The following is a 57671-nucleotide window of genomic DNA, read 5'->3' on the forward strand; positions in this document are numbered from 1 at the left end:
CCTCACGGGCGGTACGCTGACCCAGAGAACTGACGCTGACCTGCTCGGCCACTTTGGCGCGCGCGGCCTGGGCGTCGGTAATCTGGTCATTCATCAGCTTGATGACAATATCCCGGGCCACCGGCTTCATTTCAATGATATCCTGGGAGGTCAGGCGCGGGATCTTGATGTAGGTCTCTTCCGGGACGACGTAGGCCTGATCCTTGATGACGGACTGCATTTCATTTAGCAGATGCTCAGAATACGTCCCGGCCTTTTGGCTGGCGGCCACAAAATTAAGAATAAAATCATTTGCACGCTCTGGAATTACTTCACGGTAGATCTCCGTCTTTTCGCTTTGTGAGATCGTATCATCCTGATTCAACCGGTCTATTCTATCGAGCAGCATGGTTACAAGATTCTCAGTCCGCATTGGGATAATTGCATAACGGTTGGTCACATTCTCTGCTGCGGTCTCCTGGGCCTTCAGCTTAGCGTTGGTGTCCGGGATTTGCTTGGGGGCTGTGATTTCCTTGGCACTGCGGGTTCCCTCTTTGATATCATACCTTTTGGGCAGCAGATCAGAGGACAGGCTGAGGTAGAAAACAACCGCGAGTAACAGGAAAAGAGCATAGCGCGAGACCGCGCTATACTTCCATCCGCTGGTGCTATATACAAATCCGCTTAATTTCGATGGTTGCTTTGAGGCCATGAAGACAATCCCCTTTTTTATTGGAGGTTTTCGGCAGAGCGGTCATAGGCAACGATAATTTTCTGGACAAGGGAATGGCGGACAACGTCCTGCTCAGCGAAGTAGACAAAGCCAAGCTCCTCGATACCGGAAAGAATCGTTTTGGCTTCGATCAGCCCTGACTTCTTGCCGCGCGGCAAATCGATCTGGGTCACATCGCCCGTGATGACCATCTTGGAGCCGAAGCCCAGACGGGTGAGGAACATTTTCATTTGTTCGGGTGTGGTATTCTGCGCTTCATCAAGGATGATAAAAGCATCCTCCAGCGTACGTCCGCGCATATAGGCAAGCGGTGCAATCTCGATCAGACCGCGCTCCAGCGCCTTCGCCACCTGATCAGGCCCCATAACGTCGTACAAGGCGTCGTAGAGCGGCCGCAGATACGGATCTACCTTCTCTTGCAAATCTCCCGGTAGGAAGCCCAGGTTCTCTCCAGCCTCAACAGCCGGGCGTGTAAGCACGATCCGCTTAACCGAGCCTTCCTTCAGCGCCGTCACCGCCAGGACCACAGCCAGATAAGTCTTGCCTGTGCCCGCCGGGCCGATGCCGAAGACGATATCACGTTTTTTGATGGTGCTCACATAATGCTTCTGGCCAATCGTTTTGACACGGATCGGCTTGCCGCGGAAAGTCGTCGTAATTTCGCCCTTGAACAGGTCAAGCAGCTGGTCGGCCCGAAAATCCTTCGCCAGCTCCACGGCGTACTGCACATCGCGTTCGCTCAATAGGTAACCCCCGCGTACGAGTGACAACAGCACGTTGAAGAGCTGGCCCAGCATGTCCACTTCCCGCTCCGTACCGCGAATCGTAATTTCGGCCTCGCGCGAGTTAATGACTGCCGGAATTTCTTTCTCGATGATTTTCAGGAAACTGTCCTGCGGGCCGAACAGGGATTGCGCTTCTCCCGCATTGTGCAAAGATATTTGAATGCTTGCAGTCTGTTCTGACAAGTAGCCTCATTCTCCTCAATTGTTTACTATCGGAAGTTCTTCCGCGATTCTCTCTTCCACCTCAAACAGCACTTTCATATAAACTTTACCATTCTCTTTCTTCTCATGCAAAATTTTTTGACTTTTGATGACGCTATCAGCACCGTAACGCGCCAAAATATCGCTCTTAGCCCGCGTCAATCCTTCCGCCCGGGCAGCCTCCGGAGTAAGCGCTTCAGCGGTTGCCTTGATCTCCAGCTCCTTCTCGGTCATCAGGCCCAGCGGCAGCTGCAAGGTGCGCCACGACAGCATATCGGGCTCTGTAAGCGTACGTGATTTCGCAAACCCGGAGTCCCCGTAGCCCCACAGCTGAATCGCCCACTTGCCGAGAACGAGATAAGTGCGGTCCTTGCGTTCTCCTGTATAAGCGCTGCCCGTCCTTTTGAGCGGCACCTCCAGATTATATTCATGCCACACCAGGCCTTTAACCTCGCCTTTGGCAACTACGAACTCTGTATTCTCCTCGTCACCCAGCGCTCCCGAGATGAGGATGTCCCCTTTTTTGACCCACGAATTCCGGCTGACCACCGGTCTGCCCTGCTCCGCATAGATTTCGGTCACGACCGCATCCGTGCGGCTGATGAGATGGCGCTGGCTGAGCAGCGGTTTATTCTCCGGGCGGTCGGCTTCGACGACCTGAATGGTAATGCTCGTCCCGGTCCGGTGGAACCCGGCCCATGTCAAGCCCGGAACCAGACTGGTCAGCCCCCGGGACAGCTCGTCCGACTCCTGCATGCGCCAAATCCACTGAAACGGGTATACCCCTTCCTGGCGTGCGGCTTCGAGGATGTCTTCGGTCGGAATGCGCGTATTCCCTTCAACCTTGACGCTCCAGATCATCGAGGAGAGCAGCAGCAGACCCACACCGAAGATGAGCATTCCTGCGGCAAAAAACTTCCGTCTCCACAAGCGTGCGATGCTGAACGGAAGTCCGTTCCTGGCTGTAACATGCATGCGGCAGCCTGTCTTTTTGAGGAGCGGGCGAAGCCGGAAAAAGTCATCCAGCAGCAGATTCAAAGAAGCGCCGTCCCCGGCAGGCCTCACATCCCAGATGATGATGCCCGCTCCAGTTACAGCATTAATGAATTTCTCCACCTGCGGTCCGCTCACATGCAGTGTAACGAACCCCCGCAGTGATGACAGAGGCGGCTCTTTCATGGATTCTCCCCACTTTCCTTATATCTGATTTCACCGATAGTTCCAATGACGGCAAGCTCCTGGCCCAGAATATTGCGGATGACCAGCCCCTCGCCGGAAATCTCCAGAACGCCTTGGGTTAATGCCAGCCTCAGCTGCTCCGAAGAGAAATGCAGCAAGCCGCGGTGGTTCTCAATATACAGCTCCTTATTGCCGATCAGGGTGATCCGGGGCATCTCCTGCAGCACATCCTGCGGAAGATCCAGTACCCCGTTTGTCCATCCCCGCAGCCTGCGGCCGATACGGGTCATAAGTAGACGCTCCCCCTTCCTGCCTTCTGTACACCTTATGCGGTGGAGCGTCTGTTTATGAGAAGAACTCACACGTATCGTCCGGCCAAAAACAGAAAAAAGCCTGAATCCCATCCTGTTAAGGAATTGATCCAGGCTTATGTGCAGCATAACATGTTGATTGATAAGCTCAGGCATAGTCTTAGCGCCGCGTGGAATGCGGCTGGCGGGCACGGGGCGGACCCAGTATCTCCGCCCACATCAGGCCGCTGCGCAGCGCGTCACGGTCGCCTGTGAGCGGATGGACAGCATATGCCGATGATGCTGCATCTCCGTCCTCCCCGCCTGCTTCGGAGCCCGCAGACGGGACCGCAGCCGCCATTCCGTCGAAGGCAGCCTGCAGCTTCTCCAGCTCCCGCTCCATACGTTCTGTGCGGGCCTCTACGCTGTCCAAGTCATCGGCCTGCTCCAGTGATACGCCTTCGCCTGTCTCGTCATCGGAAGATAGCTGCTCAGCCTCAGCCCATGCTGGCGGAGAAGGGGCCTCCTGCATATCTGGCTGCGGAGCAGGCCGGTCCGGGCCCGCCCTTGTCCCGGCAGGCGCCGGGAAGCCGCTGCCCGGCTGTTCCGCGCGTCCGGCCTTCCGGCGGCGGGGCAGCATATTGCCGGTATCCCCGCCGCCGCCAAAGGTAGGCATCCCCCCGCGCGGAACTGACTTGTCTTTGTCTCTCTTTTTGTTCAGACGGGTAATGATCGCAAAGCCCGCAAGCACCAGGAAATAGACTACGCCGCTCATGGAGGCTCACCTCCCTTTATTTATGGGGCGGACGGCTGCTGTCGTCCCCATCGTTTAGTTTGCCAAGGGAGCCTCGCATCTGCGTGTCCGCCTCGATGTTTTTAAGATTCATATAATCCATCACACCAAGCTTGCCGGAGCGCAGCGCTTCGGCCATCGCCAGCGGAACCTGGGATTCGGATTCAACGACCAGCGCCTTCATCTCAACCACGCGGGCCTTCATTTCCTGCTCATGGGCAACCGCCATCGCCCGGCGTTCTTCAGCCTTCGCCTGGGCGATGCGCTTATCCGCTTCTGCCTGCTCAGTCTGAAGGTACGCACCAATGTTCTTGCCTACATCCACATCTGCAATATCTATGGACAGAATTTCAAAGGCCGTCCCTGAGTCGAGACCCTTGGATAAAACGGTGCGGGAGATAGAATCCGGATTCTCAAGCACATCTTTATGCGAATTACTGGAGCCGACTGTGGTTACAATCCCCTCGCCGACGCGGGCAATAATCGTCTCTTCGCCCGCACCGCCGACCAACCGGTCGATATTGGCCCGCACCGTCACCCGTGCTTTGACCTTGACTTCAATCCCGTTCTTGGCCACAGCCGCAACAATCGGCGTCTCAATGACACGCGGGTTAACACTCATCTGAACTGCCAGCAGCACATCGCGTCCGGCCAGATCAATGGCGGCGGCACGTGTGAATTCCAGCGGAATATCCGCTCTCTGGGCGGCAATCAGCGCGTTCACTACCCGGTCTACATTCCCTCCGGCCAGATAATGGCTCTCCAGCTGATTGATATTCAGCCCCAGCCCGGCCTTGGTCGCCTTAATCAGCGGATTGACAATCCGGCTCGGTGTTACCCGGCGCAGACGCATCGCTACCAGCGTGATAATGCTGATTTTGACCCCGGAGGCCCAGGCAGACACCCACAGCATGACCGGGAAGAAGCTGAAGAAGACGCTTAGAACAACAATCACAGCTACCGCGATCAGCAAAAAAGTAATCATAGATGCTTCTAACATACGCTTACCTACCTCCGATATTTTGATAGACAAAATTTATTTCGCAGCTTCCTTCACTACCACACGGCCGCCCTCAACCTTCACCACGGACACGGCCGTCTGCGCCTCGATGAACCCGCCTTCAGTCACCACATCTATCCGCTCGCCGCCAATCGTGGCGGTTCCTGCGGGACGCAGCGGGGTTACGCTCATGCCGGAGGCACCGATCAGACGCAGCTTCTCCGGGACAGGCACAAAGCCCTTTTCTCTGGTAAGACTATCCTGAAGGATGAACCGGTTCCAGATTCCGCGCTCCTTGAAGACCACGGCAACAATCACGATGACCACCGCTGCTGCGGAAAAAGCAATGCCCAGGCTGAACAGCGCATGCGTAAAGCTGTAAGCAGCCCTTACAACACCCGCCACCAGACTGATGGACCCGAGTATCCCCAAAATACCGAAGCTCGGCACAAACAGCTCCAGAATGAGCATCACCAACCCCAGAATGAACAGCAGCAGCGTCTCCGCCCCGGCGAAGCCGGCCACATAGTTGCCGAAGAAGTAGAGGGCGAACGCCAGCGTACCGACAATTCCGGGCACCCCAAAGCCAGGCACCAGCAGCTCGATGAACACACCGGCGATACCCACGAAGAGCAGAATGGTCATGACCACCGGATGGGTCAGAAATTGCGACATTTTCTCCGCACCGGTATGCTCAATGCGAAAAATGTCGTCTGTCGAGTATCCCAGCCAGGTAATCGCCTCCTGCTCCGTTTCTGCAATCCGGTCAGCGTAACCGGCCTGAAGCGCTTCGTTGCTGCTCAGAGCGATAATCTCCCCCGCCTGCTTGTTCACACCCAGCTCCGGGCGGTTAACTACCAGATGAACATCCATCATGCCGGCAGCCACTTCAGGATCACGCCCGTTCAGCGAGGCGGCTCCGATCATTTTGGATTTCCAGTACGATACCATCTTGGCGTCTTCCACGGTCTTCCCGTTCATGTCCACCAGCGAAGCGGCCCCGATCATGCCGCCCGGCTTCATGATAATAGCCCCGGCGTTCAGCGCGATATAACTGCCTGCGGAAGCTGCGTTGCCTTTGATATAGGCTACCACCGGGATCTTACTGTCTCTGACCAGGGTACCGATGCTTTCGGCGGAATCCACCCGTCCTCCAGGTGTATCGATCTCCAGAACAATCAGAACCGCGCCGTAATTGGCCGCCTCCTGGAAGCCCCGTTCCAGAAAGCTCTGCAGACCCCGCTCGATCTCCTGATCCACTGGAATGATGAATACGGGTCCATGTTTGACTGCGGCTGACGAAGATGATGCCTCAGTAAAAGCTTTGGCGTCCAATAGTAATATGAATAGCAAAAAGATGGAATAAATAGCCCATGTGGTGAGTTTTCGAAATATGCGCAAAATATAATCCCTCCTTTCTCCCAAAGTTTAAATTTGCATATAACCCATTGTGCCTAGATTCTAGAATTACGCTTCAATGGGACTATGCAGTGCAACGCTACTCCTCAATATCCGCTATCTTAACAGATAAACCAAAAAGACAACACATAAGCTACGGCTTACGTCTTGTCTTTTAGTATTGCACAAATTGTCTAATTTGGCCTGTATTCCATAAGAATTAAGTGATTAGATTACAGCTTCCGTTTTTCATATAGAAAGTCCTATCACAGATGTCAGCAACTTTCTGATTATGTGTTACGATAATGATTGTTTTTCCTTGTTCGTTTAACATTCTAAACAGTTTTAGAATGTCATCTTCGGTTTCTTCATCCACAGACCCAGTTGGCTCATCAGCAATGATTACTTTGGGTTCCTGGACAATAGCTCTTGCTATGGCAACCCGTTGTGTCTCACCTCCCGACAATACTTCCACCGGACTATACCCTATATTGCTAATATGAAGAGCAGCAAGCACAAATGAAACCTTTTGCTTAATTTGAGATTTAGAGTGTTTGCTATACTTTAACGGTAAAGCTATATTATTAAAGACATTTTTACCATGGATAAGAACTGAATTTTGAATGATGTAACCGATATTATGTTTTCTAAAATTTGCAGCGTGGACAACATTCAATGCCAGTACATCGGTACTGCCAAAATAGTAATTTCCACAATCTGCTTGCTCCAGCCCGGCCAATATATTCAGAAGTGTGCTTTTGCCAGACCCGCTTCTCCCCATAATAGCGACCATCTCGCCATCATGGATTTCCAAGTTCACATCTTTAAGCACATCATTTCTATGGGAACCGCTTAGGAAGGATTTCTGCAGATGAGAAACTTTAAGCACATTCTTCACTCCATCCGTTTTATATATTTATTGAAATCAATATGTTTAAACCACCAAATAATCGGAAGGGCTGATATAAGCGTGAGAGTCAGCATTGAACCCGTGATTACTAGTATTAATAAAAGCATTGAATTGTCTATTAAGAGCTTATAGGCCAACATCACTATAAAACCCGGTAACACAACAACAATGATAAGTTCAGTTAAATAAAAAAAGATCAATTGATTTATTGTGGCTCCGCAGATCAAGTGAATCATCATATTTTTTAGTTGTTGACGCATTTTCTCCAGTATCAGTAATGTGATACTAACAGCGCATATCACATAAAGGACACTGGCTACTATTGATAACCATTTTGTGCTTATCTGATATGTGGCAAGCAAAAATTTCAACGGAAGCTTATGTGTTCCCAATACTTCCGTTTCATGAAAATCAGATAACTGCTTCACTTCTTCAAGCTTATTTACTATTGTATATTCATCATCCATAGTAAAAATATGGCCATTGACAATTTGCATATAATGTTTCTTTTGAAACGAAAAATCATCTGGAGTAGTGGGAGCTGGAAATGTTTGGGCCGGCATCACAATATATCGGTCCAAAAACATTTCCGGGAATTGAGAATTAAATACCATTGTGTTTGAGGGAAGAAATCCTTTGACAACTAATTCAAAATCCTTCATCAGATAATTTGCCTTCAATAAGCCGCCAATTTTGTATTTTGACTTATAATCGGCACCGAGTAGGACTGGAATGGTATGGTTATCGGTATTGTTGAAGTCTTCCTGCTCGAATGGCTGCCCAATGTCCACTTCTATATTGTATTTCTTAAAAGCATGTGAGTTCATTTGAACCGCTTTGGAGGCATAAAAAGGACCATTGCCAAACATTGAGAACGGTTTGCTTGACCTACCCTCTTCATATGCATACATAAACTTCGGTTCCCACTCAACTTCCTCCGGCAATATGGCTATGGACTGATTAAATAAATAAATATATTGATCCTCAAAATGTTCATTTAAGTTCCGATACAGTGTGATAGCATTCACTAGAAACTCAGGCCGGTTGGTATAGTCCTTCATAGCCTCATCTTCAAGAAGAGTATCCGAGAGCTGATAGTCATTCATCTCTGACAGGGAGCTGACCTCTGATGATTGTTCATGAAGTGTCGAAGACTGTACAAAAAGGAGTGAAACTACACAATAAAATATGAGAAGTTGTATAAGGAGAAGAGCTGTTACTGCTTTTTTTCGAAATAGACTCTCCTTAACTTCACTTAAGATTATTCTCATCGATATGTTTTTCCTTTCAGCGTTATCCGCTTGGCCACTTGGACGTAAAATATCCACACCACTAATGCAGATGATATCAAAACAGCTAACAATCCTATCTCTAACCCTTGTATGAATATGAATAATGAATACCGATTGAAGGTCAGAGAAAGTTTGAAGAACAACACACTACCTGTCCCAACAAAGATGTAACAAACAAGTGCTATAGCCATATAGGTGCTCAGAATTCGTCTTCCGATAGTTTTAAGTGAAATTCCACATTGCCAAAGAACTAAAATCTCACTTTTTTTCCTATTCATCCAAAAAAAAGCAGAAATAACACTGGTACTAAATAACAAAATAATGAAGATAAAAGTAACCATTAATTGCTGCGTTCCAATATCCATTGCCCTTACAGTGCCGCTATCTCCCCTGTCGAACACATGAATAGGCAAATCATTCTGAAGAAGGGGGAGCTTCAGATCAGAGGTGATTGGACTATGAGCTATATTCATCACATATACGGTTGAGTCCATGAAAGAATCCGATTGCAAAGAGTCAAGATTCACCAATACCGTATTATCTAGCTTTGATGAATAGGAAGCGCCCATGATCCCAATGACCTTGTAACTTCTCCCTGCAAAAGTATAATAAAGCTCATCCGCTTTTTCCAATAGATCGGTTCCATCAATATTCTTACCAATTACCGCCAGATTGTCATTATTATAAAAATCTGCATCATTAAAGAACCTACCCTCTGCAAGTGGTGGATCATAAGTACTTTTATTAAAATAAATTGCGCGAACCTCTTGCCAACTTCCATTTTTTTCAACGGATCCAAGTTCGGAAAATATTGTATAATCATCTGAGGTCTCAATCTCACTCCAGTTAATTTCAGCAGCCTTTTCTTTTATGGTGAAAAATATACTATTTTTAGTATACAAGCCTCTTGATAATTGATTCAATTCATTATGTTGGACTTGATAGTAATTGAAGACGACAACAATCAAGCTTAATAAAATAAATAAAGCAGCAATTAATAGAGTATTTATATTGCACAACCGGTATTTCTCCATATCTTATTACCTTCTTTACTAAATAGAGAGATTGCAAAAAATAAAAGAGCAATCTCTCTGTTCTCAAATTATTATACTTTATTATTGCTTGTCAGTCTTTTCCATAATAGGTTTTTGCCGCCCAAATAGCATCTGCGTAAGGAGATACAGCTGAAGTATCCACATATCCCCATTGTCTGCCGCTGTCAGTCAAATCCGTTGAAAAAGGCCCTTCCATTCTTGCCCGGGAATAATGATAAGTGTCTTTCCACCAAGTAGTGCATGCAGCCCGTTCGAATCCCCACTTGTTGGACTCCTTCCAGCCATTATGCACCCTAACCACTTCTGCAGCTGGCGACACTCTGGAGCTACTTGTTGAAAAGTTGCCCTCCTTTTCACTCCACCCTCCGGAAACAGAACTGTCATTTAAACTTGTTGTAGCCAGAGCAGATCCAGAAACCCCCATCAAAACAACAAATCCCGCAATAAATGGAATCACACTTTTTTTATTCAACCTTTTTCCTCCTTTACCATTATGATTAAATTTTTAGGTTCTATATGTATATTACATAAAAGATATAAGATCACATGAATTCATGATTTATATATATTTTTCTGACAAAATATATACGGATTGTTATCAAATTATCTCACAGCATTCTTTAATCTTGTCTTTAAGCTTGCTCTTGATTCTATAAATTCTTGTAGTCACTGCACTATTGGAAATACAATACTTCTCAGACAAATCCGCTATGGATAAACGATTTCTAAAATAATCATGATAAAGCGCGTATTCCTTCTTGTTAAGAGTACTTAATACCTGCTGACTTAACTCTTTGATGTCATATACTTCTTCCAAACAGGCAGCCAGTTCATCGTTATCACTTACAAGTTTTAATTTATCATCAAACACAATTTCATATTTTCGCTTGAGATACATCCCCCGATAACTATTAAGCACGAGATTTTTTGCTGTAACATACAGCCAACCTTTTACATTGGGATGACTTTGGAGCTTGATAAGCTGCTTGCCGGCCTCAAGAAAAGTTTTTTGGGCACACTCTTCGGCGATATCGGTGAGTTGTGAATGTCCTTTAGTTAATCGGGTGCAATATTTGTAGATACTCTTGATGTTCTGTTCGCAGAGCTGCTCATAGAACACATCTCGTTGCTTTCTTTTCCACAATACCCTCTCCCCCTTATCCACTTTCCGGACTTTTTGAAGCGATTCCAAAAACACTAATATTTATCAATATTTATAAATAATACTAATTAATTATAGCTTTTATAATTATATTTTTCAATTACATTTTAGTAATTTTTTTGTAATTTATCTTAATGCAACTGATGGAAATCGATTATCTTCGCTTATAACTTAAATCCATATTCCTTCAAGTTCATCTTATTTATATAATAGATTGTTTGTTCCTTAAATCTGAAACTCATTACAGGTTCATCGATAAGTTTTCGGATAATATATTCTTTGAGGTCGTACATGTAGAGCCTGTAACCATCTTTACGATTCACAAAAATCAATTTATTATCTTCCAGTAAAAAGTCCCTTGTTACTATGTCCGGAATTGTTGTTTTAGTTTGTGTTACGGCATCATATTTGATGACATATGAATTGTTGACATAATAGACGGTACGGCCGTCAAATGCTAAGCTGCTGATAGGCGAAATGCGCAAAACAACCTTCATGGTTCCGGTTGATCGATTGATGCTTCTAATTTCTTCAGGTCCAATAAAATAAATATTTTTATCATCCAAGAAAAACGCCTGTATAGAGAAAAAGAAAGCTGATTCATAATTCCCCATCTTCTTTGCATCTATAAAGAACCGTTCTTCCGAATTTAGGTTTTTTTCGAAAATAACTTTTTCATTAAAGTTATCCATGTCCACTTGGACAATAGAAAACCATTTCTGCTCTTCAAACCTCCTTTTTTTTTCCGAATCATATTTCATGTAATACACATAGCTGCCTGTGCAAAATAATGAATTCTGCACTCTGGTCAAAGCTGATGTAGCGTTGCGCATAAACTCATTCTTCTTGCCTGTACGTTTGTCCTCAAATACAGTGTGAATGTTATTCAAATCAGTTTCGTCCAAGTAAAATCGGTAATTATTATTCTCACATGAACTCCTGGTAGAAAAGTTATATGTAGTACTCTGCTCCGAATAGTCGGAAGAAGTACAACCGGATAATAAAGTGACTGATAACCATATTAACAATGGAATACTGAACAATCTCCCTCGAAATCGCCCTGTCTTAATGCTCCATGCATTACTGCGCAGGATTACAATCATTAACAACATAATAAAGATGAGAAGTAAGCTAATCCCTAGAACGATACCCAATGTTGTTAGAGACACTTCCCGGAACACTGCAGTGAGTTGATCATTAAACGGGTCACGTCTGTACTCATCCCCACGAAGATAACCAGTTGACACTAGAAAGCCAAGTGGAGTTGGTATGTTATATTTGCTAGATTCTAATGGAAGTCCATAATAGGGGATTAGAAGGATTCCTGTGCAGGTAAAAAGAGTAAACGCGTAACGTTTCATACACACGGAGACAAACAGGATTAACAAAGCCAAATATAAACTGCCAAACACCTTGCCTGATGTCACCCACAGAAAAGCTTCAAACAATGTGCATTTTTTTTTGGATTCAGCAAAATAGGACAAGCTCTGCAGTGGATAATTCCCGTGTTCCAGTCCATATTTCAATTGAAAAAAAACAAACTCCATATATGACATCAACAGACTCAGCAACGCAACCGACAATAACGCCATACAAATCTTGCATACACTCTGTTGGAAGGTCCCTTTTCGCACTGTCAGAAGCAGCATATCCATCTTGTTTTCGTACTCATAACAATACACAGGCGCTACCAGCAGCACCACCAACAATACCCAGAGCAAATCCAAGGTATCATTGGATAGTAAGCCATCCCAGCCATTTCTATATAGAAAATACCTGTCTGCCGGATGTTCACGTATGTATGTATATTGGTCATAAATCAGTTCGTATCCCCTTTCGTTTTGCAGCACCCGTTCAAGAGGTAAGGTTCCTGCAAGAAATTCCGCTTCTTCAATGACACCGTCGTAATAATCTTCAGTCATCTTCTGCTGCAATGTTTTCGCATTAGCTATCCTTTCGGACTCTTCCAAAATGAATTGTTCGGCAATTTCTGAATACGATCCTTGAACCTCCTTAAGATACGAAAAATAGTGCGGGTAATTCATCTCGATATCAGCGTTCACTGGTTTATCCATCAAAAACAGTAGGAGTGCTTTCAAGAAAAGTAACAGCAGAATAAAATGTAAACCTTTCTGCAAAAGAAATATTTTCTTTAATTCATATAACGAAGTTGACACGTTTCCGGCTCCCCTTCAGCATTGCATTCTTTTTTACACTTAATTTGATGCCGTATAGAAATACAAGCCCCCAAGACACTGTCAATACACCAGCAGCGATATAGCTAGGTATTGGATAGCCCAGCAAGGCAATAAATTCTGCTTTTCGAAAAAGATCTCGGTTGACCACCAGTACCAATGGGTTGAGAAGTTTCAATAGCATATGTCCTGGGCCTGCAAAAGCCTCTTGCATATAGGTGCAGACATTTATCAATGCAAGTCCTGAGAGAAAGGGAATCAGAGCATTTCGGAATAAGTTAGAAATGAATAAAAACGACAAGCCTGCTACAATCACTCCCATTGTTTTTAAAAATGAGTATAAAAGTGCATATTGGCCAAGACTTATGTTTAGCGGCGTATGGACAAAATCCTCTAAAGCATACAGCGGAGACGAAGAACCACCCTTTGATCCATATATTAAATAAAATGTCGTGTAATCAAGGAACCAAAACCACATTGAAACCAAACATATAAATAATCCTGATGCCCACAGCTTGGCGTAAAGGATTTTGAAGCCTCCTGTCTTAGTCGTCATTAGCAACGAGTCCATCTCTGTTTCCTTCTCTGATAAAAAAACACCAATAAGCCCATACATACACAGCAGTAGAACCAGAAGCGATGAAAATTCATATTGAACATAACATCTATACATTTCTTTGTCTGAAAAACTGGTAATATCTCTCCCATGAAATATTCTTGCAATCGCTTCATTTTTTCTAGACTCGTATAAATTGCCGAAAGATTTAAAAAAAGTTGAATTCTCCTTTGCTTTAATTACCACATTAGAAGCGTAAGCTTTATAATCGTAGTTGTATTTCATTGGATAAACAAAGCAGTAGCGAAAAAAATTCCAGTCCTCATACACATTGCTTAACCAAGTACCTTCAGGACGGTAAGTGAAACTCAGTGTATGTTCTGCAGTCTGATTTTCCATTGGTTGAAATATCGTCATGAGCTGTTTTATTTTCGCATTTGTGATTCTCCCGCCAAACGTATGATATTGCTCAGCATAAAGTTCCTTCCAACCCGGATTGGAAAGCAGAGCTTCCCTTTCATAGATACTGTATATTTTCCCAATATTCATAATTGAGAAAAGCAATATCGCTATGATGATGGTCCCTTTACGAAAGTGCTTTTGCCATTCATAAGAAATCAACTTTACCATTGGGCACTTTCTCCAAAATAATATAGGAATACATCTTCAAGATTGCCCTGCACATTTACTGCACTCTCATCAGGCTTCGCGTCATCAATGACACGAAGTTGAATCTTTTCTCCCATCCGCAGCATATTACTTATTCTGAGTTGATGAAGTTGCCTGTCTAAAATGTGATCCGTTGCTGATACTGTCCAGACCTTCCCTGCCAACCCATCAATCAATGCTTGAGGTGTGTCCTGCTTAAGCAACCTCCCGTTCTTTAGCAAGATGACCTGGTTAGCAATAAATTCGATATCTGAGACGATATGTGTGGCAAGCAAAACGATTCTGTTCTCAGAAAACTTGGTAATCAGGTTACGAAAGCGGATACGTTCCTGCGGATCTAGACCTGCAGTTGGTTCGTCAAGAATCAAAATAGCGGGATCATTAAGCATTGCTTGAGCAATGCCGACCCGTTGGAGCATCCCCCCAGAGAGTGTACCGATTTTCTTATCCTCGGCCGAGCTCAAATTCACGACCCTTAACAGCTCTCTGGATCGCATTGCACCTTTATTTTTAGGAATCCCCTTTAGGACACACATATAATTAAGAAAATCAATTACTGTGAAATTTTTGTAGAATCCAGGAAATTGAGGTAAATACCCAATATGATTTAAAAAATGTACACCCAAGCATCTCGCATCTATACCATCAATTAAGATTTTGCCCTTATCGCTTTTCTGAATACCGACTAAAATTTGAATAAGTGTAGATTTTCCCGCACCATTATTCCCCAACAACCCGTAAATTCCATTCTCCAATTGTGCTGAAAAATCCTTTAGTACATATCTCCCTTTATATTGTTTGGAAATCTGGTTGATATTCACTTTCATATGCCTGCTCCTTTGTAAAGCAGCAGGGATGGTGTCTTTTCCAGAATAATTACGTCATCATAAAAATCCTCAGCGTTTAAAGGAACTGATACCACATAAAAAGTACTAAAGTCCCCCAGCTGATCCAGATTGATTTCAGCACTCAGCACCTCAAGATTCCCCTTAGTTAGTGCCATTGGAAAGGAGACCCCATCTTGGCTCTCCAAAGGCTTATGATTAAGGTAAATTGTATTTCTGTAGGAAACCCCAGGATGACCAAACAGTTTAAAGGTTATTTGAAGAAGGCCACTGTTCTCCACCTTTAAGTTATCATGTCGTATTAACCCGTCCACATACAATTCGCTGAACACCTTGGAATCTAACGTTTCAATAGCTATCTTTTCAGACCTGCCATGACTCACTAACAATTCCTGAGTCACACGCTCTGTGGATTGTCTGACATTCAATAATCCAGCCTGCTTTGAGCTGAGAGGGACAGCCCACTGTTCCGTATCTTTATTGAAAAACACTTCACCTCCGGCTTCCAGAATCGTCTGGTAACCCCCATATGAAGCGGTTACCTTCATATCCGGTATAAAGGATGGATTGTAGACACTAACGAACTTAATTGGCAGGAGTTCTCCCTTTTTCCCAGTGATGGGAGTGAACGTAAAAGTAAATGGAGTAGCCTTATTTTCCTCTAGTTCAAAAATGTGCATATACTCATAAGCAGTCCCTGAAGAATCCAATTTGTAAGGCTGTGGTAGTCCGTCAATAAATAAAAGGAAGCCCACATTTCTAGCCTTTCCTGATGCATTAACGCTATAATCGATTTTCAATTCTCCTCCATTATACTGGATAGGTAATACTCTCCCAGCTTCATCAGCCTGCAAATTAACAGCATAATGATTTATACTTCCTAAAACCACATTTTTTTCATCCATCTCAAATGGATTCTGAGGCAAGTTGTCTCCCGAATTACTCACTACAATATCAGAAGGATTTATATGGATAGGGTCTGGCTTGTCCGAAGAACAAGCTGTTGCCAATAATAACATTCCGAAGATTGATGTAATGTATATATACCTCCAGATTTTTTTCATACTTTTCATTCCCTTCTTGTGATACGAAATCAAGAGGATTTCGTCATTCAGTTTGCTTGTTTTCCATTTTAGCGATGAGCAGCAGATAGAGAGTCAATCTCTACCTGCTGCCATAAACATATTTTTTTGTGTTTTATTACTCAGTTTGTGATGTTGGTGTAAGTATACACAGCAGATGCTCCATATGTGTTTCCGCCCTGTACTCCATGCGTTCCATAGACTGCATAGGCATTTGAAGGCATCGGGGCTAAATTGTCAAAGAACGTCGTCGCCCCTCTTGTGCTATTAACTTGAGCCTTCGTGCTTATAGTAATGCCGCTCTGGTTTTGAACTGTCCCTCTTATTGTCAAGTAAGCGTTATCATTATTGTGGCTTACAAGAGTGTGGAAATATGAACCATAATAAGCTGCCGATAAAACACCTGTTAGCGTCCCATAACCTGTTGCATTTTTAACGGCAGAATCATCTGCAAAGACTGGTGCTGATAGCAGGGACAAACAAGAGGCAGTAGCAGCAATGCGAACAATCATCTTTTTGGTAAATTTCATATGAACTCCTCCTAAAAATAATATTTTTTTGTTCACCTTCGTCACAATACCTCTATTGTTTCATATATCCAACCAACTCCCCACATATCGGAACACTGATGTCAGAGCACAATATTTTTTGTTGAACTCTCTAAGTCGTTTCCGAATTATTGTTAAGGGCAAACAAAAAAACCCTTATTTATAACATTACATTAATGATAAGAAATCACATTATTCTACATATTTTGTTAAGATTTTCTCAAAATACTCAGACTAAAGCAATTAGAAAGGAGTTATGTAAGTTTTTCACAAGGAGAAGATTATAAAAAAAGAAAACACCCCTAATGAAAGGGGTGCTAGCGTTATATTATTGCAGAAATTGCTGAACCGCCTGGTTCACGAGTTTACCATCGGCGCGACCTTTGACCTTAGGCATCAGTGCACTCATCACCTTACCCATTTCACTTTTCGAAGAAGCACCGGTTTCCTGGATGGTCTGTTGTACAATTACTTTAATTTCTTCTTCGGTAAGCTGCTCGGGAAGATATTTAATGATAATCTCGATTTCTGCCTTAGTACTCGCGGCAAGCTCATCGCGACCCGCTGCTTCAAATTCTTGGAGGGCATCTTTGCGCTGTTTGATCTCACGACTAAGGATATCAAGCACTTCGTTGTCGTCTAATGTTCTCTTCAAATCTATTTCAAGATACTTTATTGTAGAACGAACCATTCGAATGGTGGAGAGTCTGAACTTGTCCCTACTCTTCATCGCTTGCTTCATATCTTCGTTCAATCGTTCGCTAAGATTCATGCGTGGGTAATCCTCCTAAAACTTTCTCTTACGAGCAGCCTCAGACTTCTTCTTGCGCTTTACGCTTGGCTTCTCATAATGCTTGCGTTTCTTCACCTCAGCCAAGACACCATCCTTAGCAATGGAACGTTTAAAGCGACGAAGTGCAGCATCAATTGTCTCGTTTTTGCGAACTTTCGTTTCAGACACCAGTTTTCCCTCCCTCCGACCAGACCGTCCAAGAGCATAACAACACGGTTCATCACCTTACATTATAGGTCAAACCTAAATAAGGTGTCAACCTTCGCGTTATTCTTTTTTCAGCCAGGCTGTACATAGTTGCATTGCTTACTTAGGCATGAGAATTGGAGTTCCCGGTCAGGGCACCAAGCTTAGCTCCGCCCAGCAGATGATAATGCAGATGCGGCACTGCCATCCCGCTGTCCGGGCCGCAATTGTTAATCAGCCGGTAGCCGGAATCAGCAATTCCCAGCTCTGTTGCAAGCTGTTGCGCTACAGCGTGAATCTCGCCGATCAGCGGCAGGTCCTCAGGCGTAACCTCGTTCATGGAAGCGATGTATTTCTTCGGGATAATCAGCACATGCACAGGGGCGGCAGGCTCAATATCGTGGAACGCCAGAATCCGCTCATTCTCGAACACCTTTTTGGACGGGATTGCACCTTCGATAATTTTGCTGAATACAGTTTCCATACCACGCTTCCTCCCAGAAAATTTGTAATGCAGAAGCTTGCATCCGGCACTTTCCGCAGCACGGGCTGAGATAACAGACACGAACATAATCCCATTCGTGTACCGGCCACCCGGTACTCATAGGAGATCACCCACAAGAGGATCAAGTATCGTTCTGTTCAGCTCGAGCTCTGCGGGACGCACACGCCTGAATGACTCTGATCGGCTTCGCGACAAATTTCAATGTATGACTCTAATCATACAGGATGTTGAGCAATTACGAAAGGCAGAAGGCTATTATTCCGGCAAAAACAGTTGTTTGGGGGGCGGCTTATGCTGGGATTGTGAGGGAAACTGGGAGGGCAGGCTGTATTATAACAGGCCGGGCAGACATTGTGATTGTGTTCGGTTTTCGCGTACAATTGTGTTTGAAACCAAAAAAAGACAAAAAAAAGAAACACCCTTCACAGCTCATATAAGCTGCTTCGGCGGCGGACGTATGAGAAGGAGTAATTCCCTGTCATACGTCCGCCGAGGTGTTTCAAATAATGTCGGCTTAGCTGTATTATAACAGGGGGTTGGAGGTGTATCTGTGATTGTTATCACAACCAACCCCGTCTTTCACATTTTTTCCAAAAGAATGGTTGAACCCCCGCCGCCCTGCTCTGCTGGAACTACAATCAGCTTGCGCGGCAGGCGGGCCCGAAGTTCGGGAACATGGCTGATGATGCCCACGGACAGCTGGTCATTATGCAGTCTCTCCAGTGAAGTAATGACGGTGTCGAGCAAATCCGGGTCCAGGGTGCCGAAGCCCTCATCCAGGAAAAAGAATTGCAGCGGATATTGTCCGCGCAGCTGAATCTGGGCTGACAGGGCAAGCGCCAGCGATAGGGAGGTCAGGAAGGTCTCTCCCCCGGATAACGTGGACACCGGACGCCTTACGCCGCCGTTCCCGTCATCCCGGATGACGAAGCCCCCGCCTGAATCCACCTCCAGCGCATAACGCTGCTTGCTCAGGAACCGTAGCCGCTGCGACGCAGCCTGGCATACCTGCATCAGCTGCTCCTCTGCAATGTACTCCACAAAAGCATTTCCGCGCAGTACGGTCTGCAGCTTGGATAGACGCTCCTGCATCGCCGCATGTCCGGCCCGCTTGTCCTCCAGCTCTACCCAGCGGATATGGCGCTGCTCCAGATCCTCCAGATCCCGCTCTGCCCGAGCACGGGCCTGAAGCGAGGCTTCATCGTCCTCTTTACACCTTAGCAGCGTTTCCTGGCTCTCCTGCCATTCTTCACTGCTGAGCACCGCTCCAGCCAGCTTCACTTCAATGCTCCGCAGCTGCAGCAAGCACTCCGCCTCCTCTTCGCGGTAGGACTTCACACGTTCGGCGGCCTGTGCCCGTTCTCCGGTCTCCAGCGATGAAGCCTCCACCTCGGCGGCCGAAGTGAACGGCGAAGACTGCAGACTCTCCTCCCACTGGGCGGCGGCAGCGGTATAATGCTCCTGCGCCGATTCTGCCGCCTGGCGGGCAACCGCAGCTTCACGGGTCTGCTGCTGCGCCTTGTCCGCTGCCCGGCGGTGTTCCTGCCGGCTGCGTTCCAGCGCAGTCTGCAGCTCCAGCAATCTGCGTTCACATCCTGCCAGCAGCGCTCCGGCAGGCTCGCCGCCGGTCCCTTCGCGCAGGCGCTGCTCTTTATCGCGGGCAAGCGCCTCTTTGCCTTCAAGCTGCGCATCCCACTGCGCCAGCTCCTTGTCCAATCCGGCCAGCTGCTCGTTCAGCGTCTGCACGGCGAGGCTTTTCTCGTCCAGGAACTTGACGCTGATCTCCAGCCGGCTGCGAATCTCCTCGGCGCGTTCATCCTTGCCAAGCATCTCCTGATACGTTCTTTCCGCTTCCTCCGGGACAAGCTCCGGAAAGAGACGGCTCCATTCCTCCCTTAGCTTGCTGGCTGAAGCGGCCAGCTCCTCTGCCTTGGCAGACAGCCCCTGCAGCCAGGTCTTCTCCGCTTCGGCACCTGCCGCTTCCTTGTGATACGTCTGCTCAAGCTCCTGTAGAGAACGCTGCCAGTCCGAGGCCGCACGGCGCAGCTCTGCGGAGCGGCCTCGCAGCGCGGGCAGCTGCTCATTCAAGGCAGACAACTGGCCATTCAGCGCAGATAGGGCTTGTTCGTCCGGGAGCTGCGCGGGTGCCTGGGAGTCGGGTGCGGCGTGTGAATCCGAACTATTCAGAGAGTCAGGTGCTGCATAGGAGCCGGAACCGGTTAAGAGATTGGAAGCCTCAAGAGACTCCGAAGTGTTTAAGGAATCTGCAGCGGCGTGGGACTCGGAATTGCTGAGAGTAACAGATTCGGCATTGGAGCCCGGACTACTTGAGAGCTTGGGTGCTTCTACGGTGTGGGAAGAAATGCTTGCCGTCTTGTCCGCAGCCGGCTCTACCCCGGCTGCGCCAGCGGCGGACTGGTCCAGCGCCTCTTCGGACGCAATTCCCCCTAGCTGAGCGAGCCACGAGCTGTCCTGCTCCAGCAGGCTGCGCAGCAGATGGCGCGTCTCCAGCGCCTGCCGGGCCTGAACGCGGACATGGCGGAGCCGGTTGTCCAGCTCCTCAGGGTCCCCCTGCTGATGAAACGCAGGGGAGGGGTGGTGCTCACTGCCGCATACCGGGCAGGGAACCCCTTCCTGGAGTTCACCGGCGAGCGCCTGCGAGAGCCGGTGAACCTCCTGCTCCTTCAGCGCAGCCTCCAGCGCGCTGATGTGCTCCTCCAGGCGGCCGGCAGCGTCCCCCGCTGCCCCTTCGGCCGTCCGCAGCTCTTCCTGGTGCAGGGCGGCGGCGGCCAGCAGTTCCCCGCGCCCGGCATCCAGCGCCTGCCGCCGGGACCCGGCGGCGGCCAGCCGCGCCTCCGCCGCTGCGAGCACCGCCGCGCGGCCCTGCCGTTCACGTTCTGCCGATTCCCGCTGGGCCTCGGCAGAACGCAGCCCCTGCAGTCTCTGCATGGCTTCCTGCAGAGACTGCCGCTCCTGGGAGCGGACCGCCAGCGGCTGCAGGCTCTGCTGCAGCTCGTGCTGTTTCTTTTGGCCGCGGGCCAAAAGCTCACGCTCCCGGGCCAGGCCCTCCCGCCCGGCGGCCAAGCCCCGGGCGGCTTCCTCGCGGCGCGCCTGCAGCGCCGCCCGCTCGCTGTGCAGCGCGCCGAGCTCGGCCTCAAGCTCGAGCGCGCGCCGGTACCGGCCCTCCTCCTCGCGAAGGGCCGGCTCGCCTGCGGACAGCGAGGCCTGGGCCGCTGCTTCCGCTTCCGCCCCAGCCGCCGCCTCCTGCACGGCAGCGGCGGCCAAGGCCTCAAGGCCCCCGGCGCGTGCCGCCCGGGCCTTCCAGGCCTCCTCCGCGCTGCGCCAAGCCTTCAGCGCGGGCAATCTCCGCTCGGCCTCGTCCGCCTTGCCGAGCTTCTGCTCCAGGAGGAGGATCTGCTCCTCCTGGGCCAGAAGAGCCTGCCGCTGCGACTCGCGGCGGGCCCGTTCCTCCTGCAGCTCGCGGATGCGGACGAAGCGCTCTGCGCGCTCCGCAGCCTCCGTGAGCCGCCCCCGGCAATCCGCCGCATGACGGATCGCCTCCTGCACACGGATGGCGGCCGCTTCCACATCTGCCTTGCCCGCGCTGCCCAGCCCCTGCTGCTCGGCTTCCAGAGCGCGCAGCGCTGCCTCGTTCTCCTTGACGCGGCGGCTCAGCTTCAGTGCCAGCCCGTCGCCGTACTGTTCCAGATGGAACAGACGCTGGAGCATCTGCCTGCGGTCCACGCCCCGCAGCGACAGGAACTCGGCGAATTTGCCCTGCGGCAGCACAACAGCCCGGGTGAAGTCATCCATCTTCAGCCCGATGTGCTCTTCGACACAGCGCGTAACCTCCGCCAGCTTGTCGGCCATCACAAGATCCCCGTCAGCCTTGACCTCAATGAACCGGCTGATCGTATTGCTGACCGACTGCTCCCCGGTGCGTTTGAACTTCCGTTCCACACGATAGCGCCGTGCCCCGGAAGAGGAGGTCAGCTCGAAGGTGAAGGCCACGCTGAGCTGGTCCTCGGAATGGTTCATAATCCCCTGGGTTCCGTTCACGGCGCGCTCCACTTTGCCGTACATCGCCAGTGTAATGGCATCCAGCAGACTGGATTTGCCGCTGCCCGTCGGACCGAAGATCCCGAACAGCCCTGTCTCGGTCAAGCTGGCAAAATCAATCTCCTGCTGCGCCCGGTAACTCTGCAGCCCGGATAATTTCAATAGTATCGGCTTCAAATCAATTCTCCTCCCCTTCCGCAGCTTCGTGCCGCTCTTCTTCCGCCAGCTCCAGGAACAGCGCAATCAGGCTGTCATCCGGCTCCGCACCGCCGGTCTGGCGCTGATAGAACCTCCGGAACAGCTCCTGTACCGGCATGCGGGAGCGGGACAGCTCTTCCAGCTCCTGCTCCATCTGCGGATAGATTGGCCGGATATGGACGATGCCTTCCCGTGACTTGCGCAGCCGCTGGATATCATTCATGGACATAGCCTCGGTGAGGCGCAGCTCCAGATCAATGAACGCCCCGGCGTCCCTGCCCTCATCCAGCCAGCCGTAGACCTCCTGCAATCCGCCGGTGGACTTCCAGTTGACCAGCGGCCGCCCGCAGGAGAGATAGATCTCCTCGAACACCGGCTCCCCGCCGGGTGCGACATCAATCATGGCCACCGACTTGGCCTGACCTGCTTCAGAGAAGCTGTAAGCCAGCGGGGAGCCGCTGTAGCGGATCATCCCGTCGCCCTTGACCCGCTGGGCGCGGTGAAGATGCCCAAGTGCCGTATATTGCGCGCCGCAAGAGAGTGCCGAAGGATCAACGGTATACGCACCGCCGACCTGGATCGGCCGTTCGGAGTCACTCTCCACGCCGCCCAGCACATAAATATGGCTCATCGCCAGATTGACAGTCTGCGGGGTGAACTCGCGTCCAAGGAGATTCATCAGCCGCCCGACCCGGGCGCTGTAAGCCAGCCGCAGCTCAGCCTCTCCGCTGTCCCCGGCGAGCAGCTCGCCCAGCCGGGCTTCGGAGGGGTAAGGGAGCGCAGCGATTTTGGCAACCTCGCCGGTTCTGGCCGCATGCACTGTGACCGGCTCCGAAGTCGGCAGTCCGATGAGCGTAATCCCCTGCCTGCGGACAAGCGGGGACACGGAAGCTACGCGCTCCGGCTGGTCGTGATTGCCCGAAATAACCACCAGCGGACGGCCGCCTGCCGTCAGTCTGGCCGCCGCGTCATAGAACAGCTGCTCAGCTGCAGCTGGAGGATTCACCGAATCATAGACATCCCCCGCCATCAGAATCAGATCTGCCCCAGAGGAATCGGCAATCTCCACCAGCTCATCCACGAACTGCTCCTGCTCCTTCTGCCGGCTTCGGCCCTCCAGCGTCCGCCCCAGATGCCAGTCTCCCGTATGCAATATGCGCATTTCCGCCCTCTTTTCCCCGCCTGTCTGCGGCAATCATATATAAAAAACACTTAAGATTTGAACTCAAAGCTCGGTCGTCACTGCGTTGAAACTTTGGACTTCCGGCCGCTGTTGTTCCCTGATTGATTTCATTGATCTTGGCCAGTAATGCTGCACGAAATACAACCTTCCTGCGATAAGCACCTGTCTTATACTGGAATTGTTGCAATAAAAGCAGAATTCCACCTGCTTAAGTCCGATGTACGAAGCCATTCTTGCATTTCATGCAGCAATCCGCTCCGACACGCAGCAATGTCTACATCCAAGCTGCAATAAGTACAACATTTCGCATCATTCCAATGAACAGACCACAGCCATGTATTAGTCTAAAGGCCCGCTCAACACCTTACATCCGCCGCAGCTACCGCAACCCTTCCCCGCCGCTCACAACCTCACCGCATGTCCGCCGTCGAAAAAGTACAGCCATATCTCGCTGACCGGCTCGCCCAGAATATCCAGCAGCGCCTTGCTGTACAGCTCCAGCTGGAAACGGTATTTGTCCGACAGCTGTGTAAGCCCGTCTCCGTGCGGAGGGATATGATCTGTTTTGTAATCGAGCAGAATCAGCCGCCCCTCTTCCCGGAACAGGCAGTCGATCACCCCTTGAATTAGGACCGTCTCCGCAAAATCACCGCCGCCCTGCTCATCCGCAAGTCCGGCAGCCGCTTCATCCAGATAGTCAAGCCCCCGATAGGCTTCACCGGCTGGCATCGTGTAACTGAAGGGCTGCTCTCTGGTCTTCCATGCAGAGTGGAGGAGTCTGTGGCCCAGCTCACTCCGACAGAACTGCTCGACTTCCTCCAGCACCACCGCGTCCGCCTGTTCCCTGCTAAGGATAGCAAGCCTTACAAGACGCGCAAGCGTAGCTTCCAGCACAGACCGGTCTACCGGCTCATCCAGGGGAATATGCTGCATCACCGTATGGTAAGCCGTTCCGCGCTCGGCAGGAGTAAGTCCCCGCTTTTCCATGAATTTCGGCCGCTGGAGATGCAGGCTGTCCCTATACCCGCGCTCGTTCCGTTCGTCCGGTCCACCCGGGAGCTTCCGCTCCTCCAACTGGTCGTACGACGGCTGCTCCTGCATCGACAATAACCCCTTGAGCTCGGTGACCGAGGTCTTAGCAGGGATGCTTGATGCTGCCGCATACCGGTAAGTCCAGCCCAGTCTCTCCGCAATCTGCGCAGCAGCCGGGGTCTCAGGTGTTGACACCGCCCTGCCCCTGCGGAGCGCCTCCAAAATCACCCGCCGTTGTTCGTTCTTGTCCTGATCGTCATCCCCGGCAAGAAAAGCGCCCGGGCTAAGCTCCGCTGCACCAGTCACCGTAATGCTCCAGTTCGACTCATCGCCATGCAGCACCGTGGAGACTGGCCCCTCGCTGCCTGCCAGCTTGCGCAGAATAGCGGCGGCAGGGTGGCGGATCAGCGCCGGTCCCACCCAGTCCAGATAACTGCGGCCCCGGGCCAGCAGGTGATCCGCCAGCAGCAGCTCTTCGCGGCCCTGCATCGCTGCCCAGCCCGAAACCGTGCGCGGCAGATCCCTGACCGTGCCGACCAGAATCATTTTGTCGCGCGGACGGGTCAGTCCGACATAGAGCACGCGCATCTCCTCAGCGAGCAGCTCCAGCCGCGAACGGCGGTTAATCGCCAGATAGGGCAGCGTGGGGTAGCTGACTCGGGTCTCCCGCTCCACGAAACGCGGCCCGAAGCCAAGCTCCTTATGCATCAGGAACGGAGAATGCAGATCCTGACGGTTGAACATTTTGGCCATACCTGCCAGGAAGACAACAGGGAACTCCAGACCCTTGGACTTGTGGATCGTCATAATTCTGACGCCCCCGGCCTCCTCGCTGGCTCCACCTGCAACACCCAGATCGCCGCCGTTCTCTCTCAGCCTTGAGATGAACACCAGGAAGCGGAATAACCCTCTGGCCGAGGTCTCGTTCTCGAATTGAACAGCCCGGTCATACAGGGCCTTCAGATTGTTCTGACGCTGAAAGCCTCCGGGAAGCCCCCCGACCCATTCCAGATACCCGCTCTCACGGTAGATCCTCCAGATCAGCTCGCTTAAGCTTCCTTGCCGGGCCGCATTTCTCCAGTTCTCCAGCCTGTCCAGGAAGGACTTAAGCTTACGTTGTAGCGTAAGCGGAATATCCTGCAGCGCCGCCGAAGCATCGGTTCCAACAGCCATATATTCCTGTACACTCTCATCTCCGGACGATGGCGTAAGCTCTGACGCGGCGGCTGTCTCTCCGGCTGTGTCACCGGTACCGGCATCCTGCCCCGCCAGCAGCGCGGCCTCCCGGAACAGGTCCGGCGGATTGTTCCGAAGTGCTTCCCCTGCTTCAGAGGCAGCAACCAGCGCATCATAGAACGTCCCTCTGCTGCACAGCCGCACCTTCGCCAGCTCCTCCTCCCGTAGATTCACTACCGGTGAGCGCAGCACTCCGGCCAGCGGGATGTCCTGGCGGGGATTATCGACAATCTGCAGCAGGGAGAGGGCAATCTCCACCTCTGTAGCCTGAAAATACCCCTTGTTCTGGTCCCCGTACGCCGGAATACCTTCTCCCCGCAGCTCCTCAATCATCAACGGCGTCCATACCCGGGCCGAACGCAGCAGAATAACGATGTCGCCGTATACTACAGGACGCATGATCCGCAGTCCTTTATCATAGATCAGCAGCGGCTCACCGCCCGTCATTCCCGTCATCTGCGAGATGCGCCGGGCAATGGCCCGTGCTTCCAGCTGCGCAGTCTCACTCTCGGCAGCCTCCAGCTCCAGAAGAGGCAACTCATCGCTCTCTGCCGCTTCTTCCGCAGGACCCGGGGGAGAGGCTCCCTTGTCGATCAGCAGCAGCTCCGGCGCAAAATAAGTATCCGGGCCTTTCTCTGCGGCTCCCGGGAAGTTCGCTCCGTACACCAGCTCTGCCCGCTCGTCATAACTAATTTCCGCGACATTGCTGTCCATGATCTGCCGGAAGACCATATTCACCGCATTCACCACTTCCAGCCTGCTGCGGAAATTGCGGGCCAGATCAATGACCAGGCCATCTTCCCGTTCCTCCTGTCCCGGCTCATTACTGAACCTGCGGTATTTATCCAGGAACAGTCCCGGCTCCGCCAGGCGGAACCGGTAAATACTCTGCTTCATATCCCCGACCATGAAGCGGTTCCCGGGGGATTCCCGGGAGATCAGCCGGACAATCTCCTCTTGCACACTGTTAGTATCCTGATATTCATCCAGCAGCACTTCATCGAACTGGCTGCGGTACTCCATCGCCGCATCCGATGGCAGTGAATGTCCCGGCTGCGAGTCCGGATGGCGCAGAATCTGCAGGCAGTAATGCTCCAGATCACTGAAGTCCACCAGCCCCCGGCCCGCCTTCTCCAGCCGGTAGCGCTCGCCGAACGCGATTACGGTCTCCGCCAGCTCCTGCATCAGCGGAGCCGCCGTATGAAGTTCACCCAGGAAGGATTCTGCGGGACGGCCGAACAGGGACTTTTGCAGCTCCAATAGGCTCTTCTTCACCTGATCCCGGATTGCCTTCACGCTCTCCTGAAGCAACGGGTCAGTAGCATCCTTCTTGCAGGGCTTCAGCTTCCCGAAGGAAATCTCCATGAAGATATCATACAATCCGGCCCAGGGCTGAGAGTCCACCGCGTCCAGCAGGCTCTGCGCCATCTCCAGATCAGCAGTAAGATTCTCCGCGTAAGGCGCCGGACCGCCGGGCTGAAGCGCAATGTCACGCCCCTGCTCCAGCTGGCTGATCGCCCCCTTCAGCGTCAGCTGGGCTTCGGCAAGAATGCTCTGCACCCAAGGCGTATGGCTCAGAGCCTCAGCATCCGGCAGCGCAAAGTCGGCTGCGGTATCCCTCAGCCACTGCGCAGGCCAGGGATGACTGCGCGCAAAATCATGCAGCCGCTGGATCAGCGAATGCACCGCATCATCACTCCGTTCACCGCTGAACCAGTCTGCGAGCTGCACGAACAAGGTATCTTCCCCATCCTCGGCAACCTCGCCGTATTTCTCCTCGAGCAGCTCTTCCAGCAGCTCCTGGCGCATCATCTCGGCCTCATGCTCATTCAGGATACGGAAGCCGGGATCGATCGGGATCATCTGATAGTACCGGCGGATTACTTCAAGGCAAAAGGAATGCAGCGTGGTAATGGAGGCTCTGCCCAAGAGGGCAAGCTGGCGGCGCAGATATTCGTTCCCGCCTTCACTATCCTCCTCCAGCTTACGCTCCAGCGCTTCCCGGATACGCTGGCGCATCTCGGAGGCGGCAGCCTTGGTGAATGTTGCCACCAGCAGCCTGTCCACGCTGAAGCCCGCTTCCTCATTGCTGATTTTGCGGATAATCCGCTCGACGAGAACCGCCGTTTTGCCGGAACCGGCTGCCGCCGCCACGAGAATATCGCTGCCGCTCTCGGCAATGGCGCGCCACTGGTCATCACTCCACAGACTGCCTTCCGGCTTCGTTTCAGGTACAGGTCTTGTGCTCACAGCTTCTCTCCTCCTTTGCGGGACAGCAGATCCCAGATCACTTCTTTGCCGGGCTTACTTAGAATGTTATAACTATTGCCCTCCACCGCTTCATCGAACTGGCAGACGGGACGGAAGGAGCAGAAGGTACAGGCTGTTTCCTGCTGAATGCGGTAAGGCTGTATAGCCACATCCCCCTCCGTAATGCTGGTCCCGATCTCCGAGATCGTGCTGCGTACCGAGGACCTCAGCTGCCCCCACTGCTCTGGGGTAGCTACGGATGCGCTGCTGTAGAAGCTGCCGTCACTCTTCAGCGCTACCGGAACAATAGAAGAATACCCTTTGTCGAGTGTGGTATCCATCAGCGAGACCACCTCGCGGTCGGCGGTCAGCAGGCCCTTCATCTTGAAGCGCTTCATTAGCTCCTGCTCCGCCTGCTCCCGGTTCATTCCGTTGGCTGAGGTCAGAAGCGGATCATGAACGTGGAAATAGAGCGCCCCGGCAGGCAGTGCTTCCTGGCCGAGCCATTGCTCGGAATAGGTCAGCAGCACATCAAGGTACGTTAACATCTGCAGCGACAAACCATAGTAGACCTCATGCAGCTTAAGATCCTTCTGGCTTGATTTGTAGTCGATAACCCGCAGCAGAATCCCCTGCTCCCCTTCAGCCTTATCCACCCGGTCAATCCGGCCGACCACCTCCATAACACAGCCGTTGGGCAGTGTAATTCTCAGCGGAGGCAGCTCCATGCCCGGGCCAAAATCCAGCTCCAGCCCGACCGGCTCGAAGCTCCCGCGCCGCGAATGCTCCCCGAGGATGACTGAAGCACGGCCGACAATATTCTTCAGCTTGCGCGAGATATAGCCGTAGCGCTTGCTGCTCATCAGAATCTCTCCCTGTAACAGCGGAGACAGCTTGTCCACGGTCTTCCCCGCCTCCGTGCGGCATTCATCCGCAGTCATGCTGCCCCAGCTGCGGCCTTGCTCCTGCAGCCGCTTCGCCATTTCACTGAGGGCCGCATGGAAGAGCTGCCCGATATCCGGGGCCTGGAGCTTGTAGAGCTGGCGCTCCTTCAGCCTCAGCCCATAGGAAGCGAAATGGGAGAAGGAGCAGGCGACAAACCGCTCCATCCGGGACACGCTGCCGCGCAGCGTGGAGCCGCCATACAGCCGCAGACTGGTCTCCTTCTTCAGCCGGATGCCTTCATTGCGGTAGAACAGCGAGCCGAGCAACCGCTCCAGCTTCAGCTTCATGGACAGATCCGCATGGCGGTATTCCGCTGCCTGTTCATCCGCAGACTTGTCTGCGCCCTGCTCCGCCGCAAACCAGTTATAGACCTCCCACCACATGCCGGATATCTCTGCCCCTTGACGCCACTGGCGGAGCTGAAGCAGCAGCATGCGGAGCGTCTGCTCAGGATGGCCGATGAAGTCCATATGGACAGCGTCGTCATCATTGCCGCTCTGCGGGAAGCCGGAGAGGAATTGTTCATCTAACTGCTGCGGGAACATTCCCTGCAGCTGGCGGATGACCTCCGAAGGCTGCAGCGCCTTCCCCTCATCGTCAGCTACGGCATAGCTGATCCACAGCTTCCTGCTGGCCGTCGTAAGCGCATTATAGATCAGGAAGCGTTCATCCAGCAGCTTCCGGGAGGAGCCCGGCGCAAGCTCCATACCGGACTTCTCCAGCAGGAGGCGTTCCCCTTCGGAAAGAATGCCGTCTTCCTTGAACTGCGCCGGAACCACTCCTTCGTTGAAACCGAGCAGGAAGGCGTACTTCACCCCCGACACCCGGGTACGGTCCATCGTACCTACCAGCACCTGGTCAAGTGCGGGCGGGACGAGCCCCATCTTAAGCTCCGCCAGCCCGGTCTCCAGCACCCCGGCGAACAGGCTGAATTCTATCCGTTCCTTGCCCATCATCTCGGCAATCTGGTCCAGCAGACCCAGAACAGCGCCCCAGAGCTGGCTATGCTCCCGGGCGGCTTCCGGACGTCCCTGCTTCAGAGACTCCGCTCCCATCCCTTCAAGCTTGCGTGCCGCTTCCGTATCCTCCAGCAGCAGATATACCGCCTTGCACAGTTCCAGGCCGCTGCGGCTGGCTTTGATTCTCTGCTCAAATGCCTGCAGCGGTTCCGCAACCGCCTTCCGGCAGGCCTCCATTCTTGCCAGCATTGCTTCATCTACAGCTTCACTGCCCTCCAGCGAGAGGCGCGGAATGCCCTTCCAGGAGCGCCCATTCGTCCAGCGGGAGCCGTGAATGCCGCAGGCCAGCACGTAATTCTCCAGCTCATCCATATGGGCGCGGGTAATGCTTCTGTCCAGCGGCAGCAGCAGCTCGGTCTTCACGCAGCGGAACACATCTTCATAACGCCAGCGGCGGCGGACGACATCCAGGGCGGAGCGGATGAATTCCACCAGCGGATGATGCAGCTCACTGAGCTTCTGGTCCAGGAAGAACGGAACGCCGAAGTCCTGAAATAACGGGGCGATCAGCGGCTCATAATCGGCCATATTGCGCATGAATACCGCCATTTCCCCATATTTGGCTCCCGATTCTCTGGCCAGGGCCTGCATCTCGCGCAGCACGCCCTCTACCTCGGTGCGGCGTGAAGCCGCAGCCCGGATGCTGATGGCTTCCTTCACCTGTTCAGCCGGCCCTGCCCAGGAATGCCGGCGCTGTAATCCGCGCTCCAGATGCGCGAGTACGGGAGCGTCCTTGAACCTTGGCAGGACGGGCGGAGCCAGCAGCTCATCCCACACGGTAAGTCCCAGCTCCTCTGCTAATCCCCGCAGCTTAATGTAAGTAACCGCCGCCGGATGGAACAGCTCCAGCTCATGCGGGGCAAGGCCCGGCGGATAGATCCGGTCCAGTGTGAGCGCAATGGTCATTGTGTCCGCGTACTGCATGAGCTCACGCAAGACGATGAATTCCTGGTTGCTGAAGCCGTGGAAGCCGTCCACCCAGATCTCGGCGCCGCGGATATAGGCAGAGTCCGCGATATGCTCAGCCAGTTCGGCCAGTCTGTCCTCTTCATCTATATAGAGCTGTGACATCTCCTGGTCCAGCTCGCTGAAGACGAGATGCAGATCATCCAGCTTCCCGGCCAGAATAGGGCTGCCCAGCGTGGCATCCCGCATTCTGCCGATCTGCTCCTCCAGGTCTCCGGCTCCAAGACAGCAGCGCTTAAGCTCCGTGTGCAGACTGCTGAGCCGCTCCACAAATCCCGGACGGTCCGAGGAAGCGCCGAACAGCTTCAGCTCCTCCTTGCGCTTGCTGATAATCTTGTAGATCAGCATTTTCTTGCCTTCTTCACTGATAGGCAGACTCGCGCTGCCGCCGGTCTCCTGCTTCACTCGGTAAGCAAGACGCGAGAAGCTGAGCGTCTGGGCGCGCAGACTTCCCTTCACGCCGCCCGCCGCCAGTAGTCCCCGTTCCGCTCCGAACGATCCCTGCTCGGGAACAAGTATAATGATCGGGGCCCCCAGCGGCTCTGCCTTCAGCCTGGAGGATACCCGCTCCCATATTGTAGTCGTCTTGCCGCTGCCCGAGCGGCCGATGATGAAGTTAACCGTCATTTCAGCAGACTCCTTCCGTTGAACCCTGGCACTCTATGCGACACCAGAATCTATGAAACTTCTCGTCTCAATAGTATAGCATACCTCCAACACACGCTCCAGAACGTACGTTTGCCATTGTTTGCAAATACACCAAGTGGAAACAGCTGTGCCGTCCTTTTAAAGGACGGTACCGTTTCGGCGAGAAATAGAAGGATAATGTATAGTGTGAAACATATACATTATATTTAAATAAAAGACTCTCCCGGAGCCGTGGAAACGGCGGACGGAAAAGTCTGAATAAACTCATGTGAATTACAACTAAACAGCTAATAGGTTAGGCATTAGATGTTTTAGTTGTACAAAATGCAATAAAGCACAAGACCCTTATTACTTCCGCTCCGTCCAGCCCAGGGTGTCCGGGCCGATTACAATTGTGCCGATCGCATCTCCGTATACATAGGACAGCTCGACCCGCCGCCGCTCCGCATCCACCACGCAGGTGCTCACGTGCAGCGGACCGCTGCCGTCTGCCGCATCGCCGGGCAGGCACAGCGTCAGAATTCCAGCCTTTCCGGCCCAAGCCGCCCGGCCCTCTACTACCGGAATCTCCGATTTGGAGCCGTAGACCTCCGATACCCAGCCCTGCTCCTTACTCACCGTGAACTGTTCATCCTTCAGGCCGCTGGTCATCCAGCTCATATTCAGCTTCACTGTAGAGCCGGGATAGACCACGGTTGCTGTAGGCTGTGCGGCTCCGTCTTCAACTTCGGGTTCTCCGGCTCCGGTCACAGCCTCTCCAGCCGCTCCGGCTTCGGAAGACAGCTCCAGCACCGCCTCCGGGTGCAGATGGAACCGCTGCTCCAGCTCATGCGCGCCATCCCCCTCCAGCCAGTCCGCAATCAGCAGCAGCGGCACCTCCACGCCCAGCAGCACCCATCGCCGGTGCATTACCGGAAGGGGGAGACGGGTGTATCCGTCATGTGCGGCATCAACGAAGTGATAACGGCTGTTGCTCTCCCAGCGGAAGGTGCAGGCCTTAGCCACAGGCTCCCCCCATTGCTGGGTAGAGATATAAGGCGTCTGATCCAACCCGTCTATGGTGATGGTGTTGTGCGCGCGTGTGCTTTTGAAATAACGGCGCCATTCCCCTTCCTCGTAGGTGTACCTCCCGGTATCGGTGAAGAGCAATTGCCCGTTCCACATCCACTCCAGATTCAGCGCATCGGCATGGCCGTGTGCTCCGCCCATCTCTGCGGCATCGAAGAACAGATACTGCTGCCGGTCCCGCATCACATAATACCCGGTCTGCACAAAAGCCACGCTGGTCGCCGAAGGCGCAGACTCCGCCTGAAGCTGCACACACCGCTCATACGCCTCAGCTCCCAGCAGCCAGAGGCATTCTGCATTGCCCGTGCCGCGTCCAACCAGCGCATCATCCTTCAGAATAGCCCCCAGCAGCGTCAGCCGCTGCCGGCCGCTGCTGATCCAGTCGGAATCGCCGATCCCGGTGGACTGGTGATCAGGGCGGACCAGCGCTTCGGTGAACGCGGCCATCTTGCGTAGCTGCCCGCCGTACCAGGCGGAGAACGGGTGGCCGGATAACGCGCCCAGCAGATAAGGCGTCCCGAACATCTCAATGGCCGCATCATGGTAATGGGTGGTCAGCTCAATCTGAATCCCTTCCGGCCCCACCTGATGAAGCAGACACAGCTCCAGGCGCTCCCCGGCCAGCTGCCGCCAATACGGGGCGCGCGGATGCTCGTGATGGAAGACAGCAATCATGTAGAGGCCCTGCATATGCATAATCGCATGATTGATCTCCGTGCTGCCGAGGTAGCGGGTCAGAAATTCGGCATGCTCCGCAAGCCCCTCCAGCAGCTCGTTGCGGAACCCCTCGCCCAGCAGCGGACTGTCCTCCATATATTTATAAGCAGAGATCCAGGACTGCACACGCAGGCCGGTCTCCAGCAGACGCCATGGACCTAGCTTCTGGAAAAAGACCGCTTCCTCATACGACGGGATCACAGGAACCGGATTCTGCTCGCGCCAGCTGCGGAAATGCTGCATAAAGGCCGTAACGTATTCCGGCTTGCCGTTCATCAGATAGGCCTTGCCCAGATCCAGCATATGCCAGTGGCGGTTGATGCCCCAGGTGAATTCGGGGTCGTTCGTAGGATTATGCAGCCAGTCCGCCACCGGCTTGCCCAGCGGAATCCAGCGGCTCAGATCACCGGTATAAGGAATAATGAATTCATTGTTCACGGCATGATCGGCAATCTGGACCGAGTTCTGCGCCTCGATGGGGAAATGGCGGGCATAATAAGCGGCAGCGCTGCGCAGCTCAGATACGTTCAGATAATAATCCTTCATTCCTGCTTCTCCAGGAAGTCCTCACGGAACGGATTGAACACATCCAGAATAACGGAATCCTCCAATGCCTTCACGCCATGCGGAATATTATACCCGGCATAGAAGCTGTCGCCCGCCTTCAGAATACGCGTCTCCTCCCCGACCTTGACTTCAAAGCTGCCCTTCACAATATAGCTGATCTGCTCATGCGCATCATGGGAATGAACCTCCCCGATGCCGCCTTTGGCGAAGGTGACCTCCACCATCATCATCGAGCCCCCCTTTGCAAGCAGGGTACGGGAACTGCTCTCATTCAGAACCGTCTTTGCGGCTTCGCTATTCTCTATAATCATTTCGGATCTGCTCCTCTCTATAAAATATCCCCACAAAGTGGGGCTTTAGCTTCGATGATGACTCAGGTACTTTGCGGGGGGCCCCAAGACAAGGCGGCCGAATCCATCATGCATCGGCCACCCGCCTGAACCTTACCTCTTATTCTTCGGTGGATAATTTACCCTGAAGCTTCGATGCGTCAAAGCTTGGATCGGCCACAATATTTGTTGCGCCGGAAGCTCTCGCTTTTTCCAAAGATGCATTGTACCGGGTGTCCAGATCCTTGATAATGCTGTCCACATCTCCACCGGTGAAGACGAAGACTGAGAACGCATCGCTCCATTTGCTGCCTTCCAGTGATCCTTCTGTAATGGTCAGCGGGTTCGCCGGATAAATGGCGTCATAACGCTTCGGCAGGAAGCCTTCAATGCCGGGAATGCTTGGTTTTTTGCCGGAGCTGATGACTGTAGGGATCAGGGAGATGCCGTAGCCTTTTTCATAATATTCGCTCTGCAGACTGTCGCTGTACACATACTCCATGAACTTCCACGCTGCTTCCTTGTGCGTGCTGTCCGCGCTGATGCCGATGTAGGAGCCGCCGATGATCTGCGATGCGCCCTTGATCGTTCCGTCCGTAGTCGGTACAGCAACAGCAGCCCAATTAGCGGTGGTCGGGAACTGGTCTTTGTAGACGCCGGGCTCTGCGGAGTGGTTAATGTACATGCCGATTTTGCCTTGAGCGAACTGCGCACGCAGCGGATCGATATCCAGGCTCTCTACGCCCGGCAGCATGCTGCCGTCTTCATTCATCTGACGCAGGGCCAGCGCAATATCCTTGTACATGCTGAAGTCGAATTGGCCGGTCTTGTAATTGTAGCCGTCAATGCCGGTATTGTTGCTCGCGCCTGCTACGGTATTGGAGGCACGCCAGAAGCCGCTTGAGCTCTTGAACGGGCTGGCGAAGCCGTATACGCCGTCCTTTTTGCCGGTTTCGGTAATCTTTTTGGCAGCAGCAACCATCTCGTCCAGTGTTTTCGGAGGATTCTCAATACCCGCTTGCTTGAAGATATCTTTATTATAGATCAGTCTCCAGATCTGTCCGGTGTTGGGCAGGGTATAGGTCTTGCCGTCCACGGTGTTCTTGTTCTCCAGCAGGCTGTCCTTGAAGGTCTCCTTCATCTCGCTGCTCATATAGTCATTGATCGGGGCCATGTAGCCTTTTTTGTAATAGGTCTGGAAGTCATTAATCTGAAGCACATCAGGAGCCTGCTTACTGGCAAAAGCGATATCTACCGCCTGCGGATAATTGTCACCCATCACGGTCATTTCCACTTCGATGTTATCCTTGTTCGTCTTGTTGAACTCATCAATCTTGGATTTCATGAAATCGGCATCGTGACGGTCGGGTGTCCAGTAGAGGATTTTGGTTTTGCCGCCGCTTGCTGCTCCGTTGTCTCCCTTGGTGTCCGCCGGTTTGCTGTTACTTGCCGCGGGCTCCTTATTGCTGTCGGCAGCGCAGCCGGCCAGACTCAGTGCCAGCACTGTACTCATTGTTGCAACAACCCATTTTTTATCCATCGTTATGCCCCCTTGTGCTTGTCCTGACAGCCTGCAATCGGCTATCTGTTAACGTAATCATAATGGTTCCGCTTTCAGTGGGGTGAGGGACATTCTAACTTTGTAAGGGGGAAAAAATGCTTGTCCCTGTTCCTTCAGCTCCTGCTTATTTCAAGTATTTTTGCCGGAACGCTGTGGGCGTAAGTCCGCAATATTTTTTGAACAGGCCGCTGAAATAAGGGCGGTCCTCATAGCCGAGCATCAGGGAAATCTCCTGCACCTGAGCCCCGGCAATCAGCAGCTCCTTCGCCCGCTCCATCCGCAGCTTGGTAATATACTGGATCAGCGTCATGCCGGTCTCCTTCTTGAAGGCACCTGCGAAATAGCTCGGGCTGAGATGGACGGCCTGCGCGCAGCTGTTCAGGGTCAGATTCTCCTCCAGATGCAGCCGGATATATTCTCTGGCCCGGTTGATGGACTGTGTTACATCGCGGAACTGCTTGCTATCGACGAATTCACAGCCCATGCTGGCGAAGTGATTGATATAGCTTTTCCACCCGCCAAAGGTTAAAGAACGGTTCTCCTCCAGCGCCGTCAGGTCAGCCTCCAGCTGTATGCGTTCCTCCTCCGTGATTTCATCACAGAACGCCCGGTACATGGCGAAGGTCAGCCCGGACAACAGACGAACCATCGACAGCGGGTCAGGATATCTGCCGGAGAGAGTCCACTGCCGGAAGATCTCGCCGATGATCTCATGACAGCCTTCTTCATTGCCGGATTTGAGCGCGTACAGCAGCTCCTTCACCTTCTCCTCAGGATAGTCCGGGGCTGCGCGGTTCTCCGGGTCCAGCTCTGTGAAGCGGAAGATACAATTCCCCTCACTGTAAAAGCGGTAGGCCAGCGCTTTGGCCGCATGCACGAAGGAGGCCCGGATCTCACGCGGTCCCCGTGCCGCTGTGCCAAGGCCGATCGAAACGGTATTCTTACTGTATTTCTCCACATTCTCACGGCATAGCTCCAGCAGCTCCACCGTATCCTTGGCCTCCGGCGGATTAAAGACCGCGGCCAGCCGCTGTCTGCTCTCGCGCAGTACAACGCCGCGCGTGTGCATTTTCAGCGTCTCGTCCAGGATGTTCTTGATCGCAAAGGGAATGATTTCACTGTCATCCAGATGCAGGGTGTACCCGTATTCGGTATAACAGTCCAGCTCAATGGCCATCACCAGCAGATTGCCGGCATCCAGGTCGATGCCCAGCTCCTGCCAGCGGCTGTCACTCATGCTGACAGTTGTCTCTTGGCGCAGCAGAGCGGTGAGATAATCCTGGCGCAGCTGCGAATGGCTGGCTATCATCTTCTGCTCCATTTGCTGTATCTGCTCTGCTCTGGCCCGCTCTTCTTCAATAGTCTGCTTCACCTTCAGCACAGCGTCCACAATCTCCGGCTGGGTGAACGGCTTCAGCAAATAGTCGGAGGCGCCCAGCTTGATCGCCTCCTGCGCATAGCTGAAATCCGAATACCCGCTGATGAATATAAATTTGGCCCGCAGCTTCGCTTCGGCAGCCCGTTTCATCAGCTCAAGACCGCTGAGCTTCGGCATGCGGATATCGCTGATTACGATGTCGGGGTCCTTCTCCAGCAGCAGCTCCCAGCCCTGCTCACCGTTGCCGGCGGTCCCCGCCACTTCGATTCCATGATCCGCCCACGGGATCGTTGAAGCAATTCCTTTGACGACAGTCTGAATATCATCCATTACGCACAGGGTCAACGGGTTCATGGCAGCCTCCTAGAGGATCGGTATCGTGACGGTTACAGTTGTAGCAATATCGGGAATGCTGCTGAAGGCAATCGATGCGGATTCACCGTAATGCAGGCTGAGCCTGCTGCGCAGGTTGGACAAGGCATATCCCCTGCGCTCCGCTTCGGTACTATTCACCGCATTCGCAAGCTGAGCGGCATCCATGCCGCAGCCGTTGTCCGTGACCCGCAGGATCATGAATCCGGCAGCGCGGTAGATGCGGATCTCAATCCTGCCCAGCTCCGCTTTGTCGCGGAAGCCGTGCAGGATTGAATTTTCCACCAGTGGCTGAAGCAGAATCTTCAACATCCGGACGGACAGATAGGCGTCATCCTCCACCTCAATCGTATAGGTGAACAGATTCTCATAACACTTCTGCTGGAGCTGCAAATACTGCCGGACATGCTGGACCTCCTGCTGGAGGGTTGTAATATCGTTCCCGTTGTTCAGCCCCAGGCGGAACAGGAGCGACAAGGCCACGATCATCTCGCTGACATCGCTTTTCTCGCCATTCTCGCTTTTCCAGAAGATCGTATTTAGCGTGTTGTATAAGAAATGAGGGTCCACCTGCGCCTGTAACGCCTTGACCTCCGACTTGCGCTTCTCCTGCTCCGAGTTTCGCACCTCCTGAATCAGAACCTGAATCTGGTCCAGCATCCGGTTAAACTTATGGCCAACGGCGCTGACCTCATCCTCATAGCGGCTCTGAAACCGCACATCCAGATCGTTATACTCTACCTCAACCATCAGACGCTGCAGCTTGTTGAGCGGCTTCAGCAGTGCAGAGGCGAGCAGGTTGGACAAGGCCAGCGCCACCAGGGTACAGATCAGCATAATCCAGAAGATCAGCCAGCGGATCTGGTTCAGCGGTTGCAGCAGGTCTGCTTTGGACTGAATGCTGACCATGACCCAGTCCTCATTCATCGACAGCGTGCTGTAATTGACGAGCAGCTCCTCGCCTTTGGCATTGATATAGTTGAAATCGCCTGCCGTCCCTGCATTGAACCGGCTGACGAAATTCTGCTCTGTATTGAACTCGTAGGTTTGCGTCTCCGGCCGGATGACCATCGATCCATCCTTTTGCAGCAAAAAGAGCTGAACCTGATTATTCATCAGATCCTGCTCCAGGATAGACCTCATCGCCCCCTCCTTCATGTTCACAACCATATAGACGTCCGGAAAATTATGATTGTCAATCACTGTAGGCTTCAGCAGAAGCGAGAGCACCCGGCCCTTCGATTGGAACAGCTCGCTCTGATGCGCCCCCAGCCACAGGGTATTCCAGCCCGGCCGCTCCAGATAACTCCCGTATTTCTCCATGAAGTTGGTCTTCCGGTCGGGGAAATCTTTAGTGGAGTAAAAATCGCCAATGGGCGTACTGAGATAGGTCGCATCGATCAGCGGCTCCACCAGCTTAAGCTGGTCAAAGGAGGTCTGCAGCAGCGACAGATTCTGATAATAATGAGAGGAATTACGGCTACTGACATCCTTCATCGCCTGGCCGAAGCTCTCACCCAGCATAAGGGAATACGAAGAAACTACGATATGCCGGAGATGCTCGTCCATTACCTGAACCGATTTGTTCAAGATGCCTTGCTTCAGCTCAAGCGCACTACCCTGGATGCTGCGTGCCGCAAAAAGATACGAGCCGACCCCGGTTACACTGATGCAGAGAATGGCGAGGAAGATGTACAGCACCTGAATTCTTTTCTTCAAAGACTGCTTGTAGAAACCGAGTTTCATCCGTGAACCACTCCTTGCAACCCATTGTAACAACAGTGCGGGCGGAACACTACTTTTTCCGGGACTACCCTTTGACGGCGCCGAGTGTTACCTGCATGAAGGATTTATTGGCGAACACATAGACCACCAGCAGCGGCAAAATGGACAGGCACGCGCCGGCCATCATCAGCTGCACCTCTGACGCCGCTCCGATTCCGTAGCGCAGATTTGCCAGCCCAACCGGAAGTGTCTGGAGCTGGGGATTGCTCATCGTGAAGACCAGCGGCAGAATATATTCATTCCATGACCCCTGGAACGCTCCCAGTCCGGCAACCGCCAGCGCAGGCCGCAGCATCGGCAGGATGATACGCAGGTAGACAGAGTAGAAGTTGCAGCCATCGATCATCGCTGCTTCATCCAGGTCGCGCGGAATGCTCTGGAAGAAGCCGATTAAGATGAAATAACAGGTGGCATGGGCGCTGATCAGGATAATAATGACGCCCCAGAGCGTCTTGTTCAGGCCGAGCATGACCATCAGGTCAAATTGCGGACGCAGCACCACGGCGCCGATGGAGATGAACAGCGTGGAGGCCATGAGCAGGGAGTACGCTTTTTTGCCGATAAAAGAAACCCGGTTTACCGCATAGGCGGACATCGAAGCAATCAGCAGAGTGCCGACAGTGGTGGCCACGCTTACAAATATACTGTTCAGCGTATAGCGGGAGAAATTGGCGTTCTTCCACGCTTCCAGGTAGTTCGAGAAATGCCAGCTTGACGGCCAAATGGTTGCACTGCCGGTCAACTCCTGGTTCGTCTTGAACGAGCCCAGCACGACCATGATGATCGGGAACAAGGCCAGCAGGGCGGCCGCAATCAGAAAGATCCAGAGCACAGCCTTGCCGAACGAGCGGGTCAGCAGCGGGGACATGTCGGAACGGGTGCGGGTGTTATTCATTCTGCTCTCCTCCTGTCTGTTCTAGTACACATCGTTTAATTTCTTGGAGATCCGGAAGTAGACCAGCGTCACGCCGCCCACAATGACCGCAGTGGTGAAGCCGACTGCGCTGCCATAGCCAAGCTGCTGGATGGACTGTGCTTCCGCCGAGACCGGGAATAAGAGCTTGAACAGGTACAGGTACATGACTTCTGTTTTGCCATACGGCCCGCCTTCAGTCAGCACCATAATGCTCTCATAGCCCTTCAGCGAGATGGTGATCGCCAGCATGATAATCATCTGCATCACCGGTCCCAGCAGCGGGATGGTCACATTCTTCAGCTTCTGGAATTCATTCGCCCCGTCCAGCGAGGCTGCTTCGTACAGATCATTGGGAATGCCTTGGAGTCCCGCAAGGAACAGCAGCATATAGTTACCGACCGCACCCCAGATAGCAATTATGATCGTCGTCATCATGGCATGGTCGGCGCTGAGCCAGCCAACCGGTTCGCTGATGATATGGAAGCGGATCAGCAGCTGATTCAAGATACCGTTATAGGAGTTGAAAATGATGAAGAAGACAATCGCCATAACCGAGGCGCTGAAGATCGTAGGCAGATAATAAATCGCCCGCAGGAAGGAACGCCCTTTCATTTTGCGGTTCAAGATAATCGCCAGCAGCAGCGACATCGGAATCGTCACCACGAGCTTGCCGAGCGCATAGATCCCGGTATTGCCGACAGAGGACCAGAACTGATGGTCGCGCAGCACCCGCCCGAAGTTATCGAGGCCGATAAATACAGGCGTCCCAAACCCCTGATAGTCATAGAACATATACCGCAAGGCCCACAGCAGAGGATAAATGCCGAACACCAGGGTCAGGAACAAGCTGGGAAATACGAAGACGTAGGCATGTATTTTTTTCTGTTTCATAAAAAACGGCCCCCCTCAGAATCTGTACCTTGATTATAGAGGGTCCGCCTACGCTGCCGGGATAGGGAAATCAACTATTGAAAGGGGAGGATGTTACTGAGCTGGGGGGCGGGGAGGGCCGGAGGGCGGCGAGAGACGGGCGCGGAAGCGATGGTGGGACTGAGGCGGAGTGACACGGGCGACACAGCGGGTGGTGGAACTGGGGCGGAGTGACACGGGCAAACACAGCGGGTGGTGGAACTGGGGCGGAGTGACACGGGCAAGCACAGCGGGTGGTGGAACTGGGGCGGAGTGACACGGGCAAGCACAGCGGGTGGTGGAACTGGGGCGTATGGGGTGATACAGACGGCGTCCGTGCTTAGGTGTATTTGGTACAACTAAAAGCGGCTAAAATGGCGCGTTAACAGGTTTAAGTGTATTCTCTGCAACTAAAAATCCGGTTTTCACCTCCACAGACACTCCAGGCCGTTTTTAATTGTACAGAATACAGCTATCGTAGCTATTCTGGTTTTCGGTCGTCTTTTAACTGTACCAAATACATCAAAAAAGAGCCTCTATAAAAGAGACTCTTCCCCCAAAACCGGCCGGCCCGCCGCGTCTGAAACTTCTATTTGCTGCGCACCTCAAAGATGGCAAACTTCAGATAATGCCCCTCGTCCACACCGAGAATCTGCGGATGGTCCTTGCCTGCGGCCCGCCATTCGATCAGTCTCAGCACCTTACCGGCATCCTTGGCTGCTTCCATGATCGTATCGAGGAACAGCTGCGGCTGCATGTGGTACGAACAGCTGGCCGTGACCAGATATCCGCCGTCATTCACCAGCTTCATGCCCTGCAGATTGATGTCCTTGTAGCCGCGTACGGCACCTGCCACTGCACTTTTGGTCTTGGCAAAAGCAGGCGGGTCCAGAATCACGACATCCCACGTGCGTCCGCCCCCGGCGGTCATCGGCTTCGCGGTGTCCGCCTTGGCAGCTGGTTTGCTTGCGGTTTTCCCTTCTGCTGCTGCGCCGCCCGTAGCGCGCTCGGTGCGTTCCTCCTGACCCTTCACCTGATTGCGCAGAAAAGCAAATGCATCATCTACCACGAACTCCACCCGGTCGCTGAACCCGTTGATCTCCACATTGGCCTTCGCACTCTCGATGGCATGCGCGGATACATCCAGGCAGGTTACCTTCTTGGCACCATACTTGCAGGCATGCAGTGTGAAGCTTCCTGTATGCGCAAAGCATTCCAGGACAGTTGCACCATCCCAGTACGGGAAGGTGACAGGCTTGCCGCTTTTGTTAACCGGCAGCATCTGGAGTGAACCATCCTCGGCGGCTACGTTCTGCAGTGTAATTCCGCTGCGTCCGCCCCAGCCCTGCATCAGCGGAGCAATCGATGCCCTGTTCTCCCGCTGATCGAAGAAGTATCCGGTCTTCTGCCCCTCTTCAATATCGACAATGACCTTCAGCCCGTTCTCGCTTACGGTAATGTGGCGCGGACATTCACCGTAGAGCACACCCGTGGTCTGTTCCAGTCCCTCCAGCTCCCGCACACTGACATCGCTGCGCTCATAGATGCCGCGCGGCGCCACCACCTGAACCAGCGCCTCCACAATCTCGGAGCGGTGCTGGTCCATAGCCAGTGTCAGCAGTTGCACCACAAGGACTTCACCGAAGCGGTCAATGATCAGCCCTGGCAGAAAATCCGCTTCCCCGTAGACCAGACGATAAGCGTCCGCCCCCGGCAGGAAGCGTTCCCTGTGCCGCAGACAGTCCTCGAACCGCTGTGCAAAAAACGCCGTGTCCATCGCCGCCAGCTTGTGCTGCGACAGAATTCTAACCCGGATCTGCGAAGCTGGATTGTAATACCCCGTAGCCAGATACCGCCCCTGATGGGTCAGAACATCCACCAGTCCGCCTGCCTGCGGATCTCCGTCTACAGATGCTACTTCACTGGCGAAGACCCATGGATGGCCCTGCTCCAGTCTTTTTTTACGGTTTCGTTCCAGAATTACTGATGCCAATACCTTCAACTCCCTATTCTTGTTGCCAGATTAATATACATGTCCTATGCCTGGCGTTCATATATTGGTACAACCCCCGTTCAAAAAGGAGCCTGTCCTTATGATCCGTGAACTGTTATTCCCTGTCCTCTACGGTCTTGTCATATTTCTCGCCGGCATGAAGGTGATGGAAGCCTCGCTGTCGCGGCTGGCCGGTCCGCTGCTGAAGCGCAGCCTGCACAAGGCTACCTCCACACCGGCCAAAGGCCTGATCGTCAGCGCTCTGCTGTCAGCGCTGCTGCAGAGCAGCACCGCTGTAACGGTGCTGACCATCGGCATGGTCAATGCCGGGCTGCTGACCTATGCCCGCACGCTTGGCATTATTCTCGGCAGCAACATCGGCACCTGCCTGACAACGGAGCTGATCAGCCTGCAGATCAGCACACTGGCCGCGCCGCTGCTGATCGCGGCGCTCTGTCTGTGGGCCGCCGCCGTGATGGCCGGCGAGCTGGCCCCGCAGTCCTCGCGGCTGCTTGAGGCCTGCCGCCGGATCTCGGGACCGCTGCAGTTCATCTCCCTTGCGGTCACTGGCTTTGCGCTCGTCCTGTGGGGCATCGCGGTCATGCAATCCATCGGCCCCGCCCTGGAGGGTAGCGCCCTGTTCAGCTGGTTCCTCGGGCATGCCGCAACCAGCGCACTCTGGGGGCTGGCCGCCGGAGCTGTACTGACGGCGATGGTGCACAGCAGCGCCGCAGTCATCGGCATGGCGATGGGCCTAGCTGCCAGCGGCGTGATGCCGCCTGCACTTGGCATCGCCATCGTCCTCGGCGCGAATATCGGCACCTGCGTCACTGCCGTCATTGCCGCCATCGGCAGTACGCCTTCCGGCGTATTCGTCGCCTGGTCGCATGTGACGCTGAATGTCGGCGGCGCCTTACTCTTTCTGCCCTTCATCCAGCCGCTGCAATTCCTATCCGCCTCGATCGGCGGCGGACCTGCCGCCCAGCTCGCCCATGCCCAGACTATTTTCAACGTCGTCTGTTCGCTTGGGGTACTGCCGCTATGCTACCTGCCCGTCTGGTCCAGGCTGGAGCAACGGCTGCAGTCCTGAGTCTTCCAAGAATCGTTATCGCAGTCCTCATTATACTTCAAATCCGTCCCGCAGTACTAATTCAAACCTTAGTTGCGTAAGAAATTTCCCCTTATTGATTTTGTAAGATATATAAGCATAATTGGAACTAAGGGAGATGATTCCAAAGTTGAGTAATCAGAATATCAGCACAACAGTTTCAGGAGATTTAATTGTTACCCATCTAATTGGCAAGATTAACACAGATGATGTGAATGAATGGTTCCATGGATTCGAGCATGCTTGCCAGCAATTCATTTCCGGGAATCGGAAATACAAATTGCTGGTGGACCGAAAAGGATACACACCAGATCATTTTTCTGTTCAAAAAGCATGGAAAGATAAGTTCTTCAATGAAACTCTATTGAATCACAGCATGGCAATTGCGTTTCTCCTTGAAGAAGGGGAGATCATGAATTATTTACAACAATCCAACACCAAAAAATCCGTGAATTTTTTTGATAATTATGAACAAGCATTGATTTGGTTGAATGAGTATTCAATATAAAGCCTTACAAATTTCCAGTTCATTGTGAGTCAGCGCTCTGTCATAGTAACAATTTTATAGAATTACAGAAAAGATCCTAAAAAAAGACCCAGGGCCACCGATATTGGCTCCGGGTCTATATTTACATCAGCTTCTTAATCTTATCCAGCGGCAGTTCAACAGCCTTAGAGACCACTTCGGGAGAAAATCCATTAAGCAGCAATTTACGAATGAGCTCCGCCTGACCTTCTTCTTTTCCTTCTGCTTTGCCTTCCTCAATACCTTCTGCTTTGCCTTCCTCAATACCTTCCGCTTTGCCCTCTTCGTATCCCCAACGCTTCCAGGCTGGCATCAATTCCATAATGACTTCTCCCTCCTCCGGGTAATGATCGATTAATTCTCTTAGAATCTCCTCATCCTGTATCCGGTCCGGCTTGAAATACAAATCGGCCACTGACATAATCAGCGCCAGCCGTCCCTGATCCAACCGTGTCCTGAGCTTAATGAACATACGCAGGAATTCCCGGCGCACTTCTCTTGCTTCTCTTGTAGTATAACCCATCTTCGCTAATAACGCAGCAGCCACTGCATTGTCTGAGTCGATGAATCGCCGCCAGCTCTGCTTACGCAGCTCCACCTTAAGGAATTGGAAGCGCAGAATGGAATGCTCCGGAATAGACATCTCCAGCGTGTCCGGCTCTTCCCGGACCTCATCTGAGGTAAAGATCGCAATCGGAATAATCAGCTTATGGTCTTTGCGGTAGCGCTCGAATAGACGGCTGAAGTAAATAAACATTCTCTCACGGAATGCGGTATCCCTATACGATTGCGGTTCCAGGTGAATTAGGATATAACCGTCCAGTCCTTTGTAGCGGGTCTCCAGCAGCAAATCCAGCTCACGCGCTTCTTCTCCGACAATATCTACCAATAACTCCTGCATTAAAAACCGGGTCTCACTATAGTCCAGCATGGCATGCAGTTCAGGAAAAAACAACTCTATGAATTCTTCAAAGAACGTCTCCAGCAGCTTCTTGAAAGCTTCATCATGTGGTATAGAAATATGTTTCGCCTCCTTTTATAGGTTTGAGCTTGTTCTAATGTGATTGTATTCCATTTATTTGGGATTGTATATAATAAAAGGAACATACATTCGTGTTTAAATGTGATACCCCTACCTTATTAATTTTGAGCATTCCGATTCCTCACTAGAGTAAAGGGCTGGTACAACCCAGCCCCTCCTCATCAAACCGTACGTGAGGTTTTCCCTCATACGGCTTTCCGATGTTTGTCATTCATGGGCATGCAGATTACAATAGCGTTTTTAGTCCACACTTATTGGCCATATACTTGACCTCCCTGAATGAGCTCATCCATCTCCTCCGTTGTCTCTTCTTTGCATACCACCGGGTAAATCGCTGCAGAATATACCAATCCAGCTTCGCTAACCTCTTTTGGCTGTAGTTCGTGTAATAGTAATTTCTCCATCCCTGAATCTTTGGGTTGAGCCATTCCACGTGTTCCTCAAACGATTTCCAGCGCATTCCAGGCGGTGCTAATCGGTCTTTGACCACGCCTCGGATGCGTTCCTCTGCCCTCTTCGTTAGCCACTGCTGAGTGGTATAGTACACCTTCCCTTGAGAGGTTTCTGCTTTCGTTTTTCGGTGGTGCATTCCTAAGAAGTCGAAGCCTTCGTCTCCTGTCCACAGACCTACAATGCGGGTTTTGGTCGGATGCAGCGTGAGTTCTAGACGTTCCATAATGGTGCGGATGAGTTCATACGCATGTTCTGCATCCTTTTTGGTTTTACAGACCACAACGAAGTCGTCTGCATACCTCGTCAGTTCTCCCAGCCCACTTCCGTGTTTCTCCCATAACCGGTCAAAGTAGTTCAAATAGATATTCGCCAGCAGTGGCGAGATGACACCACCTTGGGGTGTCCCTAGATCGGAACGCCGTACCTTTCCTTCTTCCATCACTCCCGCATGAAGCCACTTCCGTATAAGCTTCAAAATCCGTCTGTCATTGATACGCATCTGTACCAATTTCATGAGTTTCTCTTGATTGATATGGTCGAAGTAACCTTGGATATCGACGTCGACTACCCAATTTCCTTTGCGGTTGCAGGCTTTCCGGATTCGTTCCAGTGCTCCTTTTGCACCTCGCTTCGGGCGAAATCCGAAGGAGACTTCTTTAAAATCGGCTTCAAAGATGGGTTCAATCACCAGTTTGGTTGCCATCTGTAGGACTCGGTCTCGTACCGTAGGGATGCCTAGTGGTCTTGGCTTCCCGTCTTTCTTCGGGATATAGTGCCGCCGTACGGGCTGCGGATGGTAGCTGCCTTCTTTCAATTCTCGCTCACAGCTTTTGAGAAATCTCGTGACTCCTTGTTTCTCGATTTCAACGAGCGTTACGGCATCCACTCCCGCAGCTCCCTTATTCGCTTTCACCCGTTTCCAGGCTTCGCATAGCACATCCCACCGGTAGACTTTGTCGTACAAGGCGTGGAATTTACGCTTGTTGTTCTCCTTGGCCGCATGACCTAGCTTTTCTTGGAGTTCTTGAACTTTTTCCTTGGGTGTCGTTAGCCGTTTGGCATTCACTCACTCGTACCTCCTCCAAAAGCGTAAACAAAGCAGGGCTCCTTCCCTCCCTAAGGTTATGTTGTCCTTAGGTTCTTCGGTACTATAAGCCCCTCGGACTCCCTTCCCACAGACGGTTCACTTCGTCTTCTGGACTTATAGAGCGTCTCTTTACGGGTTCCTAAAAAAAAAATTCTTCCGTGTGGGGGAGGGTCTCCCCAGTTCACTGCATTATCTTTCAATCCATGCCGTTCCCATTACGCCGGAGGATTCTTCACTGCTGTTCCAAGTTCTGCACAGTTTCCTTGGCCTTCGTCCATAATAGCGGGACTCGGCTCCCTCTGTTCCCCTTTGCAGGGCCTTTTTGACGACGCGGCAGGATTCACTTGATGTTGCGGCCTGAATTGTTGCTCGCCCGGTCTCTGACCAGTACTTTTGTCGATGCGCTTTTACACACAGATTTCGCCATGTGCAAGCATCCTAGCTACAAAGGTAGCTTGGTCCCTCCTTTGGTTGGACTTTCACCAACTAGATAATGCGTGCCTCTGGGCACGCCCATAAACAAAAAACCTGTACATTCGTCCATATGGACGAATGTACAGGTCTTCTCGTTGCCGCTCAAACCACCAGCAGCCTTACACTATTTCACACTAACATATACCGAGACTGACTTAGCTCCCAGTTTTCCTTTAATAGATGCGCTTCCCTTGCTCACTGCTGTAATCATCCCGGTGGCATTCACCTTGGCTACAGAGGATTTGGAGCTGGTCCAGACCATGCTTCCTGTGACTACCGCAGTCCGGCCGGTATCATACAGCGCGGTTACAACCACGCTTTTACCTGCACCCGGCGCAAGGCTCAGCCGCTTCTCACTGACCGTCAGCTTCATCAGCTTGGGAACAACATTGATCTTGACCGTTGCCTGAATCCCCTGATAGGAGCCGCTCAGTGTAGTTGTACCTTCTGCCAAGGCTTTGACGGAAGTGCCTTTGATTGAGGCTACAGCAGGGTTGGAAGATTCCCAGTTCATCGCCCCTGAGAAGTTGGCAGACTTGCCGTTGGAGAAATACCCGGTAACCTTAATGCTCTTGGAGGCCTTGATATTCATCTCCAGCGTTGCCGGTTCCACAACCAGCTTCACAACCTTCTGTTCAATCGTTACCGGAACACTGATCGTCTTGTTAGAGTAGGTCCCCTTCAGGGTTGCTGTACCTTTCGCCAGTCCCTTGAGGGTCTTCGCAGTGCTTGTCTGCTTAAGAACGGCATTGCTGCCGCTTAGCTCCCACTTAATGCTTCCCGATACATCCAGCTCGTCGCCATTCTCCAGTACAGCCTGGACAGCAGGCAACGGTAGTTCTTCACCAATGACTACGCCCAGTGCTTCATCCGGCCCAATCAGGACCAGCACTTTGTTCTGAACCGTTACATTAAATTGAACGGTCTTGGACCGGATGGCTGTAGCGGAAGCGGAGGTCACTTCGCCATTTTTGAACTTCCCGGTCAGTATAGCGGTGCCTGCCTTGCCGCCGACAAACTTTCCGTCCTTGATGGACACAATCTCTTCATTCGCAGAGATCCACTCCATCTCATCACTGATGTCCAGCTTGGTTCCGTCATACTTGGTTCCGTTCACCTTCGGCAGGCTAACCGCATCCGCCGTGTATATTTCCTGTTCCGTCTTCTCCTGACTGAGCTCAGTCAGGGTTGGAAGGACGGTGATTTTGAAGGTTTTGCTGATGCCCAGATAACTCGCCTTAATGATCGAGGTCCCTACCGCTTTACCTGTTACCGTGGCAAAAGCGTTGGCCGCATCCGCCGTATTGGCAGTCACCGTAGCGTTCATCAGGTTGTCAGAGGTCCAGACTGCGGATGCTGTTTCGTTCGAGGTAGAATTGACCGCATTGCGCATCATTGCCGTTACATTCAGACTCTCCCCCAGGAAAAGCGACTGGTCGCCGGAAGGCTTCAGCACAAGCGCTTCATAAGGTGCGCGTACATAGACATCCACCGACTGGGTGACACCCAGATAGCTTGCGGTAATGACAGTCTTGCCCACGCCGAGAATGGTAATCTCGCCGTCTTTTACTGTTGCTACACTTTCGCTAGAGCTGCTCCACTCTGCCTCTTTGTCGATCGTGAGCTCTGGACTCACCGCTGTAGCTTTGGTCACTGCTTTCACATGCACCGGATTATCCCCGACCAGCATTTCGAGTTCTTTGACAACAGTATCCTTCTGGTCTTTGAGCATAATGGCGGCATAAGGAAGCTCCACCACCGCTTTGATCGTTTCGGTTAATCCTTTGTACTTGGCGGTAATGGTAGCCTTACCTTCACCGACCAGAGTAATCTTGCCTGCTGCTATGGTCAGCACGCCTGTATTCGAGCTGCTCCATTCAACGTCCTTCGTTACATCCTTCTGCGCCGTGGCTGAAGTTCCGCCGATGGCGGTTGCCGTAACGGACAGCAATTCCTCTTTGTCGCCTAATTTATAGCTGCCCTCTGTACTGCGGGTCAATTTCAGTTCCTTGAAGGAATGGGAGACCGACACCTCTACCGAAGCTATTGCATTATTGTAGGTTGCTGTAATCATTGCCGTTCCGGCATCCACCGGCTTAAGCTGGCCGTTCAGCACTGTTACGACTTCCTGCTTCGAGGAGGTCCATGTGGCGGCTGCCGTTACATCCCGCTTGGAAGCGGAGCCCTCTACATTGGCATATACCTTAAGCTGCTTCGGTGATTGGCCCACGGTAAGCTCAACCTTGGCTGCGCTGTCGAATTCAATAGAGATAGTGTCTCCAGCAGCGGCAAAGACGTTTACCGGAAAAGCGGCTACAACGAGCAATATCATAATGAGGAGCGTTTTTGTCATTTTCCTGTACACGGTCATCTGTTCTCTCCTTAGACGGTCTGATTATCGGTGGACTTTTACCACACTCTTCCACTATATCGACATATACAGCCCATGTCTTTACCCCATTTTCCATATTTCACGATTCCCGGGCAAATTCAGGTCTTTGTAACTATATAAAATGTACCTTTAATTTTTTCAGTATGGGATAGCCGTAACTCCAGAGAAGTTTTGGACTTCCGGCCGCTGTTGTCTACAGATTTCATGATTTGTATATTTTCAAGTCCAATTTATATAGATAATTACGGGCTGACGAAAAAAGGATGCCTAATCGCCATCATCGGCTAAGTAGACACCCTTTCATTCGTAAGCATCTGTCCTATCGGACGCTTTCACGCAGTCCAGCTACTGCCCGGCTAACACTAACTAGCTCGCCCCGGCATTCATTCACGCCGGCTTCGGTTACCTTCACCTGGCACAACTCGCCCTGCAGTGAATCGTCGCCGCCAAACAGCACCTGGAGATAGTTGTCGCTGAAGCCGTGCTGTATGCTGCGTCCCGCCGAACCTTTAGCCGCCCGCTCCGGGATCACGGATAACGTCTTGCCGACGAACTGCCGGGCATACGCCAGCTGCATCTCCTCGGAGAGATCGATCAGCTCCTGCACACGCGCATTCTTGATCTCCTCATCCACCTGATTCAGCATCCGCGCAGCCGGGGTTCCGGTCCGTTTGGAATACGGGAAGACATGCATCTCCGAATAGTTGACCGCCTTCATGAAGTCATAGCCTGCCCGGAACATCTCATCCGTCTCGCCCGGGAAGCCGACAATCACATCGGTAGTGATCCCCACATCCGGCATGGCCTGGCGGATCAGCTGCATTTTGGCAAAATACTCTTCCGTGGTATACTTCCGGCGCATCGCCTTCAGCACCTCGTTATGGCCCGCCTGAAGCGGAATATGCAGATGGCGGCACATCTTGGTGCTGCGATTCAGCACCTCCAGCAGCTTCTCGTCAATCTGACTGGCCTCAATGGAGCTGATCCGCACCCGCTCCAGCCCGTCCACCTGATCCAGCTCCCAGAGCAGGTCAGCGAGGCGGTAGTTGTCCAGATCGTCCCCGTAGCCGCCGGTATGAATACCGGTCAGTACGAACTCCTTATATCCGGCCTCCACCAGCTGATGCGCCTGGGCAACAATCGATTTCGGATCACGGCTGCGCGACAGACCGCGCGACCAGGGAATGATGCAGAAGGTGCAGAAGTTGTTGCAGCCGTCCTGAATCTTCATGAACGCCCGCGTCCGGTCAGCGAACCCGGGCACATCCATCTCCTCGAACTCACGTGTCTTCATAATGTTGCGGACCGCATTCACCGGCTGGCGCGACTCCTGAATATTCTTCACATGGGTCATGATCTGCTCCCGGTCCTGGTTGCCGATCACCAGATCGACTCCGGGGATATCCAAGATCTCTCCGGGAGAGGTCTGCGCGTAGCAGCCAGTAACCGCTACGATGGCGTCAGGATTGCGTCGGACCGCCCGGCGGATCATCTGCCGGCTTTTTTTATCCCCCGTATTGGTCACCGTACAGGTGTTAATCAGATAGACATCGGCGGAACCCTCGAAATCTACCTGCTCGTATCCATCATTCTTAAAGAGCTGCCAGATGGCCTCGGTATCATAGAAATTGACTTTGCAGCCCAGTGTATAAAAAGCTACAGATGGCATGGTTTAAGCTCCCCCCATTTCTCCGGATTCATATAAAATGCAGGCGGCGGCAACCATACCTGCGGTTTCACAGCGCAGAATACGCGGCCCCAGCCCGACAGAGACTGCTCCGGCTTCCTCAGCCAGCCGGCATTCCTCCGTACTAAAGCCGCCCTCCGGCCCTACAACGATCATCACTTTGGCTGCAGCCTCCGGCGGAAGCGATGCCAGCCATGGCGCGGCTGCGCTGCGGAGCTGGAGTCCCTCTTCCTTCTCATAGCAGAAATAGACGGCATCATAGCCGCTGAAGCTCTGGAGCAGCTGTTTCCAGCTGAACGGTGAATGCACCAGCGGAACAATATTCCGGTGCGCCTGTTCGGCAGCCTCCTTGCAGATTTTGCGCCAGCGCTCTACCCGCTTACTCTCCTTGCGCTCATCGTACTGCACGATCGTCCGCTCTGAGAGGAACGGCGTGAAGGCTACAGCCCCGATCTCCGTGCATTTCTGAATGACCGTCTCCAGCTTGTCCCCTTTGGGCAGGCTCTGGGCGACGGTAATCTGGATACGCGGCTCATGAGTCATGGCCAGAGGCTCCAGTATGCTCACGGTGACCAGGCCGATCTCTATGTCAGCAATCTCGGCCAGCGCCTCGCGGGACACGCCGTCGCTGACAATCAGCTTGTCCCCGGCCTTACCGCGCATGACCTTGGCAATGTGGCGGGCGTCTTCACCGTCAATGCTAACCTTGTCTTGTCCGAACTGTGCCGGAGTTACGAAATAACGCTGCATCTCTCATCCTCATCCTGTCCGTTATTCAGCGTAAAAGCGGCGTAGTCCCCGCCAAATCAGGTCCCGGCCGCCGCTTCACACGTATCATTCATCTACTTAATAATCACATTATATTCTACAACGTTTGCCATGCACTGAACAGTCCCTGTCCGTACTGCTCTGCTCAGACCCCGAACATTTTTAGGAACAGCTGGAAGAAATCATTACCCGTACGTGTCGCCCAATAACTAAGCGGTTCTATCGTATAGGCGCGCAGACCCGGAATGAAGATGATCAGCAGGAACAGGAAAACCGTATACTGCTCATACTGCTGAAGTCTTCCACGGATCGGACGCGGTGCGATATCCTCAACGATCCGGTAACCATCCAGCGGCGGCAGCGGAATCAGGTTAAATACGAAGAGGAAGAAGTTGAAATGAATGAACATTCCGAAGAACCAGATCAGCGCACGAAGCACCTGCTCGTTCTTGATCGAATCCATCGTACCTGTTCCCACAAGAATCGCATAGATCAGCGCGCCCAGAATACCCAGCAGCAGATTGCTGATTGGCCCGGCGGCTGACACGATAACACCCATCAGGCGGGGACGGCGGAAGTTATCCCGGTTCACGGGAACCGGTCGCGCCCAGCCGAAGCCCGCAATCAGCAGCAGAATGATACCGAAGAGATCAAAGTGCACCGCCGGATTCAAGGTCATACGGCCCAGCAAACGCGCTGTAGGGTCCCCGAATTTATTGGCAAAATAAGCGTGGGCAAATTCATGCACCGTAAACGCAATAACAATCGTAATCAGAAAAAACGGAAGCTGCTGCAAAGGATATACTAAAATTTGATCCAGGGAACCCATGTCTACCTCTTTCCGGCTGTGAACGCCACCCAGTCTTCTTCGCGGGTTACTTCTAAAATCTCGAAACCGGAGGACTTCAGCGCTTCCGCGACCAGCCCTTCCTTATCCTTATAAATCCCCGAGGTAATATAGATCCCCTCCGGCTGAAGCGCACGATAGACATCGTCCGTGAACAGCACAATAATCTCGGCCAGAATATTCGCCACGACCACCCGGACCGGCAGAGTCACTCCCAGCCCGTCTGCCGCCGGGGCAACAACAGGAACGGCCTCTTGGTCAGCCGTATTGCTCGGCCGGGCTGAAGGCCACATCTCTCCGGCTGCGGTATCCGCCGCCCCCTCACCGCCCAGCAGCGAGAGCAGGTCGCTCTCCTTGACGGTGATGGCTGACACCAGCCGGTTCAGCGCCACATTCTCGCGGGCACTCTCCACGGCGACCGGGTCCAGATCCAGCGCCAGGACGGAGGCGGCACCGAGCAGCATCGCTCCGACAGCAAGGATGCCGGAGCCTGTTCCTACATCGATGACTTCGTCGCCGCTGACAATATGCTTCTCAAGAGCGCGCAGGCACAGCGCCGTTGTCGGATGCGTCCCGGTTCCGAAGGCCATTCCGGGGTCGAGCTCAATGATTTTCTCATCGGCAGAGGCCGGGGTATATTCTTCCCATGTCGGCTTAATGGTCAGCCGCTCAGAGACGCGCAGCGGCTTGAAGTACTGCTTCCAGGCATGGGCCCAATCATCCTCATCCACTGTCTTCCAAGAGATCTGCGCCAGCCCGGGGTCAATCCCGAATTCCCTCAGCTCTTCCACCCTTGGCGTCACCTCGGACACAACCGCGTCCATGTCCACCGATTCCGCATAATATCCTTTAATGACCGCTTCCCCTTCGGGGATATCATTGAGCGGTTCATCGTATAATTCACCGTAACGTGTATCCCGGACTTTATTCAGCGTCCCGGATTCTTCAATAGAGACTCCGCCCGCTCCGGCTTCAACCAGCAGATTGGAGATCATCTCCTGTGCTTCCTCCGTTGTATGTACCGTCAATTCGTGCCATAGCATGGTAATGAATCCTCCTAAAAGTTTTGCGAGCGTTACTTCTCTTGATTCTGCTTCGAACAAACTTACTTCGGAAGCATAGACTCAGTTTTGGGAGCATAATGTCCCTCGAAGCTTATCTTAGCTAGTATAGCATTTCTTACCCGTTCAGCGCCAAACTGCCGTTCAGCTCTCTATAGCAGCCGGGGTGCTGCGGCAAAAACAATCCAGCGCATGGTCATCTACCATCCCGGAGGCCTGCATAAAAGCGTAACAGATCGTCGAGCCGATAAACTTCATCCCTTTGCGCTTCAGCGCCTTACTCATCTGATCAGACTGGGGAGTGGTCGCAGGGACCTCCGCTCTGTTCTTCCAGTGGTTCACAACCGGCGTCCCGCCGACGAAGCTCCACAGATAACCGGCAAAGCCTCCCTCTTCCTCGCGGCAGATCTGCTGGTACACCTGTGCATTGGTAATCACTCCCTTAATCTTCAGACGGTTGCGCACAATCCCCACATTTTGCATCAGCTCTTCGACTTTGTCCTCCCCATACAGCACAATCTTCTCCGGATCAAAGCCGTCAAAAGCCTCACGGAAGCCCTCCCGCTTCTTCAGCACCGTATACCAGCTTAGCCCGGCCTGCATCCCCTCCAGCATCAGCAGCTCGAACAACTTCAAGTCATCTGTCAGCGGCTTGCCCCACTCCTCATCATGATAAGCTATATATACCGGGTCTGTATTCACCCAGTCACAACGGGTTAGTTCCACAGTCTATCTCTCCTTTGTCTTATGTTATTAGCCACTCTTCATAGCCATATCTTCTAACTGTATACGAAAAAAAGAGAAGAACACAAGGTTCTTCCCGTTAAAATAATGTCACTATTGTCCTTGCAGCTTCACACGTGTCTCCTTGTCCGGCTCATTGGTAGAGTAGAAGAACATGTATATTGAAGCCTCTGTTCCTTTGAAATCCTTATACACATCAATGCTGCGGTTGTTTCCGTCTCCACGGAAGCCTACGGTCACTATTTTACCCAAGATTCGATCTTTACCGGTGCCGATATGTGTCTGATTCACACCGCCAAAATGGGGATCATCGCTCTTCATCTCTACATAGAGATCCGCACCCTGCATATAGTACGTCCACTGCACCGGATAACCGCCGGTTTGCCGGATTAACGTCTGCTTCTCGCTGGAGATGTTGTTTAATTCCAGTGGCTTCTTGTCATCCTCATGCCGGGTAACCTTATAATTACCTACAAGTGTCATTGGCGTTGTCTTTGTAATCTCAAGATTTACCGGCCGTTCGAAGCGCAGCGTCCTCAGATCCTTGTCCTCCGATGTCGAATACCACAATCCGCCTTCCAGCTTCTGTCCGCCCACCTCAAGAGTATAATTCACATAAGGCAGCTCAGCGAATTTGGCTTTAGTCCGGATGGACACACGGATTTGTGTAGGTGTTACTACCATTTGCTCAATCCGGTTACTGGCGTCTTCCGCTTCCAGCGGCAGATCCAGTGCCGTCTTCATCGTGGCGCCGGCCATTTTCTGCTTGCTCAGCTCGAAATCAAACGTCCAGGGGCCATCAATATTGCGTTCAAGCTTGGTGTAGCTGAGTTTATACGTTGTGTCAGCCTTGGGCACATCACCCGGCTTGTAGTACTGAAGCGAGGTGTATTCCCCGTTATCTCCGGGCTTGCCCATTGCTCCTGCCTGAGAGTTCTTGACAGGCTCTCCATCTCTGTATGCTATGATTTGCGGGTATGCCAAGCTCTTAGCTTCCGGATTATTAAAGACTGCTGCCGTGGACAGCATTAGCTGTTCATTACCTTCCTTAAAAGGCTGAACACTGAACGACTCTAGTCCATCCCTGTTCACCGGAAAGCTCTGCCGCTCCGGTGAGTCGGTATCCAGCTTCAAGTCTACCTCCTGCTGGGAGTAGGACTGAATCCCTGTTGCGCTCAGGCTTACCTTGACCGTCTCCTGGCCCGGACTCCAGTTCGTCTCGAAATAACCGTTATACCGCTTGTTTTTCTCGTCCCACTGCTGGTAGTAGTATTCATTATCGTCTCCGTTCCCTTTGGCATCCTTAAGGGACATTCCATTCACATTCCACATTCCGTTGCCCTTGTCTCCCCCAACATCCAGACTATACAGAATTACCGTCCGGTTCTCATCGGAGAGCGCCGTATGTAGCGTCAGGGTTACTCCATCCTTGGTGATCGTCTGGCCAATGGGCTGACCCAGGTTCTGCGCCAGTGCCGCCTGTACACCGCTTCTATGGTTCAGCAGATTACCCCAGTCAACTTGCACAGCGGCATACACAGGAACAGCCATCAGAACTACGCTGAATGAGGCTGCGACAGTGATCTTACGCCAGTTACGGTGACGGACCGGACTATTTGTTCCCGCACGGCTGCTGCCCTTGGAGGAAGTATATCCAGCCTGCTCCATCCGGCCCCACATCTGCTCGAAATCAGGATAGTTCAGCTCCTGATCCTCATTTAAGCGACGCTTTAACTGCGCTTCGGTTCTGTCCATATTCATCGTCCTCCTTCGTTATGGGCTGAACGCCCGCTTCTTCCAGAATCCTCTTCATCATACGCAGCCCCTTGTGCTGTCTGGACTTCACGGTCCCCAGCGGGATATCCAGCATCCGGCGGATTTCCTCCAGACTGAAATCATGCATATACCTCAGGGTCAGCACCGCCCTGATCTTCGCCGGGAGCAGGGACATGTATCCCGCCCATTCCAGCTTCGTTTCCTTCTGCTCCACCAGCTTATCTATCAGCGGCTGCGGATTCTCCTTGAACATATGGAGATGCGCCTTCAGCTTCTGCTGCAGGCTGCTCCTGCGCTTCAGATGATTCAAGCAAGTGTTGACGGTGATTTTCATAATCCAGGCCTTCAGATATTCAATGCCCTGCCACTCGCTGCGGAAGAGAGTGATGAATACCTCCTGACACAGATCCTCAGCATCG

At 52.4% G+C, this 57671-nt stretch carries 45 protein-coding genes (2 of these 45 only partly in view); 3 read left to right on the forward strand and 42 right to left on the reverse strand.

The window, feature by feature from the left end; all coding sequences use genetic code 11:
- The 31 genes from NST43_RS22930 to NST43_RS23080 form a co-directional block, all read right to left on the reverse strand.
- Positions 1-691, reverse strand: the 5' portion of a protein-coding gene (locus NST43_RS22930) for an HDIG domain-containing metalloprotein (protein WP_209987863.1). Its footprint begins 1589 nt before the window's first position; only the first 691 of its 2280 coding nucleotides appear in the window; it begins with the start codon at positions 689-691; the stop codon falls past the left edge of the window.
- 17 nt (positions 692-708) lie between these two features.
- Complete coding sequence (locus tag NST43_RS22935; RefSeq protein ID WP_209987861.1) at positions 709-1680, reverse strand: PhoH family protein; 972 nt, start codon at positions 1678-1680, stop codon at positions 709-711.
- A 15-nt stretch (positions 1681-1695) separates the two neighbouring features.
- Positions 1696-2877: a sporulation protein YqfD gene (gene yqfD / locus NST43_RS22940; protein WP_339219591.1), complete on the reverse strand. Its 1182-nt coding sequence runs from the start codon at positions 2875-2877 to the stop codon at positions 1696-1698.
- Positions 2874-3167, reverse strand: coding sequence for a sporulation protein YqfC (gene yqfC, locus NST43_RS22945; RefSeq protein ID WP_339219593.1), 294 nt, complete (start codon positions 3165-3167; stop codon positions 2874-2876). The genes yqfD and yqfC overlap by 4 nt, the downstream gene beginning before the upstream one ends.
- Positions 3168-3348: 181 nt before the next feature.
- The gene (locus NST43_RS22950) at positions 3349-3942 is read right to left on the reverse strand and encodes a hypothetical protein (protein ID WP_209987849.1); all 594 of its coding nucleotides are present in this window, start codon (positions 3940-3942) and stop codon (positions 3349-3351) included.
- A gap of 16 nt (positions 3943-3958) precedes the next feature.
- Positions 3959-4960, reverse strand: a complete 1002-nt coding sequence (gene floA / locus NST43_RS22955; RefSeq protein WP_036724346.1) for a flotillin-like protein FloA — start codon at positions 4958-4960, stop codon at positions 3959-3961.
- Positions 4961-4996: 36 nt separating this feature from the next.
- Positions 4997-6361, reverse strand: a complete 1365-nt coding sequence (locus tag NST43_RS22960; protein ID WP_339219595.1) for an NfeD family protein — start codon at positions 6359-6361, stop codon at positions 4997-4999.
- A 217-nt stretch (positions 6362-6578) separates the two neighbouring features.
- The gene (locus tag NST43_RS22965; protein WP_209987843.1) at positions 6579-7247 is read right to left on the reverse strand and encodes an ABC transporter ATP-binding protein; all 669 of its coding nucleotides are present in this window, start codon (positions 7245-7247) and stop codon (positions 6579-6581) included.
- Between the two features lie 5 nt (positions 7248-7252).
- Complete coding sequence (locus NST43_RS22970) at positions 7253-8539, reverse strand: ABC transporter permease (protein WP_209987841.1); 1287 nt, start codon at positions 8537-8539, stop codon at positions 7253-7255.
- Positions 8536-9594, reverse strand: a complete 1059-nt coding sequence (locus tag NST43_RS22975) for an ABC transporter permease (RefSeq protein WP_209987838.1) — start codon at positions 9592-9594, stop codon at positions 8536-8538. Before NST43_RS22975 ends, NST43_RS22970 begins: the two co-directional genes overlap by 4 nt.
- Positions 9595-9685: 91 nt before the next feature.
- Positions 9686-10087, reverse strand: coding sequence for a hypothetical protein (locus tag NST43_RS22980; protein ID WP_339219598.1), 402 nt, complete (start codon positions 10085-10087; stop codon positions 9686-9688).
- Positions 10088-10213: 126 nt separating this feature from the next.
- Complete coding sequence (locus NST43_RS22985) at positions 10214-10759, reverse strand: sigma-70 family RNA polymerase sigma factor (RefSeq protein WP_209987835.1); 546 nt, start codon at positions 10757-10759, stop codon at positions 10214-10216.
- 182 nt (positions 10760-10941) lie between these two features.
- Positions 10942-12954, reverse strand: coding sequence for a DUF5050 domain-containing protein (locus NST43_RS22990; RefSeq protein WP_339219600.1), 2013 nt, complete (start codon positions 12952-12954; stop codon positions 10942-10944).
- Positions 12935-14158, reverse strand: coding sequence for an ABC transporter permease (locus tag NST43_RS22995; protein ID WP_209987829.1), 1224 nt, complete (start codon positions 14156-14158; stop codon positions 12935-12937). The genes NST43_RS22990 and NST43_RS22995 overlap by 20 nt, the downstream gene beginning before the upstream one ends.
- On the reverse strand, positions 14152-15024 hold the full coding sequence (locus NST43_RS23000) for an ABC transporter ATP-binding protein (RefSeq protein WP_209987826.1): 873 nt from the start codon (positions 15022-15024) through the stop codon (positions 14152-14154). Before NST43_RS23000 ends, NST43_RS22995 begins: the two co-directional genes overlap by 7 nt.
- A complete protein-coding gene (locus NST43_RS23005; protein WP_209987823.1) occupies positions 15021-16106 on the reverse strand; it encodes a beta-glucanase/beta-glucan synthetase in 1086 nt (361 codons plus the stop codon). The genes NST43_RS23000 and NST43_RS23005 overlap by 4 nt, the downstream gene beginning before the upstream one ends.
- A gap of 140 nt (positions 16107-16246) precedes the next feature.
- A complete protein-coding gene (locus tag NST43_RS23010; protein WP_209987820.1) occupies positions 16247-16654 on the reverse strand; it encodes a hypothetical protein in 408 nt (135 codons plus the stop codon).
- Between the two features lie 346 nt (positions 16655-17000).
- Positions 17001-17444 carry a GatB/YqeY domain-containing protein gene (locus tag NST43_RS23015; RefSeq protein WP_209987818.1) on the reverse strand — a complete coding sequence of 148 codons (444 nt, stop codon included), beginning with the start codon at positions 17442-17444 and terminating at the stop codon, positions 17001-17003.
- A 15-nt stretch (positions 17445-17459) separates the two neighbouring features.
- The gene (gene rpsU, locus NST43_RS23020; protein WP_005547957.1) at positions 17460-17633 is read right to left on the reverse strand and encodes a 30S ribosomal protein S21; all 174 of its coding nucleotides are present in this window, start codon (positions 17631-17633) and stop codon (positions 17460-17462) included.
- Positions 17634-17775: 142 nt separating this feature from the next.
- Entirely contained in the window at positions 17776-18135 is a 360-nt protein-coding gene (locus NST43_RS23025; RefSeq protein WP_209987815.1) for a histidine triad nucleotide-binding protein, read from the reverse strand.
- 600 nt (positions 18136-18735) lie between these two features.
- Complete coding sequence (locus tag NST43_RS23030) at positions 18736-22392, reverse strand: AAA family ATPase (protein ID WP_339219602.1); 3657 nt, start codon at positions 22390-22392, stop codon at positions 18736-18738.
- A gap of 1 nt (position 22393) precedes the next feature.
- Complete coding sequence (locus tag NST43_RS23035) at positions 22394-23575, reverse strand: exonuclease SbcCD subunit D (protein ID WP_339219603.1); 1182 nt, start codon at positions 23573-23575, stop codon at positions 22394-22396.
- 423 nt (positions 23576-23998) lie between these two features.
- Entirely contained in the window at positions 23999-28114 is a 4116-nt protein-coding gene (locus tag NST43_RS23040; RefSeq protein ID WP_339219605.1) for a UvrD-helicase domain-containing protein, read from the reverse strand.
- Complete coding sequence (gene addB, locus NST43_RS23045; RefSeq protein ID WP_339219607.1) at positions 28111-31671, reverse strand: helicase-exonuclease AddAB subunit AddB; 3561 nt, start codon at positions 31669-31671, stop codon at positions 28111-28113. Before addB ends, NST43_RS23040 begins: the two co-directional genes overlap by 4 nt.
- Before the next feature lie 369 nt (positions 31672-32040).
- Positions 32041-34023: an alginate lyase family protein gene (locus NST43_RS23050; RefSeq protein ID WP_339219608.1), complete on the reverse strand. Its 1983-nt coding sequence runs from the start codon at positions 34021-34023 to the stop codon at positions 32041-32043.
- Positions 34020-34355: a cupin domain-containing protein gene (locus tag NST43_RS23055; protein WP_209987798.1), complete on the reverse strand. Its 336-nt coding sequence runs from the start codon at positions 34353-34355 to the stop codon at positions 34020-34022. Before NST43_RS23055 ends, NST43_RS23050 begins: the two co-directional genes overlap by 4 nt.
- Positions 34356-34494: 139 nt before the next feature.
- Positions 34495-35913, reverse strand: coding sequence for a sugar ABC transporter substrate-binding protein (locus NST43_RS23060; protein ID WP_339219609.1), 1419 nt, complete (start codon positions 35911-35913; stop codon positions 34495-34497).
- A 145-nt stretch (positions 35914-36058) separates the two neighbouring features.
- Positions 36059-37666, reverse strand: coding sequence for a response regulator (locus tag NST43_RS23065; protein WP_339219610.1), 1608 nt, complete (start codon positions 37664-37666; stop codon positions 36059-36061).
- Between the two features lie 9 nt (positions 37667-37675).
- On the reverse strand, positions 37676-39430 hold the full coding sequence (locus tag NST43_RS23070) for a histidine kinase (protein ID WP_339219611.1): 1755 nt from the start codon (positions 39428-39430) through the stop codon (positions 37676-37678).
- A 64-nt stretch (positions 39431-39494) separates the two neighbouring features.
- Positions 39495-40337: a carbohydrate ABC transporter permease gene (locus NST43_RS23075; RefSeq protein WP_339225511.1), complete on the reverse strand. Its 843-nt coding sequence runs from the start codon at positions 40335-40337 to the stop codon at positions 39495-39497.
- Positions 40338-40385: 48 nt separating this feature from the next.
- Entirely contained in the window at positions 40386-41276 is an 891-nt protein-coding gene (locus NST43_RS23080; RefSeq protein WP_036724369.1) for a sugar ABC transporter permease, read from the reverse strand.
- Positions 41277-41445: 169 nt separating this feature from the next.
- Here NST43_RS23080 and NST43_RS23085 point away from each other — a divergent pair, with 169 nt between their 5' ends.
- A complete protein-coding gene (locus tag NST43_RS23085; RefSeq protein ID WP_339219613.1) occupies positions 41446-41571 on the forward strand; it encodes a hypothetical protein in 126 nt (41 codons plus the stop codon).
- A 312-nt stretch (positions 41572-41883) separates the two neighbouring features.
- On the opposite strand, the gene NST43_RS23090 is transcribed toward NST43_RS23085, so the two are convergent.
- Complete coding sequence (locus tag NST43_RS23090; protein ID WP_209987782.1) at positions 41884-43287, reverse strand: class I SAM-dependent rRNA methyltransferase; 1404 nt, start codon at positions 43285-43287, stop codon at positions 41884-41886.
- A gap of 100 nt (positions 43288-43387) precedes the next feature.
- On the opposite strand from NST43_RS23090, the gene NST43_RS23095 reads away from it, so the two are divergent.
- Positions 43388-44377: a Na/Pi symporter gene (locus NST43_RS23095; protein WP_339219614.1), complete on the forward strand. Its 990-nt coding sequence runs from the start codon at positions 43388-43390 to the stop codon at positions 44375-44377.
- Between the two features lie 148 nt (positions 44378-44525).
- A complete protein-coding gene (locus tag NST43_RS23100) occupies positions 44526-44903 on the forward strand; it encodes an STAS/SEC14 domain-containing protein (protein WP_339219616.1) in 378 nt (125 codons plus the stop codon).
- Between the two features lie 121 nt (positions 44904-45024).
- Here NST43_RS23100 and NST43_RS23105 read toward each other — a convergent pair whose 3' ends face one another.
- The 10 genes from NST43_RS23105 to NST43_RS23150 form a co-directional block, all read right to left on the reverse strand.
- Complete coding sequence (locus NST43_RS23105) at positions 45025-45942, reverse strand: Rpn family recombination-promoting nuclease/putative transposase (RefSeq protein ID WP_339225512.1); 918 nt, start codon at positions 45940-45942, stop codon at positions 45025-45027.
- Between the two features lie 247 nt (positions 45943-46189).
- Positions 46190-47482, reverse strand: coding sequence for a group II intron reverse transcriptase/maturase (gene ltrA, locus NST43_RS23110; RefSeq protein ID WP_339219618.1), 1293 nt, complete (start codon positions 47480-47482; stop codon positions 46190-46192).
- A 619-nt stretch (positions 47483-48101) separates the two neighbouring features.
- Positions 48102-50330: an Ig-like domain-containing protein gene (locus NST43_RS23115; RefSeq protein WP_339219620.1), complete on the reverse strand. Its 2229-nt coding sequence runs from the start codon at positions 50328-50330 to the stop codon at positions 48102-48104.
- 358 nt (positions 50331-50688) lie between these two features.
- Entirely contained in the window at positions 50689-52038 is a 1350-nt protein-coding gene (gene mtaB, locus NST43_RS23120) for a tRNA (N(6)-L-threonylcarbamoyladenosine(37)-C(2))-methylthiotransferase MtaB (protein WP_209987769.1), read from the reverse strand.
- A gap of 3 nt (positions 52039-52041) precedes the next feature.
- A complete protein-coding gene (locus tag NST43_RS23125) occupies positions 52042-52806 on the reverse strand; it encodes an RsmE family RNA methyltransferase (protein WP_339219622.1) in 765 nt (254 codons plus the stop codon).
- 163 nt (positions 52807-52969) lie between these two features.
- Positions 52970-53653 carry a site-2 protease family protein gene (locus NST43_RS23130; protein WP_209987764.1) on the reverse strand — a complete coding sequence of 228 codons (684 nt, stop codon included), beginning with the start codon at positions 53651-53653 and terminating at the stop codon, positions 52970-52972.
- 2 nt (positions 53654-53655) lie between these two features.
- On the reverse strand, positions 53656-54714 hold the full coding sequence (gene prmA, locus NST43_RS23135) for a 50S ribosomal protein L11 methyltransferase (RefSeq protein WP_209987761.1): 1059 nt from the start codon (positions 54712-54714) through the stop codon (positions 53656-53658).
- A gap of 162 nt (positions 54715-54876) precedes the next feature.
- A complete protein-coding gene (locus NST43_RS23140; RefSeq protein WP_339219625.1) occupies positions 54877-55458 on the reverse strand; it encodes a DNA-3-methyladenine glycosylase I in 582 nt (193 codons plus the stop codon).
- A 111-nt stretch (positions 55459-55569) separates the two neighbouring features.
- Positions 55570-57231 carry a DUF4179 domain-containing protein gene (locus tag NST43_RS23145; protein ID WP_339219627.1) on the reverse strand — a complete coding sequence of 554 codons (1662 nt, stop codon included), beginning with the start codon at positions 57229-57231 and terminating at the stop codon, positions 55570-55572.
- Positions 57191-57671, reverse strand: the 3' portion of a protein-coding gene (locus NST43_RS23150; RefSeq protein ID WP_339219628.1) for an RNA polymerase sigma factor. Its footprint extends 77 nt past the window's final position; the window shows 481 of its 558 coding nt (coding positions 78-558); the start codon falls outside the window, past its right edge; it ends in the stop codon at positions 57191-57193. Before NST43_RS23150 ends, NST43_RS23145 begins: the two co-directional genes overlap by 41 nt.

It is taken from the genome of Paenibacillus sp. FSL H8-0332, from assembly GCF_037963835.1.
In the GTDB taxonomy this organism is placed as follows: domain Bacteria; phylum Bacillota; class Bacilli; order Paenibacillales; family Paenibacillaceae; genus Paenibacillus_AQ; species Paenibacillus_AQ rhizoplanae.

What these genes read in the sequence shown, in the direction of transcription:
- yqfC (WP_339219593.1), bottom strand. Translation starts at nt 3,167, where the DNA reads ATGACCCGTATCGGCCGCAGGCTGCGGGGATGGACAAACGGGGTACTG.
- prmA (WP_209987761.1), bottom strand. Translation starts at nt 54,714, where the DNA reads ATGCTATGGCACGAATTGACGGTACATACAACGGAGGAAGCACAGGAG.
- NST43_RS22950 (WP_209987849.1), bottom strand. Translation starts at nt 3,942, where the DNA reads ATGAGCGGCGTAGTCTATTTCCTGGTGCTTGCGGGCTTTGCGATCATT.
- NST43_RS23005 (WP_209987823.1), bottom strand. Translation starts at nt 16,106, where the DNA reads ATGAAAAAAATCTGGAGGTATATATACATTACATCAATCTTCGGAATG.
- NST43_RS23000 (WP_209987826.1), bottom strand. Translation starts at nt 15,024, where the DNA reads ATGAAAGTGAATATCAACCAGATTTCCAAACAATATAAAGGGAGATAT.
- NST43_RS22995 (WP_209987829.1), bottom strand. Translation starts at nt 14,158, where the DNA reads ATGGTAAAGTTGATTTCTTATGAATGGCAAAAGCACTTTCGTAAAGGG.
- NST43_RS23125 (WP_339219622.1), bottom strand. Translation starts at nt 52,806, where the DNA reads ATGCAGCGTTATTTCGTAACTCCGGCACAGTTCGGACAAGACAAGGTT.
- NST43_RS23145 (WP_339219627.1), bottom strand. Translation starts at nt 57,231, where the DNA reads ATGGACAGAACCGAAGCGCAGTTAAAGCGTCGCTTAAATGAGGATCAG.
- floA (WP_036724346.1), bottom strand. Translation starts at nt 4,960, where the DNA reads ATGTTAGAAGCATCTATGATTACTTTTTTGCTGATCGCGGTAGCTGTG.
- NST43_RS23115 (WP_339219620.1), bottom strand. Translation starts at nt 50,330, where the DNA reads ATGACAAAAACGCTCCTCATTATGATATTGCTCGTTGTAGCCGCTTTT.
- addB (WP_339219607.1), bottom strand. Translation starts at nt 31,671, where the DNA reads ATGACGGTTAACTTCATCATCGGCCGCTCGGGCAGCGGCAAGACGACT.
- NST43_RS23010 (WP_209987820.1), bottom strand. Translation starts at nt 16,654, where the DNA reads ATGAAATTTACCAAAAAGATGATTGTTCGCATTGCTGCTACTGCCTCT.
- NST43_RS23050 (WP_339219608.1), bottom strand. Translation starts at nt 34,023, where the DNA reads ATGAAGGATTATTATCTGAACGTATCTGAGCTGCGCAGCGCTGCCGCT.
- NST43_RS23015 (WP_209987818.1), bottom strand. Translation starts at nt 17,444, where the DNA reads ATGAATCTTAGCGAACGATTGAACGAAGATATGAAGCAAGCGATGAAG.
- NST43_RS22975 (WP_209987838.1), bottom strand. Translation starts at nt 9,594, where the DNA reads ATGGAGAAATACCGGTTGTGCAATATAAATACTCTATTAATTGCTGCT.
- NST43_RS23060 (WP_339219609.1), bottom strand. Translation starts at nt 35,913, where the DNA reads ATGGATAAAAAATGGGTTGTTGCAACAATGAGTACAGTGCTGGCACTG.
- NST43_RS23055 (WP_209987798.1), bottom strand. Translation starts at nt 34,355, where the DNA reads ATGATTATAGAGAATAGCGAAGCCGCAAAGACGGTTCTGAATGAGAGC.
- NST43_RS23075 (WP_339225511.1), bottom strand. Translation starts at nt 40,337, where the DNA reads ATGTCCCCGCTGCTGACCCGCTCGTTCGGCAAGGCTGTGCTCTGGATC.
- mtaB (WP_209987769.1), bottom strand. Translation starts at nt 52,038, where the DNA reads ATGCCATCTGTAGCTTTTTATACACTGGGCTGCAAAGTCAATTTCTAT.
- NST43_RS23095 (WP_339219614.1), top strand. Translation starts at nt 43,388, where the DNA reads ATGATCCGTGAACTGTTATTCCCTGTCCTCTACGGTCTTGTCATATTT.
- NST43_RS22970 (WP_209987841.1), bottom strand. Translation starts at nt 8,539, where the DNA reads ATGAGAATAATCTTAAGTGAAGTTAAGGAGAGTCTATTTCGAAAAAAA.
- NST43_RS23065 (WP_339219610.1), bottom strand. Translation starts at nt 37,666, where the DNA reads ATGAACCCGTTGACCCTGTGCGTAATGGATGATATTCAGACTGTCGTC.
- NST43_RS23080 (WP_036724369.1), bottom strand. Translation starts at nt 41,276, where the DNA reads ATGAAACAGAAAAAAATACATGCCTACGTCTTCGTATTTCCCAGCTTG.
- NST43_RS23025 (WP_209987815.1), bottom strand. Translation starts at nt 18,135, where the DNA reads ATGGAAACTGTATTCAGCAAAATTATCGAAGGTGCAATCCCGTCCAAA.
- NST43_RS23035 (WP_339219603.1), bottom strand. Translation starts at nt 23,575, where the DNA reads ATGCGCATATTGCATACGGGAGACTGGCATCTGGGGCGGACGCTGGAG.
- NST43_RS23130 (WP_209987764.1), bottom strand. Translation starts at nt 53,653, where the DNA reads ATGGGTTCCCTGGATCAAATTTTAGTATATCCTTTGCAGCAGCTTCCG.
- NST43_RS23070 (WP_339219611.1), bottom strand. Translation starts at nt 39,430, where the DNA reads ATGAAACTCGGTTTCTACAAGCAGTCTTTGAAGAAAAGAATTCAGGTG.
- yqfD (WP_339219591.1), bottom strand. Translation starts at nt 2,877, where the DNA reads ATGAAAGAGCCGCCTCTGTCATCACTGCGGGGGTTCGTTACACTGCAT.